Here is a 56,296-nt window from a genome sequence, read left to right as displayed (position 1 = left end):
ACGGCACCTTCAAGGATGCGCTGGTGTTGCCCATCCACAAGTTCACCGACCTGCCCGAGGCGTTGGCGCCGCACCGCGAAGCGCTGAAGGACAGCACGGTGGTCAGTTTCTGCACCGGCGGCATTCGTTGCGAGAAGGCCGCGCTGTGGATGGTCAACGATGGCATGGACAACGTGCTGCAGCTCGATGGCGGCATCCTCGGCTACTTCGAGGAGGTGGGCGGCGAAGGCTATGAAGGCCGCTGCTTCGTGTTCGATGAGCGCGTGGCGCTGGATGCCGAACTGAAGCCGATGGTCGACCAGGCGCTGCCGGAGCCGCGCCCCAGCGCGTTCTGACGTTTCCTTGGTAGAGCCGGCCGCTGGCCGGCTGCCAGGGCACTTTGCCTGCCGGCCAGCGGCCGGCACTACCGGATCAAGCGCGGTCAGCCCTGAACCCGTCCCACGGGAATCAGCATCCCGCCACCGTCACTGGCCGCCGCGCCTGGCCGACCCCATGCATGGGGGATCCTGTGACGGAAAACCGCCTGATGATCCCGTTGTCGATTCTTGACCTGGCCCCGGTCTGCGAGGGCAGCGACACCACCGCTGCCTTCGCCAACATGCTGGAACTGGCCCAGCACGCCGATGCGCTGGGGTACCGCCGCTACTGGCTGGCCGAACACCACAACATGCCCGGCATCGCCAGCGCGGCCACCGCCGTGCTGATCGGTCACGTGGCGGGTGGCACAAAGCGCATCCGCGTCGGTGCCGGCGGCATCATGCTGCCCAACCATGCGCCGCTGCAGGTGGCCGAGCAGTTCGGCACGCTCGCCTCGCTGTATCCGGACCGCATCGACCTCGGCCTGGGCCGTGCGCCGGGCACCGATCAGCCGACCGCGCGTGCACTGCGCCGCTATTTCGACAGTGCCGACCAGTTCCCACAGGACGTGCGCGAGCTGCTGCATTACTTCGAGCCGGTACAGCCCGGGCAGGCCGTGCAGGCGGTTCCGGGTGGTGGCCTGCGGGTGCCGACATGGATCCTCGGTTCCAGCCTGTTCGGTGCGCGCATGGCTGCCTCGATGGGCCTGCCGTACGCGTTCGCCTCGCACTTCGCACCGGACGTGATGGACGAGGCGCTGGCGGTGTACCGCCGCGAGTTCCGCCCCTCGGCCACGCTGAAGCAGCCACATGCGATGTTGGCGTTGAACGTTGTCGCCAGCGACAGCGAGGCCGAATCTCGGCGCCTGTTCACCAGCCAGCAGCAGAGTTTCGTGAACCTGCGTCGCGGTCGGCCAGGCAAGATTCCGGCACCCATCGACGACATCGAGTCCTTCTGGGAGCCGCATGAAAAGCTGGGCGTGGAGCGGGCACTGGCCTGCACCGTGCTGGGGGATCCGCAGCAGGTGGCGGAAGGCATCGCCGCGTTCGTCGAGCGCCACAAGCCGGACGAACTGATGCTCACCGCCAACCTGTATGACCACCGCGCGCGCCTGCGCTCGTTCGAACTGGCGATGCAGGCCTGGCACGCCCGCCACGCGGGCTGAACAATTGCGTCACGGCCCATTGCGGCCGAACCGCGTCTGATGGGGGCTCATATCGAAGGAGCCCCCACATGGCCGACACCCGCGCCGAACACATTGCCCAACTGGCAGAGCTGATCAAGGACGTGGAGGTGGCGATGTTCACCACCACCGGCGTTGACGGGCGACTCTACAGCCGGCCGCTGGCCACCCAGCAGGTCACCTTCGACGGTGATCTGTGGTTCGTCATCACTGCCGACAGCCCGAAGGTGGCCGAGATTGCGCTCGACCCCCGCGTCAACGTGGCCTATGCCTCACCCTCGAAGAACACCTATGTATCGGTGGCCGGGCGCGCGCGCGTGGTTGATGATCGCGCGAAGATCGAGGAGCTGTGGTCGCCAGCGATGAAGCTGTTCTTCCCGGGTGGCAAGGACGACCCGAACCTACGCCTGATCCAGGTGCGCGCCGACTCGGCCGAGTACTGGGATGGTCCGGGCACGCTGCTGGGCACGGCACTCAGTTTCGTGCTGTCGGCGGTGCAGGACGAGCCCGCGCCTTTGGCCGACAACGGCTTCATCGACCTGCGCTGAGAGCCGATGTCCGGTATTGGTAGTGCCGGCCGCTGGCCGGCAATCCTGGAAACGTGGCAGCCGGCCAGCGGCCGGCTGTACCGGGTTCCGGCTCAGAACCAGCGCTGGAACAGCTCCATCGTATAGCCCACCAGCTGCCCCGAACTGAAACCGAAGAAGGCGATCGCCGCCAGCGCCGCGATCCAGTTGAACAGCATCAGCGCGCCATCGCGTTCCAGCAGCGCCAGCGAGAACAGCAGCAGCTGGAAGCCGAACAGGAAGTTGGTGAAGGGAATCGGCAACGACAGCAGGATGCCCAGCAGTACCAGCAGCAGGCCGCTGAAGGCGTGGGCCGGCAGCGGTGTCAGCAGCTGCGGCAGGCGCGGTTTCAGCATCTTGTCCAACCGCCGCAGCGGGCGATCGATGCGGTCCAGGAAACGGTGCATGGTGCCGCGCCTGGGGCCGCGGCGGGCAATGAAGCCAGGCAGCCAGGGCCGGCGCAGGCAGAACAGCATCTGCAGGCCGATCAGGATCACCAGCGGACCGCTGACTGCGCCGCCCATGCCCGGGATCGGGATGAACGAGGGCAGGATCGCCACGAACAGGAACACGCCGAACGCGCTCTGCTGCAGGTTGCACAGGATCTGGCCGAGCGGCATGTGCTCGGCCGGGTCGCCGGAGGCGAACATCTCCAGCAGGGTGCGGATGCCCTCGTTGCGGTAGGCGGGGCGCTTGACGCCCGGGCCCTGGCCGGCCTCAGGCGGTGAGCTCATCTGCCTGCTCGTCGGACAGCGTGCGCAGCAGCAGTTTGTCCACCCGCGCACCGTCCAGGTCGACCACTTCGAAGCGCCAGCCGGCCCAGTCGAAATACTCGCCGGCGTGCGGGATGCGGCCGAAGTAGTGGATGCACATGCCGGCCAGCGTGTAGTAGTCACCATCCTCGGCATCGGGCAGGTCGTTGCTGCCGATCAGTTCGCGCACGTCTTCGATCGGCAGCGAGCCGTCCACCAGCAGCGAACCGTCTTCGCGGGTCACCACCAGTGCGTCCTCGTCGGCGTTCTCCACGGCCTGCAGGCGGCCGACCACGGCACCCATCAGGTCGCTGATGGTCACCAGCCCCTGGATCTCGCCGTACTCGTCCACCACCAGCGCCATCGACTGCTGTTCCTCGCGGAAGATCTCCAGCAGCTTCATCGCGTGGGTCGATTCGGAGACGTACAGCGGTTCGCGCAGGGTCTGGAACAGCGCGTTGTCACCGCGCGCCATGCGCGTGGCCAGCGATTTCAGTTCAAGCACGCCGACCACGTCCATGTCGTTGTCGCGGTACACCGGGTACCGCGAGAACTCGTGCTCGGCCATGATGTCCAGGTTGCGCTCCAGGCCGGCCTGGGTATCCAGCCAGGCGATGCGGTTGCGCGGGGTCATCAGGCTGTCGGCGGTGCGGTCGCCCAGGCGCATCACGCGGTTCATCATGTCGCGCTCGTGGGCGTCGATCACGCCGGCCTCGTGGCTCTCGGCCACCAGCATGCGGATCTCTTCTTCGGTCACCGAGGCGACTTCATCCTTGCCCAGGCCGAACAGGCGCAGCACCAGCTGGGTGGTCTTGGACAGCAGCCAGACGAAGGGCAGGGCCAGCTTGGCCAGCCAGCTCATCGGCATCGCGACCAGGCCGGCAATGGCCTCCGAGCGGGTCAGCGCCAGGCGCTTGGGCACCAGTTCGCCGAAGATCAGCGTGATGAAGGTGATCAGGCTGACCGCCAGCGCGGTACCGATGTTGCCGGCGTAGGCAAAGCCCGGCATCAGGCCCTGGATCCAGCCGGCGAAGGCTTCACCCAGTGCTTCACCACCGAGGTAGCCGGTCAGCACGCCGATCACGGTGATGCCGATCTGCACGGTGGACAGGAAGCTCTCCGGCTTCTCCGACAGCTCCAGCGCCTTGGCGGCGCGCTTGGAGGTGGCGGCCATCTGCTTCAGGCGGCTCTTGCGCGAGGTCATGACCGACATCTCGGACATGGCGAAGAAGCCGTTCAGCAGAACAAGCGCGAAGACAATCAGGATCATTTCAAACACGGGCGTCGTCCCCGGTTGGTGGCAGGGAGGGCGGGTGCTGGCGATGGCGGCTGGCGCTCAGGAACAGGGTCCGGCGCGGCGCAGGGGGATAAGGGTCGTCGTCCATAAGGTGCGCCCGAAGGCGCGCTGGCATCTTAGCAAAGGGGCGTGGCAGGGTGGCAACCGCCTGTTCAGGTTGGGGGTTCCCAGGCCTCGAAAGGGGGCAGGGATACCCGTGATGGTCATCTAGCCGTCATAATTCCGTCTGGTGCCGTCCTTCCCGCGACGGCTGACAGGTTTCTCAATGTTCTCTCTGCAGACCATTTTCGGTTCCGGCAAACAGTTCTACACCCTGCTCGATGAGGCTGCCGTCGCGGCTTCCGACGCCGCCAAGGCGCTGCATTCCATGCTGCGCGAGGCCGACCGCCAGCCCGCGCTGGACGCGTTCAAGCTGGCCCGCCTGCGCGAACGCGCGGCCTCGGACAAGATCAGCCAGGCGCTGGTGGACAGCTTCATGACCCCGATCGAGCGCGAAGACATCGAAGCGCTGGGCTCGGCGCTGTACAAGATTCCGAAGCAGATCGAGAAGTTCGCCGATCGCTATTCGCTGGCCACGACCCACCTGGAGCACATCGACTTCGCGCCGCGCGCGGCGATGCTGGAACAGGCTGCTGGCGTAGTGGTGGAGATGGTGGCCGACCTGCGCCACATGAACCTGGACCGGATGACCGCGCTCAACGAGAAGCTGCGTTCGCTGGAGAACGAGGCCGACCGCCTGATGCTCGAGCTGTACCGCGACATCTACTCGGGCCGCCTGGACAACCTGCAGATGTTCCTGCTGAAGGAATTCTTCGAGATCCTGGAAAAGGCCATCGACCGCTGCCGCGAGGCCGGCGTGGTGGCGTACCAGATCGTGTTGAAGAACAGCTGACGGACGCCGCCGCATGTTGACCCTTGTCCTGGTGGTGATCCTGGCCGCGCTCGTCTTCGAGTTCATCAACGGCTTCCACGACACCGCCAACTCCATTGCCACCGTGGTGGCGACCAAGGTGCTCTCGCCCGGCTGGGCGGTGATGCTGGCCGCCTTCATGAACCTCATCGGCGCGTTGACCGGTACCGCGGTGGCGCTGACCATCGCTTCGGGCCTGCTCAACACCAACGTGGTCGACGTCACCCCGCAGGTGATCCTGTGTGCCCTGCTGGGCGGCATCATCTGGAACCTGATCACCTGGTGGAAGGGGCTGCCGTCCTCGTCCTCGCACGCCCTGATCGGTGGCCTCTGCGGCGCCGGCCTGGCTGCGGCCCACAACAACTGGGACGCGCTGATCTGGTCCGAGCGCCTGGGCAGCTGGGCGCAGAACAAGGGCCTGCTGTGGAAGGTGTTCGTGCCGATGATCACCTCGCCGATTGCCGGCTTCCTGCTCGGCATCGTGGTGATGGTGCTGCTGTGGGCGCTGATCGCCGGCCTGGCCAAGATCGGTGGTGCCATCGGCCGGCTGGCCCGCCCGCGCATCGTCAACGCGTTCTTCGGCAAGGCGCAGATCGCCTCGGCGGCCTACATGGGCTTTGCCCACGGCCACAATGACGCGCAGAAGACCATGGGCATCATCGCCATGACCCTGATCGGTGCCGAAGCGACCGGTGCGCTGGATGACCTGCCGTCGTGGCTGGCCTTCATGCACCCGGACGCCAGCGCCGGTGACGGCATCGCGATGTGGATCGTGCTGACCTGTGCGGTGGTGATGGCCGCCGGTACCGCCTCGGGCGGCTGGAAGATCATCAAGACCCTGGGCCACAAGATGGTCAAGCTGCACCCGATCCACGGCTTCGCCGCGGAGACCAGCTCGGCCACCATCCTGACCCTGGCCGCCCACTTCGGCATGCCGGTCTCGACCACGCACAGCATCTCCACCGCGATCATGGGCGTCGGCTTCGCCAAGAACCCGCGCTCGCTGAAGTTCGGCGTGATCGAACGCATCGTCTGGGCCTGGATCCTGACCATCCCGGCCGCCGGCGGCTGTGCGTACCTGATCCTCAAGTTGTTCGCCCTGTTCGGCTGGACCTGATGCCAGCGGCCTTGGGGTCAGGGCCCTTTCCCTGCGGGAAAAGGATCTGACCCCGACAATCGAGAAAGCCCGCCGGATTCCGGCGGGCTTTTTTCATGGGCAGATCATTCTTCCGTATCCAGCGTGTCGACCAAGGTCGACACCCACCAGAGCAGTGCAGGACGCCGTTCCGACAGTTCGCGGAAATCTGTCGAAGGCGGGGTGGGGCCGGTTGCGGGGGTGTCCGCGGCATGGATGCCGCGGCCAAGCCCCCAAGGATGGGTTTACGGCGTGTCCTGCAACCCCACCCCACCTCGCCAGCCCTCAGGAAGCCAGTTTTTGCCGTTGCCGTTGCCGTTGATCCGGCGGGTGCCGGGCCGCAGGCCCGGCCAAACCCCTCAGTTACGCTGGAACAGCGCCTGCACATCCTTCCGGAACGCTGCCTGGCTGTCCGCCCGGCTGTAGAACATGTGCCCGCCCGGGTAGCTCCGCACCTGCACCCGGTCCGGATTACTGCCCATCGCCGGCATCTGGTCCACCGTCAGGATCGACCCCATGAACGGGCACGACAGATCATTCCAGCCATGCACGATCAGCACCTGCAGATGCGGATCGATCGCCACCGCCTGGCGCAGCTGGGTCACCGCCCCTTGGCGCAGCTCGCCATTGCGGTCCCACAAGTGGTTCACGTCGTAGTTCAGCGCCTGGTAGCGCGCATCCACCTTCCAGCCAACCACGCGCGTCACGAAGTCGACCATCGCCGTGGTGGTCGGCGCGATGATGCTGTCCAGCAGCGGATCGTTGGCGCGCTGCTCCGGATCATTCGGGAACGGATCGAACGCGGTCACGTTCGAGTCGTAGCGGCTGCCCAGCGTGCCTTTGTCGCGGAACACCTCACGCAGATACGCCTGTGTCTCCAGGCGGCCACCGGCGCGGCGTACGAACTGCGGGTCCAGCCCGGTCAGCTCGGTCACCCGGCGCAGCATCGCCTCGGTCGCCTGTGGGTCACTGCGGCCCTTCATCAGCGCGGTGGCGTAGTCGCCACGGGTGTATTCCACCACCTCACGCATCGCCGCATCGGTCAGCTTGCCCTGGCGCTCCAGGTGCGCTGCGGCGATCGACGGCAGCGTCTGCATCCAGGCCATCGGCGACACGTCGGCATTGTCTTCCAGCGTCGGGCTCAGGTAGGGCGAGACCAGCACCAGGCCGTTCAGCGCCACGCCCAGCCGGGTCTGCAGGAAGTGGGTGATGCGCGGGCCGCGGTAGCCACCGTAGCTCTCGCCGGTCAGGTACTTGCGTGACGCCATGCGCTGGTTGCGCAGCAGCCAGTCATAGATCGAGCGCGACAGGTACTCGATGTCAGCACCGGGGTTGTACAGCCGCTCCTTCGCTTCGTCATCGCCAATGCGCGCGCGGCTGAAGCCGGTGCCGACCGGATCGATGAACACCAGGTCGGTGAAGTCCAGCCAGGTGCCCGGGTTGTCGTGCAGGGTGGCCGGCGCGGACGCGCTGTCACCCTCGGAGCCGAAGGTCACCACCTTGGGCCCGATCGCGCCCATGTTGAGGTAGACCGACGACGCCCCAGGTCCGCCATTGAGCGCAAAGGTCACCGGCCGGTCCTTGCCCGGCATCGTGTAGGCAGTGAACACCACATCCGCGATCACCTTGCCCTTCTCGTCACGCACCGGCAGCGTACCAACGGTGGCGGTGTAGTCGAGGGTACGGCCGGCCAGGCGCATGCTCTGGCGAGCCGACGCATCAGCGGGCAGCGCAGGCGCTTCAGTCTTGTCGTCGTTCGGATCGGGTTTGGCGTCGGGCGCGGCCAGCACGCTGGCAGGGGCGATGAGCAGGCCGACGCAGAGCGCGGCAGTGTGCAGCAGGAACTTCATGGCACCGTATCGGCAGCGGAAGGGGATTCCGATGCTAGGCCGGTGGCGGGCCATGCCGTATGTGTCCAAAGGCATGGCCGTGCGTTGAGCTTGCCACTGGCCAGATTGGGTCAAGCGGGCAGGACGGTGGCCGCCTCATCGTCGGCCAGCAGGCCATACACGGCCGAATCCGACAGTTCGCCCTGGATGCGCCAGCGCTGGCGCAGCACGCCCTCGCGGTGGAAGCCGAGGCGGTCGAGCACGCGTGCCGACGGCACATTGCGTGGATCGATCTCGGCCTCGATGCGATGCAGGCGGAGGGTGCCGAACAGGTAGGCCAGCATCTGCCGCAGGGCCTCGTGCATGTAGCCCTGGCCCTGACGATCGGGTGCAAGCAGGTAGCCGATCTCGGCGCGTGAGGCGTCTCGATCGATCGCGAACACCACGCAGATGCCCAGCAGCGGACCCTCCAGCGATTCGCGCACGGCCAGCTTCAGCTGGGTGCCGATGGCGTGGGCGGCAAGGTCGTCGTCGATCTGTTCGCGGGCTTCGGACGGTCGTGTCCAGGCCGGGTGGTTCCACCAGCGCATCACGTCCGGGTTGGATTGCAGCGTGAACAGCGCAGCGGCGTCGTCACGGCGGATCGGGCTCAGGACCAGGCGCGCGCTGTGCAGCGGCAGGCCGGGGAACAGCAGCGAGTGGCTGGCCAATACGGTGGTCCACACGGATGGACGCGCATTATGGCGCCACCGGGTTTGCCGATGGGGTCGTAATGCCTGTAGAGCCGATGCCCGGCTGCCGTGAATGGCCGGGGTCGGATCCCTTTCCGCAGGAAAGGGCTCTGACCCCACTGCCGACCGTCTTGCCGCGTGCCTGGGGTCAGAGCCGTTCCCCGCTGGGAAACGGATCCGACCCCGGTCAGGGATCAGGCTTCCAGCGAAGCCAGGTCGCCCTTGGTCTCCAGCCAGCCCTTGCGGTCCGACGCACGCTTCTTGGCCAGCAGCATGTCCATCAGCGAGCTCGTCTGCTCGCGATCGTCCACGGTCAGCTGCACCAGGCGACGGGTATCCGGGTGGATGGTGGATTCACGCAGCTGCGGCGGATTCATCTCGCCCAGGCCCTTGAAGCGGGTGACGCTGATGGCGCCCTTGATCTTCTCGCGCTCGATCTTGTCCAGCATCGTGCGCTTCTCTTCCTCGTCCAGGGCGTAGAACACCTGCTTGCCCACGTCGATGCGGAACAGCGGCGGCATCGCCACGAACACGTGGCCGGCATCGACCAGCGCCGGGAAGTGCTTCAGGAACAGTGCGGTGAGCAGGGTGGCGATGTGCAGGCCGTCGGAGTCCGCGTCGGCCAGGATGATGACCTTGCCGTAGCGCAGGCCGCTGATGTCGTCCTTGCCGGGATCGCAACCGATGGCGATGGCCAGGTTGTGCACTTCTTCCGAGGCCAGCACGCTGTTGGACGAGACTTCCCAGGTGTTCAGGATCTTGCCGCGCAACGGCATGATCGCCTGGAAATCCTTGTCGCGTGCCTGCTTGGCGCTGCCACCTGCCGAATCACCTTCCACCAGGAACAGCTCGGTGCGCGACAGGTCCTGGCTGATGCAGTCGGCCAGCTTGCCAGGCAGGGCCGGGCCCTGGGTCACCTTCTTGCGGACGACCAGCTTTTCGGTCTTCAGGCGCGCGCTGGCGCGCTCGATGGCGATCTGCGCGATCTTCTCGCCCAGTTCCACGTTCTGGTTCAGCAGCAGGCTGAAGGCATCGTGGGCGGCGCCTTCAACGAAGCCGGCGGCCTGGCGCGAGGACAGGCGTTCCTTGGTCTGGCCACTGAACTGCGGGTCGGTCATCTTCAGCGACAGCACGAACGACACGCGGTCCCATACGTCTTCCGGGGCCAGCTTGACGCCACGCGGCAGCAGGTTGCGGAAGTCGCAGAACTCGCGCAGCGCCTCGGTCAGGCCGGTGCGCAGGCCGTTGACGTGGGTGCCATGCTGGGCGGTGGGGATCAGGTTGACGTAGCTTTCCTGCACCAGCTCGCCTTCCGGCAGCCAGGCCACGGCCCAGTCCACGATCTCGGTGTCTTTCTTCAGGTTGCCGACGAACAGCTCGGCCGGCAACATCTCGCGATCGCCCAGCTCCAGCTTCAGGTAATCGCGCAGACCGTCTTCGTAGTACCAGGTATCGACTTCACCGGTGGCCTCGTCGGTCAGCTTCACGGTCAGGCCCGGGCACAGCACGGCCTTGGCGCGCAGCAGGTGCTTGAGCGCGCGCACCGCGAACTTGGGCGTATCGAAGTACTTCGGGTCCGGCCAGAAGCGCACGCGGGTACCGGTGTTCTTCTTGCCGACGCTGCCGACCACTTCCAGCGGGGTGGCGCGGTCGCCGTTGCGGAAGGTGATGCGGTGCTCGGCACCTTCGCGCTTGATGTGCACCTCGACCAGGGTCGACAGCGCATTGACCACGCTGACGCCGACGCCGTGCAGGCCGCCGGAGAAGGTGTAGTTGTTGTTGCTGAACTTGCCGCCCGCATGCAGGCGGGTGAGGATCAGCTCGACACCCGGGATCTTCTCTTCCGGGTGGATGTCCACCGGCATGCCGCGGCCGTCATCGCTGACCTCCACGCTGCCGTCCTTGTACAGGGTGATCTCGATCGAGCGCGCATGGCCGGCGAGGGCCTCGTCCACCGAGTTGTCGATCACTTCCTGCGCCAGGTGGTTCGGGCGCGCGGTGTCGGTATACATGCCGGGACGGCGCTTGACCGGGTCAAGGCCGGACAGGACTTCAATATCGGCGGCGTTATAACGGGCGTTCATCTGTCTTCGAAAGCTTGGAGCGACGGGCAAGTGTGGGGTCTGGCACGGGATTTTGCACGCCTGCGGTTCAGTCTCGGCGACGCAGAGGGGGTAAAATGGCAGTCGCTGGAATCTGAACGCCGGCGACCCCCGTTGGGTCGAAACGTCCAAGCCATACCGCGAGGAGGACCTCATGAAGAAGTTGCTGACCATTGCGATCCTGGCCGCTGCCGCCGTTGCAGTGCCGCTGGTGGTGGCGCAGAACGCCGGCCAGCCGGCCCCGCAGCAGGGTGACCAGGCCGACAAGGCGCAGGCCGAAGCCGATGCCAAGGCCAAGCGCCGCGCGCAGGCCAATGCCGAAATGAAGGCGCAGGGCCAGCCGGCCCCGCAGAAGGAAGAAGAGGAAGAAGCGCGCAAGAAGCGCTGATCCTGCCCCCTGCCAGGCGCCCTTGCGACAAGGGTTGCGCTCCGGAACGCCCCGCTCAGCGGGGCGTTTCTTTTTGGGAACGTGGCGTCTGCCCCTTGGGTTGGCGGCCATCAATCTGTAAACTATGGCTTTCCGGGAGTAAGTGCGTGTCCACCATTTGCGAATGGGCTGGAGCGGCCAAGCGTGGCTTCCAGCATGGCGGGTCGCAGGTGACGGTCGAATTGACCGGCACGGCCACCCCGACCTCGCACGATGGTCCCCGTCCGGCGCCTGCCGCCGCGCGGATCCGCACCTCCCTCGCTGTCCCAGCGAACCGGAAAACCCCCTCCGAGCACCATGCCTGCCCTCCGGGTGCGCGTGGTGCTGCCGTTTTCCATTTCCAGACAGGATGCTTGCAGCCATGACTCCCTTGATTTTCGTAACCGGCGGCGTGGTGTCCTCGCTCGGCAAAGGCATTGCCGCTGCGTCACTGGCCGCCATTCTCGAAGCCCGTGGCCTGAAGGTCACGATGATGAAGCTCGACCCGTACATCAACGTCGACCCGGGCACCATGAGCCCGTTCCAGCACGGTGAGGTCTACGTCACCGACGACGGTGCCGAGACCGACCTCGACCTGGGCCACTACGAGCGCTTCGTGCGTACCCGCCTGAGCCGCAAGAACTCGGTCACCACCGGCCGCATCTACGAGAACGTGATCCGCAAGGAGCGCCGCGGCGACTACCTGGGCGCGACCGTGCAGGTCATTCCGCACATCACCGACGAGATCCGCCGCTGCATCGACGAAGCCACCGAAGGCTACGACGTGGCGCTGGTCGAGATCGGCGGTACCGTCGGCGACATCGAGTCGCTGCCGTTCCTGGAAGCGATCCGCCAGGTGCGCACCGAGCGTGGCCCGGAGAAGGCGCTGTTCATGCACCTCACCCTGGTGCCGTACATCGGCGCCGCCGGTGAGCTGAAGACCAAGCCGACCCAGCACTCGGTGAAGGAGCTGCGCTCGATCGGCATCCAGCCGGACGTGCTGCTGTGCCGTTCGGAACAGGCCGTGCCGGATTCGGAGCGCCGCAAGATCGCCCAGTTCACCAACGTTTCCGAGCGCGCGGTGATCAGCGTGCCGGACGTGGATGTGCTGTACCGCATTCCGTCGGGCCTGCATGCGCAGGGCCTGGATGAGATCGTGGTCAACCAGCTGAAGCTGGCCGACAAGGTCGGTCCGGTCGATCTGTCGATGTGGGAAGACGCGGTGGACGCGACCCTGCATCCGCTGGACGAAGTGACCATCGCCGTGGTCGGCAAGTACGTCGACCACCAGGACGCCTACAAGTCGGTCGGCGAAGCACTGAAGCACGGCGGCCTGCGCCAGCGCACCAAGGTCAACCTGAAGTGGCTGGAAGCACAGGACCTGGAAGGCACCGACATGGCCGCACTGGCCGATGTCGACGGCATCCTGGTGCCGGGTGGCTTCGGTGACCGTGGTTTCGAGGGCAAGGTGCTGACCTCGAAGTTCGCCCGCGAGCAGCACGTGCCGTACTTCGGCATCTGCTACGGCATGCAGGCGGCCGTCGTCGATTACGCCCGCAACGTGGTCGGCCTGGAGGGTGCCAACAGCACCGAGAACGACCGCCAGTCGCCGAACCCGGTGATCGGCCTGATCACTGAGTGGCGCACGGCAACCGGCGACGTCGAAAAGCGTGATGACAAGAGCGACCTCGGTGGCACCATGCGCCTGGGCCTGCAGGAGCAGCGCCTGAAGCCGGGCACGCTGGCCCGCGAGCTGTACGGCAAGGACGTGGTTGCCGAGCGCCACCGCCACCGCTACGAGTTCAACAACCGCTACCGCACCCAACTGGAAGATGCGGGCCTGGTGATCGCCGGCAAGTCGATGGACGACACCCTGGTGGAAGTGGTGGAGCTGCCGCGCGATGCGCACCCGTGGTTCCTGGCTTGCCAGGCGCACCCGGAATTCCTGTCCACGCCGCGTGATGGCCACCCGCTGTTCATCGGTTTCATCCGTGCCGCGCGCGAGCGCAAGGCCGGCGGCAAGCTGCTGCAGGAAGCCCGTGCCTGACTTGTGATGGGGGCCGCTGGCCCCCATCTTGCACGCTTCAACCCCCAGCGCACCGGCCCGGCCGGTGCCGCGGACAACAAGGAAACGCCATGAAACTGTGTGGATTCGAGGTCGGGCTGGACCAGCCCCTGTTCCTGATCGCCGGCCCCTGCGTGATCGAGTCGATGCAGCTGCAGCTCGATACCGCCGGCAAGTTGAAGGAAGTCACCGACAAGCTCGGCGTCAACTTCATCTTCAAGTCCAGCTTCGACAAGGCCAACCGCACCTCGGGCACCGCGTTCCGTGGCCCGGGCATGGAAGAGGGCCTGAAGGTCCTGGCCGAGGTCAAGAAGCAGATCGGCGTGCCGGTGCTGACCGACGTCCACGAATACACCCCGATGGACGAAGTGGCCTCGGTGGTGGATGTGCTGCAGACCCCGGCGTTCCTGGTCCGCCAGACCGACTTCATCCGCAAGGTGTGCTCGGCCGGCAAGCCGGTCAACATCAAGAAGGGCCAGTTCCTGGCGCCGTGGGACATGAAGCCGGTCGTGGAGAAGGCCAAGGCCACCGGCAACGATCAGATCATGGTCTGCGAACGCGGTGCCAGCTTCGGCTACAACAACCTGGTCAGCGACATGCGCTCGCTGGCGGTGATGCGCGATACCGGTTGCCCGGTGGTGTTCGATGCCACCCATTCGGTGCAGCTGCCGGGCGGGCAGGGCACCAGTTCGGGCGGCCAGCGCGAACACGTGCCGGTGCTGGCCCGTGCCGCCGTGGCGGTGGGCATCTCCGGCCTGTTCGCCGAGACCCATCCGGATCCGTCCAAGGCCCTGTCCGATGGTCCCAATGCGTGGCCGCTGGACCAGATGGAAGCGCTGCTCGAGACCCTGATGGAGCTCGACGCGGTGACCAAGAAGCACGGCTTCTCGCGCTTCGCGTGAGTCGTGACCCGTGGCTGGCGCTGGAAGCCCAGCGTCACCGCCGGCACTGGAAACAGTGGCCCTGGGGCCTGATCGCACTGGGCCTGGCCGTGCTGTTCACCGTGGGCATGTTTGGCCTGGTGCTGATCGGTGCCGCGTCGGTGCGCCCCCCGTGTGATGGCAGCAGCGCGCTCGATCTGCGCGCGTACTTCATTGCGCTGCTGGTCGCGGAGCTGCTCGGTGCGGTGGGCTGCGTCGCGGCCGCGGTGCTGGCCTGGCGGCTGAACCGCGGCAAGGTGACGGCTGGCCTGGCGATCATCCTGCTCTCGCTGTGGCTGGGTGCCCTGTTCTACGGATTGCTTTGATGAATACGACCACATCGGCGCGTGGCTGGCCCTGGGGCCTGATCGCGCTGGGGCTGTCCGTGTTGACCTGGATCGCCCTGGTGGTGGGCGTGCTGGCCTTCACGTCCGGTTTCCGGCCGCCGGGGGACGGAAACAACGGCGTGCAGGAAACGCAGTGGTGGCTGCTGGGCGCGCTGGTCACGATGGTGCTGTCCTTCCTGGGCAGCCCGGTGGCGATGGTGCTGGCCTGGCGACGGCGGCGTGGCCCCATCCTGGCAGCAGTTGCCGGTGCATTGCTGGTGATGCTGGTGTCGATGGTCCTGATCGTGATCGGGTCCAGCTGGGGCTGAAGCCGCCCACGCCATTTGGCAAGTGGCGGGCAGCCGGGGATAATCACGCGGCATTCGTTTTGTCGCCCCCTCTCCATACAGGTAACCGGCCCGACCATGAGTACGATCCGCAGCATCCACGCCCGTGAAATCCTCGACAGCCGTGGCAACCCCACGCTGGAAGCCGAAGTCATCCTGGAGGACGGTTCGTTCGGTCGTGCCGCGGTTCCCTCCGGCGCCTCGACCGGCACCAAGGAAGCGGTCGAGCTGCGTGATGGCGACAAGACCCGTTACCTGGGCAAGGGCGTGCGCAAGGCTGTCGACAACGTCAACACCACCATCGCCAATGCGTTGAAGGGTTTTGAAGCCACCGACCAGGCCGGCCTCGACCGTCGCCTGATCGACCTCGACGGCACCGAGAACAAGGGCCGCCTGGGCGCCAACGCGCTGCTGGGTGTTTCGATGGCCGCTGCGCACGCCGCCGCCGCATCGCACAAGCAGGCGCTGTGGCAGTACCTGGCCGCCAAGACCGGCGTGACCCCGTCGCTGCCGGTGCCGATGATGAACATCATCAACGGTGGTGCGCACGCCGACAATAACGTCGACTTCCAGGAATTCATGGTGCTGCCGGTCGGCTTCACTTCGTTCTCCGAAGCGCTGCGTGCCGGTACCGAAATCTTCCATTCGCTGAAGTCGGTGCTGAAGGGCCACGGCCTGAGCACGGCGGTCGGTGACGAAGGCGGCTTCGCGCCGGACTTCCGCAGCAACGTCGAAGCGCTGGACACCATCCTCGAAGCGATCGGCAAGGCTGGCTACACCGCCGGTGAAGACGTGCTGCTGGGCCTGGACGTGGCCTCCAGCGAGTTCTTCGAGAACGGCAAGTACAACCTGGTCGGCGAGAACAAGCGCCTGACCTCCGAACAGTTCGTCGACTTCCTCGCCGACTGGGCTGCGCAGTACCCGATCATCACGATTGAAGATGGCCTGGCCGAGAACGACTGGGCCGGCTGGAAGCTGCTGACCGACCGCATCGGCAAGAAGGTCCAGCTGGTCGGCGACGACCTGTTCGTGACCAACCCGAAGATCTTCCAGGAAGGCATCGACTCGGGCACCGCCAACGCGATCCTGATCAAGGTCAACCAGATCGGTACCCTGAGCGAAACCCTGGAAGCGATCGCCATGGCTGACCGCGCCGGTTATGCCGCCGTGGTCTCGCACCGTTCGGGCGAAACCGAAGACACCACCATCGCCGACATCGCAGTGGCCACCACCGCCACCCAGATCAAGACCGGTTCGCTGTGCCGCAGCGATCGCGTGGCCAAGTACAACCAGCTGCTGCGCATCGAGGAAGCCCTCGGCGCCAGCGCGCGTTACGCTGGTCGTGACGCGTTCGTTTCGCTGAAGCGCTGAGCCGATGCGCGACTGGCGCTGGATGCTGCTGGTGCTGGCCCTGCTGCTGGGCTGGCTGCAGTACCGCTTCTGGTTCGGTCCGGGCAACTCGGGTGAAGTAATGATGCTCGAAGCCCAGGTCGCCAACCAGGAGCGGGACAATGAGGGTCTGCAGCAGCGCAACGACGCGCTCGCTGCCGAAGTGAAGGACCTCAAGGAAGGCCAGTCCGCCATCGAGGAACGCGCGCGCAGCGAGCTGGGCATGATCAAGCCCGGCGAGAAGTTCTACCGCGTGGTCGAGGATGCGCCGGTCCGTCCGGTGCAGCCTGCCGCAGGCGTCAATGCCCAGGCCGGCGAACACCCGGCAGACGTGCCATGAGCGCGGCGATCTGGGTCGTTGTTCCGGCCGCTGGCCGCGGCACCCGCTTCGGTGCGCCGCTGCCCAAGCAGTACCTGCAGGCCGGCGGGCAGATCCTGCTCGCCCACACGCTGGACGCGCTGCTGGCACACCCGGCCGTGGCCGGGGCGATGGTGGTGATCGGCCAGGACGATGCCGACTGGCCGGGCTGGAGTGAGTGGGCCGGCAAGCCGGTGCTGACCTGCATCGGCGGCGCGACCCGTGCCGCCTCGGTGCTGGCCGGGCTGCAGGCGCTGCCGGACTCGGTGCGCGCCGACGAATTCGTGCTGGTCCACGATGCCGCGCGACCGAACCTGTCGCTGGCCGATCTCGGCCGCCTGCTTGAAGTCGGCCGTGCCGATCCGGTCGGGGCGATCCTGGCCGCACCGGTGCGCGACACCCTCAAGCGTGCCGGCGACGATGGTGGCATCGATGGGACCGAGCCGCGCGAGCGCCTGTGGCGTGCACTGACGCCGCAGCTGTTCCGCCGTCACCAGCTCAGCCGCGCGCTGGCCGAAGCCGCGGCCGCCGGTGTTGACGTCACCGACGAGGCCATGGCCATGGAGCGCCAGGGCCAGCGCCCGCTGCTGGTGGAAGGCAGCGAGGACAACTTCAAGGTCACCACCCGGGCCGATCTGGACCGGTTCGAATTCGTACTTTCCCGCCGCGCCGGCTGACCGTCCGCGCGGCCCTGTTGCAAGGGTTGCATCCATGAGCACCGCACCGTTCCCGTCCGTCCGTATCGGCCAGGGCTACGACGTCCATGCCTTCGGTGAAGGCGACCAGATCATGCTTGGCGGCGTGAACGTGCCGCACAGCTGCGGCGTGCTCGCGCACAGCGATGGCGACGTGATCCTCCACGCCCTGTGTGATGCCATGCTCGGCGCGTTGGCGCTGGGCGATATCGGCCAGCATTTCCCGCCGAGTGACGACCGCTGGAAGGGCGCCGACAGCAGCGATTTCGTGCGTCACTGTGACAGCCTGCTGCGTGAGCGCGGTTGGCGTGTCGGCAACACTGACATCACCGTGATCTGTGAGCGTCCGAAGGTCGGCCCGCATGCGCTGGCCATGCGTGAGCGCATCGGCGGGCTGCTGCAGCTGCCGCTGGACGCGGTCAGCGTCAAGGCCACCACGTCGGAGAAGCTGGGCTTCACCGGCCGTGGCGAAGGCATCGCCGCACAGGCGGTGGTACTGCTGGTGGCGGCATGATCCCGCTGCCGTTGGCGTTTGGTGCGCCGTTGTTGACGGCGCGCATCCGCACCACGCCGGACGATTTCCAGGTTGACGAACTGCCGGCCTTCGAAGCCACCGGTGAAGGCGAACACTTGCTGCTGCACATCCGCAAGCGCGGCGCCAACACCGTGCATGTGGCCAAGCTGCTGGCCAAGTGGGCCGGTCTGCCGGAAATGGCGGTGAGCTACGCCGGGATGAAAGACCGCCACGCGGTCACCACCCAGCGTTTCAGCGTGCACCTGCCCAAGCGCATTGCGCCGGATCTGGCCGAGTTGGCCAGTGACGAAATCGAAGTGCTCGAAGCCACCTGGCACAACCGCAAGCTGCAGCGTGGCGCACTGGCCGGCAACCGCTTCAAGCTGGTGCTGCGCGAGGTGCAGGGCGATGCCACGGCGATCAGCGAGCGCCTGCAGCAGATTGCCGAGCGAGGCCTGCCGAACTGGTTCGGCGAACAGCGCTTTGGCCGCGACGGCGGCAACGTACCGGCGGCATTGGCGATGTTCGGTGGCCGCCGCATGCGCAAGGACCAGCGTTCGCTGCTGCTGTCAGCCGCCCGTTCGGCGCTGTTCAACCGCGTGCTGGCCGCGCGCGTGGAGCAGGGCAACTGGGATCAGCCGCTCGATGGCGAAGTGTGGATGCTCGATGGCAGCCGCAGCGTGTTCGGACCCGAGCCGTACACCGACGTGTTGGCCGAGCGACTGGCGCGTTTCGACATCCATCCCAGCGCGCCGCTGTGGGGCGAAGGCGAGCTGCGCAGCACCGACGCAGCACGTGAGCTGGAGCTGGCCGCGCTCGCCGACGACGAGTCGAAGGCGCTGCGGGCCGGCCTGGAAGACGCGCGCCTGAAGCAGGAGCGCCGCGCGCTGCGCCTACGTCCGGCGCTGCTGCAGCACCAGTGGCTGGCCGACGACGTGCTGGAACTGTCGTTCGCACTGCCCCCAGGCTGCTACGCCACCGCCGTGCTGCACGAGCTCGGCCCGGTCGAAGACGCCTCTCAGGCCTGACAGGAAAAGGGGACGGAGGGAATTAAGTCGTTTGTGCCACAAACGACTTAATTCCCTCCGTCCCCTTTTTCATCTGCGCGCCAGCAGCACCAGCATCGCGCCGGTACCGCCTTGTCCGGTCGGTGCCGAGTGAAATGCCAACACGTCGTTGCGCAGCCGCAGCAGGCGATCGACCAGGTTCTTCAGCACCGGCGCACCGCCATCGGACTGCAATCCCTTGCCATGGATGATGCGCACGCAGCCATAGTCGTGTGCATGTGCCTCCAGCAGGAACTGGCGCAACAGCGTCTCGGCCTGCGCAGCGGTGGCGCCGTGCAGGTCCAGCTCGTCCTGCACCGAGTACTGGCCACGCTTGAGGCGCTGGAACAGGCGCGGTGGCAGATTGTCTCGGCGATAGCTGGCTACGTCACCGGCTTCCAGCGGCGTACTGTCGCGCAGCAGTCGGGCGAATTCGCCGGCGGCTTCGGCCTCGTCACGTTCGGCCATGCGCGCGCGCGGCTTCGGCCGGGGCGCGGCAGGCGCCGGCTCGGCGTCCTTGCGCAGTGGCGTCACTTCGCCGATGGCCGCACGGAACAATGCGGCCGGATCTTCGTCATCAGGGTGCGACATGCGCACAGGGTAAACCGCCGGCGCAGGTCTGCCTATGACGGTTCGATGTCGGTCATGACCGCCGACAGGGTAGGACCGGCGGCTCGCATGCGGCACAATAGACGATGCCCTTGCAGGGTCGACGGCTTCCGCAGGGGAGTACGACGGTCCCGCCCACACTGCACGGTGACGGAATCGAATTCTTGGAAAATCAAGCGGTTAAATCGAAGATGCGAATCCTGGTCAGTAACGACGATGGCGTCGACGCCGCAGGCATCCGGATGCTTGCCTCGGTGCTGCGCGAGGCCGGCCACGAAGTGACGGTGGTCGCCCCCGACCGTGACCGCTCCGGTGCCAGCAACTCTCTGACCCTGGACCTGCCGATCCGCCTCAAGCGCATCGACCATTACACCGTTTCGGTGGCCGGTACCCCGACCGACTGCGTGCACCTGGCGCTGACCGGGCTGCTCGAGTTCGAGCCTGACATTGTCGTGTCCGGCATCAACAACGCCGCCAATCTCGGTGATGACGTGATCTACTCCGGCACCGTTTCGGCGGCGATGGAAGGCCGCTTCCTTGGCCTGCCGGCGGTGGCGGTTTCGCTGGTCAGCCGCAACCACGATCCGAAGCACTTCGAGACCGCCGCGCGCGCCGCAGTCGAGATCGTCGCCCGGCTCAAGGCCGACCCGCTGCCGGCCGACACCATCCTCAACGTCAACGTGCCGGACCTGCCGTGGAGCGAGGTCAAGGGCTTCGAGGTCACCCGCCTCGGCAACCGTCACCGTGCCGAAGGCTGCATCGCGCAGAAGGATCCGCGTGGCAACGAGGTGTACTGGATCGGCCCGGCCGGCCGTGAGCAGGACTCCGGCCCCGGCACCGATTTCCATGCAGTGCGCACCGGCCACATCTCGATCACCCCGATCCAGGTCGACCTGACCCGCTATCAGGCGCTGGAGAAGGTGGCCAGCTGGGTGGGCGGCCTCAGCGCCGCGCTGGACCGGCCGGCATGAGTCCGCGACTGCGCCTGCAGCCGGAAGCCGTTGGTATCGGCATGACCTCGCAGCGCGTGCGCGACCGTCTGGTCGACCGCCTGCGCGAAGCGGGCATTGCCGACGAATCCACCTTGAACGCGATCCGGGTGGTGCCGCGCCATCTGTTCATCGACGAGGCACTGGCCTCGCGTGCGTATGAAGACACCGCGCTGCCGATCGGCCACGGCCAGACCATTTCGCAGCCCTGGGTGGTCGCGCGGATGACCGAGGCCGTTCTCCAGGTGGCGCCGAAACGGGTGCTGGAAGTGGGCACCGGCTCCGGCTACCAGGCCGCCATCCTTGGTGCGCTGGGCCTGGAGGTCTACACCGTGGAGCGCATCGGCGATCTGCTGCGGCAGGCGCGCAAGCGCTTCCGCGCGCTGGGCATGAACATCCGCACCAAGCATGACGATGGTCGCGTTGGTTGGGCCGAGCACGGTCCGTTCGATGCCATCGTGGTCACTGCAGCGGCGCCGGCGCTGGTCGATGTGCTGATCGAGCAGCTTGCCGAAGGCGGTCGCCTGGTGGCTCCGGTCGGCGGCCCCAGCGCGCAGTCGCTGGTACAGCTGGATCGCAAGGCTGACGGCAGCATCGAACAACACGTGCTGGCGCCGGTCACCTTCGTACCGCTGCTGTCTGGCATGCTCGACTAATCCACGGAGCAGGGTTGCATGAAGATTTTCGGGCCGCTGTACGAGCGGGCGATGAAGTGGGCCGCGCACGAGCGCGCGCCAACCTACCTGACGGTGCTGAGCTTCTTCGAGGCGATCATCTTCCCGGTGATGCCGGAAGTGATGCTGGCACCGATGTGCGTGGCCCAGCCCAAGCGTGGCTGGTGGTTTGCCACCCTCAGCCTGGCCGGCTCGATGGCCGGCGCGCTGATCGGCTATGCGTTGGGCCATTTCGCCTTCGAGGCGATCAAGCCGCTGTTCGAGGCGCTGGGCATGCTTCCGGCCATCGAGCAGGGGATCACCACCGTGCAGGCGAAGATGGCTGAATCGCCGTGGGCGGTGTTCACCTTCCTGGTGCTGGGCGGCTTCATGCCGATCCCGATGAAGGTCTTCACGTGGGCATCGGGTATCGTCGGCGTACCGATGCCGCAGTACCTGCTGAGCATGCTGATCGGTCGCGGCAAGCGCGTGTTCGTGCTGGCCGCGGTCATCCGTATCGGTGGTGCGCGTGCCGAAGCGGCGCTGCGTCGCTGGATTGAACCGCTGGGCTGGATCGCCACCGCATTGGTGGTGGTGCTGATCGCCTGGCTTGTATGGAGGTCGAAGTTCGCATGAGTCCTGATCGTCTGAGCAAGGGAGTGCGCATCGGCGCGCTGGTGTTGCTGGTTTCCACCCTGGCCGCCTGTGGCACCGCTACCGTGGTTCGCCCCGGCGGTGGCAGCACTGGTGGTGGCGTGACCACGCCGAAGTCCTCGGTGCCCAAGCCCGGGCAGACCGTGGTGGTGCGCAAGGGCGACACCATCTATGCACTGGCCCGTATCCATGACATCACCCCGGCGGACCTGATCGCCTGGAACAGCCTGGACAACCCCTCGACGATCTATCCGGGGCAGGTGATCCGGCTGTATCCGGCCGGTGCCAGCGGCGGTCGCGCGCCCACCACGGTGGTCACCCCGCCGCGCTCGGGTGGCAACAGCACCGGCAGCACCGCACCAGCCCCGGCGCCGGTTGGCCCGGTGAAGAGCAACATCGCCTGGCGCTGGCCGGCCGATGGCGCGATCGTCGGCCGCTACGTTGCAGGTGACGCGACCAAGCAGGGCGTGGACATCGCCGGCACCAGCGGCCAGGCAGTCAAGGCCACCGCCAACGGCGTGGTGGTGTACTCCGGTGCCGGCCTGGTCGGCTATGGCGAGCTGATCATCATCAAGCACAGCGACCAGTGGCTGTCGGCCTACGGCCACAACCGCAAGCGCCTGGTGAACGAAGGGCAGAGCGTGAAGGCCGGTGACCAGATTGCCGAGATGGGTCGTACCGGTGCGAACCGCGACATGGTCCACTTCGAGATCCGCTACAACGGCAAGCCGGTCGACCCCCAGCAGTACCTGCCGGCACGCTGATCGTCGATTCGCCATCTGGGCGGATCCCCGGCCCGGCGCAGCGCGCCGGGCGTTCGCCAACGGCGCGGCCCATGGGCCGCAAACGCCCTCGGCTCACCCGCTACAACGGCAAGCCGGTCGACCCGCAGCAGTACCTGCCGGCACGCTGATCGTCGATTCGCCATCTGGGCGGATCCCCGGCCCGGCGCAGCGCGCCGGGCGTTCGCCAGCGGCGCGGCCCATGGGCCGCAAACGTCCTCGGCTCACCCGCTACAACGGCAAGCCGGTCGACCCCCAGCAGTACCTGCCGGCACGCTGACGCAGGCAGAGACGGGTAGTGCCGGGCTTGCATATGTAGAGCCGAGCCACGCTCGGCTGCTCTTCGCCGCGATGCGGCGCCGCCCGAGCATGGGCTCGGGCGCTACAGGCCACGTGTGATCCAGGGTAGGGCTGAGCCATGCCCGGCGTGCGCCCATACTGAACGGTAATGGCCGTTTACGACCCTGATTGCCGCATCTCCATCTTCCCGGGCAACCGCGAACGCGGCATCCTGCTGCAGACCCAATCGCCTGTGGTGCCGCATGACCCGCCGCCTTCCCATTCTGGCGTTGCTTGCCATCCCGGCGCTGGCAACCGCCGCCAGCGATCCGCACGAGGTTGCCACCCGTTTCTACGCCGCTCTGCAGGCCAGTGGGCCAGACCAGTCCGCGATTGCGCCGCTGCTGGGCGATGCCCTGCGCTCAGCCGTCGATGCGCAGCGTGCGTATGAACAGGCCTGCACCGCGCTGGCGGCGCCTGACGAAAAGCCGCACATGCTGGACCAGAGCCCGTATCTCATGGCGCCGGATCGGCCGGAAGCGGTAAAGGTGGGGCTGCCCGCGACGAGCGGCGATGCCAGCTGGGTGCCCGTCGAAATGGCGGTGGGTGACTATCGCTGGACCGACCGGGTCCTGCTGCAGCGGCAGGACCATGACTGGAAGGTCATGGATATCCGTTGGGGGCAGGGCGGCAACCTGATCGGGCGACTGAAGCAGTTCTCGGCCTTCCGCTGCACCGCTTCTGGCGGCTAGCGCCGGGGCGCGCCCGACGCCTCGACCTCAGCCTTCCAGAATGAAAGCAGCCGCGACCTTGCGGCCTTCGCCGGCCAGGATGTTGAAGGTGCGTGCGGCGGCCGGATTGTTCATCACTTCCAGGCCGATGCCGCGTGACAGGCAGGCGGCCATCACCACCGCCGGCGGGAACACCTGGCGGTCACCCGTGCCGAGCACGATCAGCGCCGGATTCAGCGCCAGGATCGGCTCCAGGTCGGCCACCTGCAACGTGGTGGCGCTCACCACCGGCCATTGCGTGACCAGCTGGTCCGGGGTCAGGAAGAAGCTGCTGCCCAGCACCTGGTCGTTGACCCGGGCCGAACGGCCGTCGGCCGCGCGCAGGCTGTAGGCGTAATCCGGCGGTTCGTGGTTCAGCTGCATGGCAGTAGGGCGATCAGCCGCGCGGCAGCACGATCTGGCGCTGTTCCTTGCTCGGGCGGTACAGCACGGCGACGTGGCCGATGCGCTGCACCAGTGCGCTCTCGGTGGCTTCGACGATCTCGCCGATCATCACGTCACGGGCGTCGCGATCCTCGGCAGCGACCTTCACCTTGACCAGCTCGTGGCGCTCCAGCACTTCGTTCAGCTCAGCGATGAAGGCCGGGGTCACGCCCTTGCCGCCGGTCTGCAGCAGGGCCTTCAGGTCGTGGGCTTGGCCGCGCAGGAAACGGGTCTGGGAAGCGGTCAGGGCGATGGACATGCAGGAAAACACGGTTGAATGGGGCGATCAGGGTATCATGAGGACCCCATCAGCCCCTATTTTCAATGGCTACCCGCAGCAAAAGCAGCCAGCGCTGGCTCAAGGAACACTTCTCCGACCCCTTCGTGAAGAAGGCCCAGGCCGAAGGCATGCGCTCGCGCGCGGCCTACAAGCTCGAAGAGCTGCTTGAACGTGACCGGTTGCTGAAGCCGCACATGGTGGTGGTCGACCTCGGTGCGGCCCCGGGTGGATGGTCTCAGCAGGTTCGGAGACAGATCGGCGACACCGGCCGCGTGCTGGCCCTGGATATCCTGGACATGCCGCCGCTGGCCGGCGTGGAGTTCCTTCATGGTGACTTCAGGGAAGAAGCCGTCCTATCGCAGTTTGAAGCCATGCTCGGGGATCAGCCGGTAGACCTTGTGCTGTCGGACATGGCCCCCAATAAGAGTGGTGTAGGCGCGGTCGACCAGCCGCGGATGATGCACCTGGCGGAGCTGGCCCTGGATTTTGCCGACAACCACCTGAAGACCGGTGGGGCGTTCCTGATCAAGCTGTTCCAGGGTGAGGGCTTTGACGACTACGTGCGCGACATGCGCCGCCGGTACGACAAGGTCTCCATCCGCAAGCCGGAAGCCTCGCGCAAGCGCTCTCCCGAGGTGTATGCCTTGGGTCAGGGAAAACGCGCCCACATGAAGTAAGCTCGCAATGTACGCAAGTTCGACCCCAACGCAACGCCAGCACTGAGAGGAACACCGGAGCCAATGAGGATGAACGACTTGACCAAGAACCTCCTGCTATGGGTGGTCGTCGCCGTCGTGCTGATGGTGGTCTTCCAGAGCTTCTCGCCGAAGTCCTCCGGGGCCGGCGCGCAGGGCGCGTCGTACTCGCAGTTCCTGGACCAGGTGGACAGCGGCAACGTGCAGAAGGTCGCCTTTGGTGGCGACATGCGCGGCGGCACCAGCCAGCTGACCTACACCACCCGCGGTGGGCAGTCGTCCACTATCACCGCGCCGTTCGATCGTGACCTGATCAACGTGCTGCGTACCAAGAACGTGGAAATCGTGCAGGAGGAGCCGTCCAGCGGCATTTCCCTCGGCGCGATCCTGATGAATTTCCTGCCGGTCATCCTGATCATCGGCTTCTGGTTGTTCATCATGCGCCAGATGCAGGGCGGTGGCGGCGGTGCCAAGGGCGCGATGTCCTTCGGCAAGTCGCGCGCCAAGCTGCAGGGCGAAGACCAGATCAAGGTCACCTTCGCCGACGTCGCCGGCTGCGACGAGGCCAAGGAAGAAGTGGGCGAGCTGGTCGACTTCCTGCGCGACCCGTCCAAGTTCACCAAGCTGGGCGGCAAGATTCCGCGCGGCGTGCTGATGGTCGGCCCCCCGGGTACCGGCAAGACGCTGCTGGCCAAGGCCATCGCTGGCGAAGCCAAGGTGCCGTTCTTCTCGATCTCCGGTTCGGACTTCGTGGAAATGTTCGTCGGCGTCGGCGCCAGCCGCGTGCGCGACATGTTCGAGCAGGCCAAGAAGCACGCCCCCTGCATCATCTTCATCGACGAAATCGACGCCGTCGGTCGCCACCGTGGCGCCGGCCTGGGCGGCGGTCATGACGAGCGCGAGCAGACCCTGAACCAGCTGCTGGTCGAGATGGACGGTTTTGAAGGTGGCGAAGGCGTGATCGTGATCGCTGCGACCAACCGTCCGGACGTGCTGGATCCGGCGCTGCTGCGCCCGGGCCGTTTCGACCGTCAGGTCGTGGTCGGCCTGCCGGACGTGAAGGGCCGCGAGCACATCCTGAAGGTCCACATGCGCAAGCTGCCGCTGGCCGACGATGTCGAGCCCATGGTGATCGCGCGCGGTACCCCGGGCTTCTCCGGCGCCGACCTGGCCAACCTCTGCAACGAGGCCGCCCTGTTCGCCGCGCGTGGCAACGAGAAGGAGGTCCGCATGGACCACTTCGACCGTGCCCGCGACAAGATCCTGATGGGTGCCGAGCGCCGCTCGATGGCCATGAGCGAAGAAGAGAAGACCCTTACCGCCTACCACGAAGCCGGTCACGCCATCGTCGGCCGCCTGGTGCCCGAGCATGACCCGGTCTACAAGGTCACGATCATTCCGCGCGGTCGTGCGCTGGGTGTGACCATGTACCTGCCGGAAGGCGACAAGTACTCGATGAACCGCGTGGCGATCAAGTCGCAGCTGTGCTCGCTGTACGGTGGCCGCGTGGCCGAGGAGCTGATCTTCGGTGCCGACAAGGTCACCACCGGCGCCTCCAACGACATCGAACGCGCCACCAAGATGGCCCGCAACATGGTCACCAAGTGGGGCCTGTCCGACCAGCTCGGCCCGATCGCCTATGGTGAAGAGGACGACGAGGTGTTCCTGGGCCGTTCGGTCACCCAGCACAAGAGCGTGTCCAACGACACCGCGCGCCGCATCGACGAGGAAGTGCGCAACATCCTCGACGAGGCTTACGCACGCACCACCGAGCTGATGACGGCCAACCTGGACAAGCTGCACGCGATGTCCCAGCTGCTGCTGCAGTACGAGACCATCGACGCGCCGCAGATCGACGCCATCATGGAAGGCCGCGATCCGCCGCCGCCGGCCGGCTGGAACAAGTCGAACAAGGATGGTGGCAACGACAAGGGCGGCGATGCCCGTCCGCTGCCGCCGATCGCAGGCCCGGCCGAGTCGCACTGACGGCCCGCTGCACGTGACACCAGACGAGGCCGGGGCAACCCGGCTTCGTCGTTTCCGGGCTACTGGCCCATCCCGAAGAACTGATCTGACGCTGGAGCCCGCATGTCCGCCCCGAAGCCCGAACCGATTTCCCACAACGCCGAAATGGTCATCGCCACCGTGGTCGGCGTGGGTGTGGGCCTGGGGGCCGACAATCTGCTGCTGGGCTGCGTGGTGGGTATCGGTGTCGGCATCGTGCTGAGCATCGCCAGGACCCTGTACGTGGACCGCAAGCGCCGCCGCCGTTGAGGGTATCGGCGGGGCTGCGCCCTGCACCTGCCGAAGCCGTCAAGCCAGAGCAACAGCAACAGCAACAGCAACATTCCGTGGCTTGGCGGGGCGGTGTCGGATGGCGGGGACGCCGTGAACCCATCCATGGGGGCTTGGCAGCCGCATCCATGCGGCTGACACCCCGCCATCCGACACCGCCCCACCTCTGACAGATTCCGGGAGCTGTTGGTAGGTGTCGACCTTGGTCGACACATCTGTCAGATATCGATGTACAAGAATGGGGTCAGATCCGTTTTCCGTAGGAAAACGGATCTGACCCCAAGAGTCACTCCGGCAGCTCGCGAGCAACTGTCGAAGGCGGGGTGGGTCCGGTTGCGGGGGCGTGAGCCGCATGGATGCGGCGACCGAGCTTACATGGACGTACTTGCAGCGTCCCCCGCAACCGGACCCACCCCGCCATTCCTCAGCAAACCTGCTGCTGCTCCGGCTGTTGTTGTCGCTCTGGCCTCTGCGGGTGCAGGGCGCCGCCCTGCCGAACTAAACTACCCGCCGTTGTCCCTGCAGGATTGCCCATGTTCGATACCTCGCCCCAGCTCGATTGCGCCGGCCGCATCCTGCGCCTCGACCGTGCCCAGGTCATGGGCATCGTCAACGTCACCCCGGATTCGTTCTCCGATGGCGGCGCGCACGACACCACCGAGGCCGCGGTCGCACATGGCCTGAAGCTGGTCGAGGAGGGCGCGGACCTGCTCGATATCGGCGGCGAATCCACCCGTCCGGGCGCCGCCCCGGTATCGGTCGAGGACGAGCTGCGCCGGGTGATTCCGGTGATCGAGCAGCTGGCCGCCCGTACCCAGGTGCCGATCAGCATCGATACCTTCAAGCCGGAGGTGATGCGTGCGGCGGTGGCCGCTGGCGCCGGCATGATCAACGACATCTTCGGCCTGCGCCAGGAGGGGGCGCTGGACGCCGCCGCTGTAGCCGGCGTGCCGGTGGTGCTGATGCACATGCAGGGCGAACCCGGCCACATGCAGGCCGATCCACACTACGACGATGTGGTCGCCGAGGTGCATGGCTTCCTGGTGCAGCGCCTGTTCGCTGCCGAGATGGCCGGCATTGCGAAGAAGAACCTGCTGGTCGATCTCGGTTTCGGCTTCGGCAAGACCACCGCCCACAACATGACCCTGCTGGCGCGCTCCGAGCGCTTCCTGGAACTGGGCGTGCCGATGCTGGCCGGCTTGTCGCGCAAGCGCAGCCTGGGGGAACTGACCGGCCGCGACACGCCGTCCGAACGCGTGGCCGCGTCGGTGGCCGCGCACCTGATTGCGGTGCAGCGTGGTGCGCGCATCGTGCGCGTGCATGACGTAGCCGCCACTGTGGATGCGCTGAAGATCTGGCAGGCGGTCGAGGCGGTGCCGACGCCACGCGCCGACGCCACGCCGACGATCCGCTGGCCGGACGAAGACTGATGGGCATCGACCGGCGGCCGCTGGCGATCGCCGTCATGGGGCCGACCGCCAGTGGCAAGACCGCCACCGCGATCGCCCTGGCGAAGCAGCTGGATGGCGAAATCGTCAGCGTTGATTCGGCGCTGGTATACCGCCATCTGGACATCGGCTCGGCCAAGCCTGATGCGGCCGAGCGTGCACAGGCGCCGCACCATCTGCTGGACCTGCGCGATCCCTGGCAGACCTACTCGGCAGCCGAATTCGCCGCCGATGCCGGCCGGGTCGTGGCCGACATCGTGGCACGCGGCAAGATGCCGATCCTGGCCGGTGGCACTGGCCTGTACTTCCGCGCCCTGTTGCAGGGCCTGTCGCCGATGCCGGAGGCCGATCCGGCGATGCGCGAAGCACTCAGCGCCGAGGCGGCCGAGCGTGGCTGGGCGGCACTGCACGCAGAGCTGGCCCAGGTCGATCCGGCGGCGGCCGCACGCATCCATGCTACCGACCCGCAGCGCATCCAGCGGGCGCTGGAGGTCTATCGCCTGACCGGCACCCCCATCACTGAATGGCAGCGCCGGCCGGGCGTGGCGCCGTTGCCGGTGCGCACCCTCAAGCTGATCCTGGCGCCGCGTGACCGCGCGGTGCTGCACCAGCGCATCGAGGCACGCTTCGACGCCATGCTGGCGCAGGGCTTCCTCGACGAGGTGCGGGCGTTGCGCGCGATGCCGGAAATGGCTGCCGTGGAGGCGCCGCTGGACCTGCCGGCAGTGCGCGCGGTCGGCTATCGCCAGGCCTGGGAGTACCTGGACGGGGAGGGCGATGCTGCCCGCTTCCGTGACAAGGCCATCTTCGCCACCCGCCAGCTGGCCAAGCGCCAGCTGACCTGGCTGCGCGGCGAGCTTGATGCGCGCTGGTTCGACCCCCATATCGACCACGAGCGCCTTGCCGGCGCGGTGTCGACCTTCGTCGCACGCTGAACCCCCGCCAGCCGTGTAACATCATCGGTCGGCGGGCGGCTCGGGGGCCGTGGCAACCGTCGGCAACCCAATAAGAACAATAATCAGGAGTGTGCAATGTCCAAGGGGCAATCGCTGCAGGATCCTTTCTTGAACGCACTGCGGCGCGAACGCGTGCCGGTTTCGGTGTACCTGGTGAACGGCATCAAGCTGCAGGGCACGATCGAGTCGTTCGACCAGTTCGTGGTCCTGCTGCGCAACACGGTCAGTCAGATGGTCTACAAGCACGCCATTTCCACGGTCGTTCCGGCACGCAACGTGAAGGTCGGTCCGGGCGGTGGTTACGTGCAGTCGGGTGAAGGTGGTCAGGCAGGTGATGAAGCAGACGAGTAATACCGGAGCGGTGAATGTTTGACCGCTCGAAAAAGGGTGAACACGCCCTGTTGATCCAGCCCCATTTCGGCAAGCTGGAAGACGATGTGCTTGAAGAGTTCGGTGATCTGGCCCGCTCGGCTGGGGCCAGCATCGCCGCGACGATCACCGCGCGCCTGGATCGTCCAAATCCGTCGACCCTGATCGGCAGCGGCAAGCTGGACGAGATCAAGGCCGCGGCCGACGCCAGCGGTGCCGACCTGATCCTGGTCAACCATGCGTTGAGCCCGGGCCAGGAGCGCAACCTGGAACGCTTCCTCGAGCGCCGGGTGATCGACCGAACCGGCCTGATCCTGGACATCTTCGCCCAGCGTGCGCACAGCCACGAGGGCAAGCTGCAGGTTGAGCTGGCACAGCTGCGTCACCTGGCCACGCGGCTGGTGCGCGGCTGGACCCACCTGGAGCGCCAGCGCGGTGGTTCGATCGGCCTGCGTGGCCCGGGTGAAACCCAGCTGGAAACCGACCGCCGCCTGTTGCAGAAGCGGGTCGAGCAGCTGCAGAAGCGCCTGGAAAAGGTCGAGGTGCAGCGCACCCAGATGCGCCGTGCGCGCGTGCGCAGCGAGCTGCCGCGTGTCGCCCTGGTGGGCTACACCAACGCCGGCAAGTCGACCCTGTTCAACGCCATGACCGGCGCCGAGGCTTATGCCGCCGACCAGCTGTTTGCCACGCTGGACCCGACCGTGCGCCGCATCGCGGTGCCGGGCGGCAACGTGGTGCTGGCCGACACCGTCGGCTTCGTCCGCGATCTGCCGCATGACCTGGTCGCTGCGTTCCGCTCGACCCTGTCCGAGGCGCGCGAGGCCGATTTCCTGCTGCATGTGGTCGACGCTGCCGATCCGCACCGCGAGGAGCGCATCGCCCAGGTGGACGAGGTGCTGACCGCGGTCGGTGCCGGTGACCTGCCGCAGCTGCTGGTGTTCAACAAGATCGACCGCATCGAAGGTGCCGACGTCCGCCACGATGGCCAGGACGGTATCCCGGATGAGTCGCGCCGGGAACGGGTGTGGATTTCCGCGCGTGACGGGCAGGGCCTGGAGCTGCTGCAGGCGGTGCTGGGCAAGCGCCTGGGCCTGCAGCATGTCACCGGCGAACTGCGCCTGCCGCCGGATGCCGGCCGCCTGCGTGCGCGCCTGCACCAGCTGGAAGTGATCCGCAGCGAGCAGGCCGACGAAGACGGCTGGCTGCTGCAGGTCGACCTGCCGATTGCCGAAGCCGAAAAACTGGCTGCCAGTGCCGACGGCGCGCCGATCCGGGCGCTGCTGCCGGAGAAACTGCCGGAGTGGTGAGGTAGCGGCCCATGCCCGGTAGTGCCGGCCGCTGGCCGGCAGCGCAACCGTGCCGGAGGGGCGCGACATCCAGCTGTCATCTGCGGTACAACGTGCAGGTTCTTCACCCCACCGTCATGCCGATGTCCATTCCCACCGATGCTGAACTCAACGCCCAGTCCGCCGCGCTCGGGCAGCGCCTGCAGCAGGCTTCGCTGCAGCTGGTGACCGCTGAAAGCTGCAGTGGTGGCTGGATCGCCAAGTGCATGACCGACATCGCCGGTTCCTCGGCGTTCTTCGACTGCGGCATGGTGGTCTACAGCTACGAGGCCAAGCAGCGCCTGCTGGGCGTGCGTGCGCAGACGCTGGAGCAGTTCGGCGCGGTCAGCCGCGAAACCGTGCTGGAAATGGTGTCCGGTGCGCTGGTCAATTCCGGCGCCGGTATCGCCGTGGCGGTGACCGGCATCGCCGGTCCTGGTGGCGGCAGCCCGGACAAGCCTGTCGGCAGCGTCTGGATTGGCTGGAAGCGCCGCGGTGGCTACGCCCGTGCCGAACTCTTCCAGTTCGACGGCGACCGCGAAGCCGTCCGCCGGCAAACCGTGGCGGCGGCATTGCGCGGTATCGACGCCCAGCTGTGACATGCTGCTCCGGTAATCGTCCGGAGCACGCATGATGTGGGAAACGCTGGGCACGGTCCGTGACCTGGGCCGACTGCAGGAAATCGCCGTCGTCCTGATCCGCTATGGCTTCGGCGACGTGGTGCGGCGCATCGGCTTGGCCAGCACGCTGGAGCGGGCAGGGCGCCTGCTGCACTGGAACGAGGAGCGGCAGGAACTGTTGCGGATGACCGCGCCGGTGCGCGTGCGCAGCGCGATGCAGGATCTCGGCCCGACCTTCGTCAAGCTCGGCCAGGTACTGGCGACGCGCGTCGACCTGCTGCCGCCGGAATGGATCGCCGAGCTCTCTGAACTGCAGAACGCAGTGCCGGCGCTGCCGTACGCGGATATCCGCGAGCAGCTTGAGGCCGACCTTGGCGCATCGCCTTCAGAAGTGTTCGCCTTCCTCGATGAAACCCCGATGGCCGCCGCCTCGTTGGCGCAGGCCCACCGCGCCCGCCTGCATGACGGTCGCGAGGTGGTGCTGAAGGTGCGTCGCCCCGGCATCCGCGATGTGGTCGAGGCCGACCTGCGGCTGCTGGCCCGCTTGGCGGAGATCGTCGAGGCGCGCCTGCCGGACCTGCGCCGCTATCGCCCGGCCGAGGTGGTGCAGCAGTTCACCGTGTCGCTGCGTCGCGAGCTGGATTTCGCCGCCGAATGCCGCAATGCCGAGCGCATCGCGCGCAACTTCAAAGGCCGCGACGACATCCTGATTCCCGACGTGCACTGGCAGTGGACCTGCGAAAGCCTCAACGTGCAGGACTTCGTCGACGGCATTCCAGGGCGTGACCTGGCCGGCGTCGATGCGGCCGGGCTGGACCGGCGCGAACTGGCGCGGCGTGGAGCCGACATCGTGCTGAAGATGGTGCTGGAGGACGGCAGCTTCCATGCCGACCCGCACCCCGGCAACATCATCTACCTGCGTGACGGCCGCATTGGTGTGATCGATTTCGGCATGGTCGGTGCCTTGTCGGAAGTGCGGCGCTTCCAGGTCGCGCAGCTGCTGCACGGGCTGGTCGAGCAGGACCCGCAGGGTGTGGCCGACGTGCTGCTGGACTGGGCCGGCGGCGTGGAAGTGGACGAGAACCGGCTGCAGCACGACATCAGCCAGTTCGTCGACCAGTACCGTGGCGTGCCGCTGAAGGACCTGCGCATCGGTCTGATGCTGGGCGACATCACCCAGCTGCTGCGCAGCTACAGCCTGACCCTGCCGGCCGACCTGGCGCTGATGATCAAGGCGTTCCTGACCCTGGAAGGCATGGGGCGGCAGCTGGACCCGGATTTCGACATGGCCAGTGCCGCGCGCCCGTTCCTGGAACGGGTGGTGCTGCAGCGCTATGCGCCCAAGGCCCTGCTCAAGCGCGGCCGCCGCAGCCTGCTGGGTCTGGTCGACTTCGCCGGTGAACTGCCACGCGACCTGCGCAAGCTGGTCCAGGCCGCCCGCCGTGGGCGCCTGCAGCTGAAGGTGGAAACCACGGCGCTGCAGGGCTTCGGCGAGCAGGTGAACCGTGCGGCGAACCGGCTGGTGATGGGCATCGTCACCGCCGCATTGATCATCGGCTCGTCGATCGTGATGCACAGCGTTGGCGGCGTCTCCAGCCGTTGGCTGCTGGCACTGGGCGTGTGCGGCTTCATCGGCGCCGGCTTCTGCGGCGTCTGGATCCTGTTCTCGATCTGGAGAAGCGGCAAACACACCTGAGTGTGTTTACCGCAGCGGTTCCCAACGGGAACCGCGGAATCGCTGCGCGATTCCTGTAGAGCCGACCGCTGGTCGGCTGCTTCTGCTCTCGGCGTTGTCTCTGCCAGCCAAGCCCGAAGCATGGCTCGGCACTATAGATGCCGCCGTGTAGCCCGCGGCACTTGCAGTCCCGCTCATTAGTAGTAATACTACTAACCATGGACCTGACCGACACCCAGCAGGCGATCCTGCAGTTGATCGCCGAGCGTATCGAGAGCGAAGGCGCGCCGCCGTCGCAGACTGAAATCGCACGTGCGTTTGGCTTCAAGGGCGTGCGCGCGGCCCAGTACCACCTGGAAGCCCTGGAGCAGGCCGGTGCGATCCGTCGCATCCCGGGCCAGGCCCGCGGCATCCGCCTGGTGCAGGCGCCACCGGTCGAGAAGCTGGCCGAGCCGGGCCTGCCCGACAGCGTCCTGCGCCTGCCGGTATTGGGCCGTGTCGCAGCCGGCCTGCCGATCGGTGCCGATATCGGCTCGGACGACTTCGTGGTGCTGGACCGGGTGTTCTTCTCGCCGGCACCGGATTACCTGTTGAAGGTGCAGGGCGATTCGATGATCGACGAGGGCATCTTCGACGGTGACCTGATCGGTGTGCACCGCACCCGCGATGCTCATTCCGGACAGATCGTGGTGGCCCGCATCGATGACGAGATTACCGTCAAGCTGCTGAAGATCGCCAAGGATCGTATCCGCCTGCTGCCGCGCAACCCCGACTACAAGCCGATCGAGGTGCTGCCGGATCAGGACTTCTCGATCGAGGGCCTCTATTGCGGCCTGCTGCGGCCCAACCGTTGACCCGTTCCATAGCGCATTACCCCGCGGTCTTTTGTGGCGATTCTCTGGTTCCACTGAGGTTGGTACGGATGTCCGATAATTCTTTTCAGAGCGCCGGGCAGAATCTCAGCCTGTGCGATACGTCCGACTTAAAGTGAACCCATGGCAAAGAAGACCCCCAAAGACAGCACCTCCAACGACACGACCTCTGCAAGGACCAATCCGATGGACGAGAACAAGAAGCGCGCCCTCGCTGCAGCTCTGGGCCAGATCGAAAAGCAGTTCGGCAAGGGCTCGGTGATGCGCATGGGCGACCGCGTGGTCGAACCCGTCGAAGCCATCCCGACCGGTTCGCTGATGCTCGACATCGCGCTGGGCATTGGTGGTCTGCCGAAGGGCCGTGTCGTTGAAATCTACGGGCCGGAATCCTCGGGCAAGACCACCTTGACCCTGCAGGCCATCGCCGAATGCCAGAAGATGGGCGGCACCGCGGCCTTCATCGACGCCGAGCACGCGCTGGACCCGATCTACGCCGCCAAGCTGGGCGTGAACGTGGATGACCTGCTGCTGTCGCAGCCGGATACCGGCGAGCAGGCGCTGGAAATCGCCGACATGCTCGTCCGTTCGGGTTCGGTGGACATCCTGGTGATCGACTCGGTCGCCGCGCTGACCCCGAAGGCCGAAATCGAAGGCGAGATGGGCGATCAGCTGCCGGGCCTGCAGGCCCGCCTGATGAGCCAGGCGCTGCGCAAGCTGACCGGCAACATCAAGCGCTCCAACACCCTGGTGGTCTTCATCAACCAGCTGCGCATGAAGATCGGTGTGATGATGCCGGGCCAGAGCCCGGAAACCACCACCGGCGGCAACGCGCTGAAGTTCTACGCCTCGGTGCGCCTGGACATCCGCCGCATCGGCGCGATCAAGAAGGGCGACGAGATCATCGGCAACCAGACCAAGATCAAGGTCGTCAAGAACAAGCTGGCGCCTCCGTTCAAGCAGGTCATCACCGAGATCCTGTACGGCGAAGGCATCAGCCGCGAGGGCGAGCTGATCGACATGGGTGTGGACGCCAAGCTGGTCGAGAAGGCCGGCGCCTGGTACAGCTACGGTGAGGAGCGCATCGGCCAGGGCAAGGACAACGCCCGTGGCTACCTGCGCGACAACCCGACGGTCGCTGCCAAGCTTGAAGCCGAGCTGCGCGAGAAGTTCCAGCCGACCGAAGCCAGCCGTGAGGAAGGCGACGACGAAGGCGACGACGAATAAGGCTTGCTGTGGGGCAGGGCGGCGCCGTCAGTGACGTCGCCCTGTCCCGCAGGTTCGAATCGCCCAGGGATGGGCAGGGCGCCACGGATGGCGCCACCCTTGGAGCACCGATGTCCGACGCCGACGACATTCCCACTGGCCGCAAGCGCCGGCCGCGCGAGCAGACGCCCGTGCAACGCGCTCTGGGCCTGCTGGTCCGCCGCGAGCACTCGCGCAAGGAACTCACCCGCAAGCTGACCGCACGTGGCATCGAAGATGAAGCCGCCCAGGCGGCTGTCGCCAAGCTGACCGAAGCTGGCTGGCAGGACGACACCCGTTTCGCCGAGAACCTGGTGCGGATGCGCGCCAACACCGGTTATGGCCCGATCCATGTCCGTGCCGAACTCGGTACCCACGGACTGGACAACGCCGCGATTGCGGCGGCGATGGACAGCTATGAAGGCGACTGGCAGGAAAATGCCCGTGATCTGGTCCGCCGACGCTTCGGCGAGGCGGGTCCGCAGGACCTGACGCAGCGTCGCAAGGCCGCCGATCTGCTGGCCCGGCGGGGCTTCGACGGCGACAGCATCCGCCGTGCGACCCGCTACGACCCGGATGACTGAGACTGGCGGCGCCGGGCCTGATACCCTTTAGGTTTTCGGCGGTCCCTCGCGACCCTGGCCAACGCGGCCGGTGGTCCGGGCCCGCCGGCCCGCAGACTGCCAGCCCCCAATGAACGCATCCGCCAAATTCACGACTTCCCAGATCCGCAGCGACTTCCTTGAATTCTTCAAGGGCAAAGGCCACACCATCGTGCCGTCGGCGCCGCTGGTGCCGGGCAATGATCCGACCCTGCTGTTCACCAACTCCGGCATGGTGCAGTTCAAGGACGTGTTCCTTGGCGCGGAGAAGCGCAGCTACGTGCGCGCGGCCGACGTGCAGCGCTGCCTGCGCGCGGGCGGCAAACACAACGACCTCGACCAGGTCGGCTACACCGCACGCCACCACACCTTCTTCGAAATGCTGGGCAACTGGTCGTTCGGCGACTACTTCAAGAAGGATGCGATCGCCTGGGCCTGGGAACTGCTGACCCAGGTCTGGAAGCTGCCGGCCGAGCGCCTGCTGGTCACCGTCTACCAGACCGATGACGAAGCGTACGCACTGTGGCGCGACATGGTCGGCGTGCCGGAAGAGCGCATCGTGCGCATCGGCGACAACAAGGGCGCACCGTTCGCTTCGGACAATTTCTGGCAGATGGCCGACACCGGTCCGTGCGGCCCGTGCACCGAGATTTTCTACGACCACGGTGACCATATCGCCGGCGGCCCCCCGGGCTCCCCGGACGAGGACGGCGACCGCTTCATCGAAATCTGGAACCTGGTGTTCATGCAGTTCGACCGGCAGCCGGATGGCACCCTGGTGCCACTGCCGGCGCCGTGCGTGGATACCGGCATGGGCCTGGAGCGCCTGGCGGCGATCCTGCAGCATGTGCACACCAACTACGAGATCGACCTGTTCCAGGCGCTGATCCGCAAGGCCAGCGAACTGACCGGCACCGCCGACCTGGAAAACAAGTCGCTGCGCGTGATCGCCGACCACATCCGTGCCTGCTCGTTCCTGATCGTCGACGGCGTGCTGCCGTCCAACGAAGGCCGCGGCTACGTGCTGCGCCGTATCATCCGCCGCGCCCTGCGCCACGGTTGGATGCTGGGCGTGCGCCAGCCGTTCTTCAGCAAGCTGGTGCCGACCCTGGTCGAGCAGATGGGCGAGGCCTACCCGGAGCTGCCAGCGGCGGTGGATACCGTCACCCGTGCGCTGCAGGCCGAGGAAGAGCGTTTCGCTGAAACCCTCGATGCCGGCATGAAGATCTTCGAGGACGTGGCCGGCAAGGCCAGCAATGGCGTGATCCCGGGTGTTGACGCGTTCCGCCTGTACGACACCTATGGCTTCCCGCTCGACCTGACCCAGGACATCGCCCGCGAGCGCGACCTGACCGTCGACATTGCCGGCTTCGACGCCGCGATGGAGCAGCAGCGCGAGACCGCGCGCGCGGCCGGCAAGTTCGGTGGCGGCGTGACGCTGCCGGCCGAGCTGGTGGCGACCCTCAGCCCGACCGTGTTCCTGGGGTATGACCGCCTGCAGGCCGACGGCCTGACCGTGCTGGCCCTGCTCAAGGACGGTCGTCCGGTGCAGTCGGCCGATGCCGGTGATGCGGTCATCGTGATCACCAACCAGACTCCGTTCTACGCCGAGTCCGGCGGCCAGGTCGGCGACACCGGCGTGCTCACCGGCAACGGCGTGCGCCTGGTGGTGGAAGACACCCAGAAGTTCGCCGGCCAGTTCCATGGCCACGTCGGCACCCTGTCCGAAGGCGGCCTGAAGGTCGGTGATGTGCTGTCCGGCCAGGTCGATGGCGAGCGCCGTGGCGCCACCATCCTCAACCACTCCGCCACCCACCTGCTGCACGCGGCCCTGCGCGAAGTGCTCGGCACCCACGTGCAGCAGAAGGGCTCGCTGGTCGCGCCGGACCGCCTGCGTTTCGACTTCTCGCACTTCCAGCCGATCAGTGCGGAAGAGCTGGCGGTGATCGAACGCAAGGTCAACCAGCAGGTGCGCGCCAACAACGCCGCCGAAGTGCACACCATGGCCATGCAGGAAGCGCTGGACTTCGGCGCGATGGCCCTGTTCGGCGAGAAGTACGGCGAACACGTGCGCGTGCTGAAGATGGGTGACTACTCCACCGAGCTGTGCGGCGGTACCCACGTCAACCGCACCGGCGACATCGGCCTGTTCAAGATCACCTCCGAGGGCGGTGTGTCCGCTGGCGTGCGCCGTATCGAAGCGGTCACCGGCCAGGGCGCCCTGGACTACGTGGACGCCGAAGAGGCTCGCCTGGCCGAAGCCGCCGAACTGCTCGGCGGCAGCGCTGCCGACGTGGTCGAGAAGATCCGTGCCCTCGGCCAGCGCCAGAAGCAGCTGGAGCGCGAACTGGAAGCCGTGAAGGCCAAGGTTGCCGCCGGTGCCACGGCCGATCTGTCCGGCCAGGCGGTCGAGGTTGCCGGCGTGAAGGTGCTGGCTGCCCGCCTGGAGGGCTTCGATGCCAAGGCCCTGCGTGACGCCATGGACCGCCTGAAGCAGCAGCTGGGCGATGCGGTGATCGTGCTGGCCGGCGCCCAGGACGGCAAGGCCGCCCTGGTCGCGGGTGTGAACGGCAGCGCAATGGGCAAGGTCAAGGCCGGGGAACTGTTGTCCCATATCGCCGGTCAGATCGGGGGCAAGGGCGGCGGACGCCCGGACCTCGCCCAGGGTGGTGGCGAGGACGGGCCCGCCCTTGCCACTGCGCTGGCTGCAGTCGTCGAATGGGTCAGCCCCCGCCTGTGATGAACCTGGCCGTCCCCCTCCTTGTAGGAGCGGGACGGCTGACGGTACCATTGCGAATCTTTTCCCTTTGTCGTGGTAGCGCTTCTTGACGGAGCGTCAAGCCGGTGGGGGATACCCTTCCACACGGTTCCATGGAGACTTACAAAAATGTTGATCCTGACTCGCCGCGTCGGCGAAACCCTGATGATCGGAGACTCGGTGAGCGTCACCGTGCTTGGCGTCAAGGGTAACCAGGTGCGTATCGGCATCACCGCGCCGAAGGACGTCGCTGTGCATCGCGAAGAGATCTATCAGCGCATCCAGCGTGGTGACGAAGCCGGTGGCACCGGTAGCGAAAATTCTGCCGAATAACGCTTTACCTTCGCACTCGATTAACGTTATGATTCACGCCCCGCTGAGGTGCAACGCACCAGACGCGGAGAAAACCCCGGAGTGATGCCCGAGTGGCCGAAGGGGCTCCCCTGCTAAGGGAGTATAGGGTCAAAAGCTCTATCGAGGGTTCGAATCCCTCTCACTCCGCCAGATACAAAGAAACGCCTGCAGATCCTCGATCTGCAGGCGTTTTTCTTTATCCGACACTCGAAAGTGCAGCCGGCGTGGGCTGCCTATCCTGGCTGATCCGTACGGGTGGCAGGCACTGGCGCGGGCGTCGCCGCTGGTGCCGGAGCGGGCGCACCGGGCAGCTGTGGCGGTTCAAGATAGCGAGGTGGGGTTTCCCGCCACAGCAAGGCAAGCGTGCAGTCGTTGGCACGTTCCCTGCACATTCTTTCGGCCTTCCGCTGCGCGGCGTCCGCGGTCTTCTCACCCAGAGCAAAGCCCAACGCAATCGTGCCGGTCGCTATGGCCGAATAGCCTTCGCTGCTGGTGCTGGCGGACTGACCGCAATTGCGCGATCGCGCTGCGCAGTAGTGCAGCGACTGCTGCATCGCAGTGGTGAGGGAAGATTGGTTCATCGAATAGCCGTAGCGGCCATCCTCGTCGTAGGTGATCGCAGACGCAGCACTTGCGCCTGATGAAACGGGCAACAACAGCGCCAGTGAAACTGCATGCTTCCAGTTCATCACGCTCTCCTTTTCTGCCGATGGTGAATCAACCGGGGAGCGTGGCGCAACCACGCAGGGGGGGCGATGGACGACGCCTGCAGGCCGTCTGCCTGCAGGCGTGTACCGATGCATCCGGTTGTCAGAGCTTCACCGTCACACCCACCTGGAAGCCTCGCCCCGGCAACGGTGCGATGTACTTCAACGGCGAATTGTGCGGCCGTGCTTCTTCATTGAGCAGGTTGCTGCCGTTGACGAACACCTCCACGCCGGCGATGTAGCTGTTGCGTACCGGCAGTTCGCGACTGACCTGCAGGTCGACCAGGTTGAACGCATCCAGCGGCACTTCCTCGCTCACGTTGCGGCCGAGGTACTTCTGCGTGTCGTAGTAGGTGCTGGACAGCTGCGCCTTCCAGCCCTCGCGCTGCCATTGCAGGTTGGCACCGTAGCGGTTGGTCGGCATGTTCGGCAGGTACTCGCCGTCATTGTGGGCACGCAGCGAATCGGGGCGGTCGGCCTTGTTCTTCACCAGGTCGGCGAAGGCGGACACATTCAACGTGCCGAAGCGGCCCAGGTCCAACGCCTGCGAAGCATCGATCTCGAAGCCCTTCACCGTGGTGTCGGTCTGCTTCCAGTACTTCAGTGGCAGGCGGTTGGCGGTCTGCAGGCCGGAGTAGCCGAGGTAGAGGTAGTTCTCGTACCGCATCCGGTACGCGGTGGCGGACAGCTCGAAACCACCGAGGTGGAACAGGCCGGTCAGTTCCAGGTTCTTCGCGCGTTCCGGTTCCAGATTCTGGTTGCCTTCTTCCTGGGTCATCACCGAATAGTGAGCATTGCTCGCATACAGCTCGTTGATCTCCGGTGCGCGCTGCGAGGACGAGTAGCGCACCTTGGCCGCGAACAACGGTCCGAGCTCGACATACGATCCCAGGCTGTAGCTGTTGAGCCGGTAGTCACGGTCCTGCAGTTTGGTGTTGGCGGCATTGCGCGCGGTCTTGAAGCGGCTGGGCTGCAGCTTGTGGTCGATGCGCTCGTGACGCACGCCGGCATCGAAGGTAGCCCAGCCGAAGTCGAGCGTTTCCTTCAGGAACACCGCATTGCTGCGGGTGTCCACGTCCGGCAGGTAGCGCTGAGAACCACTGCCGGTGACATCACGCGACTGATGGCTGAAACCGAGCAGGCCGCTGAGCGCGCCGATGCGTTGATGGCTGAGCAGCAGCTCGGCCTGGGTGCTCTCGAAATCGTAGTCGTTGGCCTTGGTGGCGCCCAGCCGCTCGCCTGAGGTGTTGTCCAGCTTGGAAACGCGGAGTTCCGCGCGCTCGAACCACGGCAGTGGATCACGCAGCAGGGCTTCCAGCGCGTAGCGCTGTTGCTTGATCACCACGCCCACCGGCAGGCCATCGGCATAGTTGGAACCGAACGACAGGTTCTGCATCGAGAAGCCTGGAACGCCGTACTCGCTGTCCTTGGCATCAATGCTGACACCCACGTAGCCACGGTCGAAGAACAGGGTCGAGCCGAAGGCCACCTGACTGTTGCGCGCATAGCTGTTGCCCAGCCGGTGATGGTAGTCGGGCGTCACATCGTTGTTGATCTGCTTCTGCACATACGACGGCGTGCCGGGCACGTAGGCCGGGTTGACCGGATTGATGTAGGTGCGGCGCTGCCAGACCGACGTCGGATTGTTGGTGTAGAAGGAGAAATCACCATCGGCCCAGTCCGGGTTCTCGGTCATGAACTGGTCGATGTACGGCTGAGAGGCCTTGTTGTAGAGCTGCTGGACGCGCGCCTCTTTCTGGCAGGCGTCGGCCAGTGCCGAATTGACGCCCCCGCCGGCCGGGAACAACCTGGTGTTGCAGACGCTGGCCTTGCTGTTGCCGGGGATGTCGTAGTGCGAGATCCGCTGTCGCGACACCTGCAGGTTGGTGGACACGTTGCGCTGGTTGTTGAAGTTCATGCGGAAGCCCTGCGCGTCGGCCGCGTTGAAGCCCTTGCGCAGGACCAGTTCCATCGACTGGTCCTTGTCTTCCATGCTGCGCGAGATCAGGCCCGAGTCGATCTCCACGCTGCCACCGATCGCATTGCCGCCGTAGCGCACGGTGTCGGAAGACTTGTTGACGGTGACACTGCGTACGAACAGCGGATCGAACGGGATGTTGATGTCGCCGCTGATCGCGTTCATGCCCAGAATCGACTGGCCGTCCTGCAGGATCTGCACACGGTTGCCGCTGAGGCTGCGGATGACCGGGGCGCCCGCGTTCGGCCCGAAGGCGCTGCTCTGCACACCGGAGACGTGTTCGAGCAGGCCGCCGAGGGTGCGGTTCTGTGCCTGCGGATTGTCGACGGTGACCCGGCTGTCGATGCGCGAGGGTTGGGAGGCCTGGACCTGGAGGGTGGGGAGGGTGGGTTCGTTCGCGGCCTGGGCGGTGTGGACGGCGAACAGAATGGCTGCAGCAAGGAGATGGCGGCGCATGACACGATCCGTGAAGTTGATGTGAAATGTTATAACGTAACTATTTGTATCGACAAGGGCGGATTGGGCCTTGCCATCGGGACTGGATATGAGAACGATTCTCATATGAGAATGGCGGGTGATTCTTCACGGGCGCACCATGCACAGCCTCACCCTGGCCGACCTCGACCGCCTGGGCCGCAGCAGCGGCTTCCGCTATCGGCTGCCTGCGCGGGCGGCTTCCGATCTGTCGGGCGAGGATTGCGTGGTGCAGGGCAGGGTCGAGCAGCGTCGCCTGCGTCCGGGCGTCCATCTGGCGCTGTCGGACGTGATCGCACGCCAGCCGTTCGAGGCCACCTCCGAGTCGCCGCCTGCCTTCTCGGCAATCGTGATGCTGGAGGGCCGCGCAGGTGCGCGCCTGGCGGGGCAGGCGGTGATCGGCATGGGTCCGGGCGCTGGCGCGATGGTGCGGGCCGACGCTACGCCGATGACCGCGATACACCCAGCGGGCCAACGGATGCGCAGCCTGAATGTCTCGCTGGACGCACCGGCTGAGCTGGACGATCCGATCATCACCGAACTGCTATCCGCCGCGCATCGCAGCGGTGGCCAGCAGCTGCGCAGCTGGCAGGTGCCCGGGCATCTCGAGCACGCCGCCGACCAGGTGTTGTCGGGCACCTGGCAGGGCGCAATGCATGCACTTTTGTGCGAAGGCATTGGCCTGCAGATGCTGGCCATTGCGCTGGGCGCGCCGGCACCGGAGGCATCGCCCGACCTGCGCGTTTCAGCACGTGATCGCCGCATGCTGCAGCGGGTGATCGACTGCCTGCAGGCGGCGCCGGCCGCCGACCACAGCCTGGAGGATCTGGCGCGCCTGGCCTGCATGAGCTCGAGCAGCCTGCGGCTGAAGTTCCAGCAGGTGCACCGGTGTTCGGTGTTCGCCTGGCTGCGCGAGCGGCGCCTGCAGTTGGCCTGCGAGCAGCTGCGGCAGGGCTGCAGCGTGCAGCAGGCCGCGCATTTCGTCGGCTACCGGCACGCCACCAATTTCGCGACCGCATTCCGCGCGCGCTACGGCATCGCACCCAGCGAGCTTCGCTGAGTCCGGGCCATCGTCGGCAGTGCGCATACGCCTGCTGCGTCCGCGCATACGTGTGCTCACGCTCAAATGACAATAATTCTCATCCAGCCTTTCCTTCCCGCTGGATCTCCCATGCCTGCCTGTTTCCGCCCGTGTGCCCTGGCTAGCGCCATCGGCACGACCCTGGCGCTGTTCAACGCTGCCCACGCCGCCGAACGCACTCCGTCCGTAACGCCTTCCCAGCTCCCGACCGTGCAGGTCACTGCCGACCTTGATGGCAGCACCGAAACGTCGCGTTCGTACACCACCGATTCGATGGGCACGGCGACCGGACTGTCGCTGACCTCGCGGCAGACCCCGCAATCCGTCAGCGTGGTCACCCGCCAGCAGATCGAGGACCGTGGCCTGCTCAGCACCGCCGATGCCCTGGCGACCGCACCCGGCATCTCGGTCACGCGCAGCGACGCCAACCGCTATTCGTTTTCCGCACGCGGCTTCGACATCGACAACTACCAGTTCGATGGCGTGGTGATGCCGGTGTTGTCGCCATGGAACTTCGGCGAGAACAATCTGGACATGGTGGTGTACGACCGCATCGAGATCGTGCGCGGTGCCAATGGCCTGATGACCGGCGCCGGCAATCCCTCGGCGGCGGTGAACTATGTGCGCAAGCGCCCGCTGCGCGAGTTCGCTGCCAGTGGTGGCATCAGCCTCGGCAGCTGGGACGCACGGCGCGCGTGGGCGGATGTATCCAGCCCGTTGAGCCGGGAAGGACGCGTGCGTGGTCGCCTGGTGGCCGCGCACGCAGAGGGTGACAGCTACACCGCTGGCCTGGACAGCACCGCAAGGACACTCTACGGCGTGGTCAGTGTGGATCTGGGCGAGGACACCGGATTGATCGCCGGTATCTCCTACCAGGGCAGCGACAACCGTGGCTTCGGCAGCGGCTTCGCGCTGTTCAACGCCGACGGCACGCGTACCCGCTTCGACCGCTCGGTATCGGCCACCGCGCCGTGGGCACGGATGACCACCGATACCCGCAACGGCTTCTTCGACTTCAACCACCGCTTCGGTAACGACTGGCAGGCACGCGTGTCCTACAGCCGCTCGCATACCGACATGGAGATGAAGCATCTCTACCGGGGCGGCTATCCCGATCCGGTGACCGGGGCGATGCCCACTGGCAACAGCTTCACCCGCTACGACGGTCCGGTGCGCCGCGAAGCGATCAGCGCCAGCCTGACCGGTCCGTTCCAGCTGTTCGGCCGCCAGCACACGGCGTCCATCGGCTGGTCGCGTTCGCGTGACGAGATCGCGCTCGGCCAGTACCGCGCGCTGGCGCCGCTGCCGCCGTTGGCCAGCTATCTGGACTGGCACGGGCCGGGCACGCCGGAGCCGACGTGGGCCAGCAGCAAGACCCAGGCCGATGACCTGGACAACCATCAGAGCGGTGCCTACGCGGTGGCGCGCTTGTCGCTGGCCGATCCGCTGCACGTGATCGTCGGTGCCCGCCTGAGCAACTGGGAGACCGATCAGGTCTACTTCGGCGCCAAGCGGAAGTACCGCTACCGCAACGAGTTCGTACCGTATGCAGGCGTGGTCTGGGACCTCAACGGCTACAGCAGCGTGTACGCCAGCTACACCGGCATCTTCAAGCCGCAGAACAACCGCAATGAATCCGGACAGATCCTCGACCCGGTCAGCGGCCGCAGCTACGAGCTGGGCCTCAAGGGCAGCTGGCTGCAGGAACGCTTGAATGCGTCGGCGGCATTGTTCCGCACCCAACAGGACAACCTGGCCGAAGCCACCGGTGGGTTGGTTGAAGGCAGCACACAAGCGGCCTACCGCGCGGTGAAGGGCGCAACCGTGGACGGCCTGGAGCTGGAACTGGCCGGCGAGCCGCTGCCGGGCTGGAGCCTGGGCACCAGCTTCACCACATTCATCGCGCAGGACGCGCAGGGCCGTGCGATCAACACTGCCAAGCCGCGCAGCCTGTTCAAGCTGTTCACCACCTGGCGGCTGCCGGGTGCCTGGGACCGGCTGACGATCGGCGGTGGCGTGGACTGGCAGAACCGCATGTACCAGACCGCCACCGCGCCCGGGAATCGCCGGGTGCCGGTGGAGCAGCCCAGCTACGCGCTGGTGAACCTGATGGCGCGCTACCAGTTCAGTTCCAATGTGTCGGCGGCGGTCAACATCAACAACCTGTTTGACCGCCACTACTACTCGCAGATCGGCTTCTACAACCAGGGCTGGTACGGCGCGCCGCGAAACGTGATGTTCACGCTGAAGGTCGGCTATTGAGGCGGCAGTGGCGAGGTTCAGGGATCCAGTGGATCCATCGGGTCGATGCGAAGTGATTCGGGCGCTGGCACGAAGGTGATCGCGTACGGTGAAATGCGTGAACCGACCTTGCCGGGAACGTAGCCCAGCTCACGGCGGTTGCGGTCACTGAACCCGCTGCTGGCGACCGAATCGATATGCGACGGACTGCTGACCACCAGTGCCGGTTGCCGCGGCGGTGCCTGCAGGGCCGCCAGCAGCCGGGCTGCATTGCGCAGGTTGGTGGTGGTGTGGCGGGCATACGGTTCGATGATGATCGCATCTGCGGGAATGCCGAAGCGCGCGATCAGCGCTTCGCGCATCTGCACCGCTTCGACGCTGCGGGTGCCGCGTGGATGCACGGCGCCACCGGAGACGATGATGAAAGGTGCATCGCCCGCCGCATAGCGCTGCGCAGCGGCCTTCAGGCGCAGCTTGCTGCCAGCGCTGAGCAGGGTGGTCAGCTCGTCCGGGCCCTGCCCAAGCACGATGATTGATGTGTACGGATGCGCGGACCAATCGAGCTGCCGCGCGCGCGCGAATGGCGCGGCGTTCATTCCCGCGTTGATGGGCTCGAAGCGGATCGCGTCGAGGCGGTCATTGGCATCGAGCAGGCCCACCGCCACCGCGATGCTGCGATCGAATGCGGTGTAGGCCGCGCTGGCGTCCACTTCGCTCATCTGCATGGCAATGGCAACATCGCCGGCCAGTCGCGTGCTGCCCGCCGCACCGACCGGGCCGTCGATGGCGTCGTAGCGGGGCGGCTGGCCGTGGCCGTAGACGGAGAGGATGTTGTTGAGGCCCGCAAGCTCTCTTTCGATGGCATCGGCGCGCGCCGGAACCGCGGTGGTCAGCAGGCCTGCCTGCGCCGGCGTCCAGTGTGCCGCCTCGAGTGTGCAGGCCGCCGTCCGGCAGCCAGTCATGCGCTGCGTGCGTTCGACCATGAGGGCGCGCGCAGGGGCGGGCAGTGCGTCGTGCTTCAGCTGCACCAGGGTTGGAAACAAGCGCCCGGCCAGTGCCGTGCTGTCGCGGTCGTCAGCGGCCGCCGCAAGCGGCAGCGCTGCCGTGGCAAGCAGGGCGAGGGACAAGCTCAATCGTCGATGCATCACCAGCTCCTGCTGACCATCAGGCGGACGTTGCGGCCGAACAGCGGCCGTCCATAGATTGCCTCGGCCGAACCCTGTCCGGCCAGGGCGTCGGTGCGGGTGTTGCCCTCGGTGAGCCCCTTTTCATTGGTCAGGTTGTCGCCCACCAGCTGTGCGCCCCAGTTGCCGCGCTTCCATGAAACGCCCAGGCCCAGGGTCTGGTAGGCAGGCAGCGCTGTCTGGTTGAATAGATCGACGTAGGACTTGCCGACTACGTCATAGCGCAGCCAGGTCTCGAACTGGTCCTGGCCGTGCTGGAAACTGAAAGTCGGTCGCAGGTTGCCGTAGAGCTTGGGTTCGCGAACGATCTGCTTGCCATTGACCGCCGCCGGATCGGCACCGGAATCGTTCTGCAGGCTGTCGTACTGCGGATCGCTGACCGTGATCGAACCGGCGATGCTGAACCAGTCCAGCGGTCGGAACAGGCCATCCAGTTCGATGCCCTTGGAGACGGCGGTACCGATGAAGGGCACCGACTGGTCATTGCGGCCGGTCGTCGGATTGAAGGCAACGAAGGACGCGTTGAGTGGATCGAACTTCGTATAGAACGCGGTCAGGTACAGATAGGACCGGCCAAAAGCCGCCTTCAGGCCCAGCTCGTACTGGTCCAGCTGGGTCTGCACGATGGTCGGATCGATCGAGCGCGCCACCGACGAGTTGGGAACGATCTCCATGTGCGACACGCGGGCGTAGGCGCCCACCGCAGGGGTGAAGTCGAAGTTCGCACCGACCGTCCAGTTGGTGGCGGACGGATTCAGGCGATGGTCCTGGATGATGCCGGTGAACCGCCGCGTGGTGTTGTCGGCCAGTGTGTTGCGATCGCCGAGGTCGGCCTGGGCGGTCTGCTCGGCATAGCCTTCGTAGCGGTAGCGTTCATGGCGGATGCCGGCATCAAGCTTGAAGCGGTCCGTCAGTGTCCACGTGTCATTGGCGTAGACCGCGAACATGCGGGCGTCGACCTTGCCGCGATTGAGGGTGGTGGTGTAGCGCAGCGTGCCCTTGTCGGTGACATATCCCAGCGGCGTGCCATCGTTGCCGTAGGCCACCAGATCCAGCAGGCGTGGCTTGCCGCGCATCTCCATCAGCATGTCCTGGTACAGGCTGAAGGACGTGGTGCCGAAGAAGGCGGTGTACGCACCGATGTTCAGATCGTGGCTGCCCCAGGCCGTTTCAAACAGCCGTGTCGCGCTGAAGTCGGCTTGGCCGGAGTAGAAGTCCGAATCTGCGGCACGGTATTGCGCCGAGATCACCAGGCCGGAGGCGGCGTAGGGATCGTAGGCAGTGGCGCCGTTGCTGCCGGCCAGCGCGTAGCCCATCCGCGCGACGCCGGCACCGAAGGCGCTGCGGGCCGCGCCCAGGTAGCTGTTGGCGAAGCTGCGTGCGTCGACCGGGTTGGTGGTCGAGTACAGCGCGTCGAACGTATTGCGGCCCTTGGTGTAGCCGGTCTTCAGCGAGATCGTCCAATCGCTGGCGGTGTTCTCGTACTGGAAGCCGATGTTGCCGAAGCGCATGTGCCGCCCATCGGCCAGGTCGCGGTTCATGCCCTGCAGGACACCGCCGCCATCGAGGTATTTCAGGTTGACGCTGCGCAGTGACGGCGAGTTCAGTGTGCCGTCGAAGTAGTCGATGTAGGGATCCAGCGACACGCTGGGATTGCGAGGGTCGGCGACCGGGATCGGCAGGTAGAACGTATTGTGGTCGTCAACGAAGGTGCCGCTGACCTTGAACCAGCTGGTGTCGTCGAAGTAGTGCTTGATGTTGCCGCGGATCTGCCCGCCCTTGTCGTTCGGGAAGCCGTTGTCGCGGTAGCCATCGTGCTGGCGCAGGAAGCCACCGACGGCGTAGAAGGTGTCCTTGCCCAGCGCGCCGGACTGGTACATCTCGCCGCGGTACAGCCCGGTATCGCCGATGGTCAGCTGCGCCTTGCCGTGGGTCTCTTCCGAGCCCTCGGCCAGGATGTTGTTGACGATGGCGCCGCCGCTGCTGGCATAGATGGGCGCCGGGCCCCCACGTACGATCTCTACCCGCTGGTTCATCACGTCGAACCGGTTCATGCCGTCGCCGGAATTGAAGAAGTGACCATCCAGCTCCTGGTAGAGCGGCAGGCCGTCCTGCTGGAAGGCAATGAAGCCGCGATCAGTGGGAATGCCACGCAGCCGGGTGATGTTCTGCACCTCGCCGCCGGTGGCCTCGACATGGATGCCGGGAACCGAGCCGAGCAGGTCGGCGTAGCTTTTCGGTGCGAGCTTCTGCACGTCTTCGCGGCTGAGTGAATTGACGGCGAAGGACGCATCGAAGCGACGCTGGGTGCGTGCCGCACCGGTGACCACCACCGCATCCAGCGTTGCAGCGTCGGCGCTGTCCTTGTTCTGGACGGGGGCGTCCTGCGCAGACGCGCTGCCGTGCAGGGAGATCAGGGCCAGGGAGATGCCCAGGACCAGGGGGCTGATGTTCATCGGAGGGCGGCCATGCAGGGAAGGGGGACCGCTGCACGGTAGGTCCGGGCGATGACGGAATTGTTTACTTCGGCGGAAATAAACAATTAAGCGATGGCGTCGGCGCCCAGCTGATGGATCGGCAGCAGCGCCGCGCCCACCGATACCGCGGATCCTCCCAGCCGTGACACATGCACCTGCGGCAGGCGCAGGCTGTCAAGCGCACTGCTCCAGCGTGCCGGTTGCTGCAGGTGTTGCCCCAACACTTCCAGCACCTGCCTCGGCAGTGAGCCGGACAGGATCACGGCGCCAGGATCGAGCCATGCCACACCGGTATTGGCCGCCACGCCCAGCTGGTTGCCCGCGCGTTCTGCCCAGGCATTGATGATGCCGGCATGGGTGTGCAGGCAGGCCTCCAGTTCGAACAGCGATGGAATCCCAGCGCCGGCGTCGCGCAACGTGGCCAGCAGGTCGATGCCCGAGGGGCGCGGCGCGTCCATGCGGAACAGGCGGCCGATATCCCCGGCATTGCCGAATTCACCGCGCATCACATCACGTCGATGGATCACGCCACCGCCCACGCCGTGGCCGACATACAGCAGCAGCGCCGACGCGCAGTCGCGGATCAGTCCGCTGTCGTAGTACTCCGCCAGCGCCGCCAGGGTCGCATCGTTCTCCACCCAGACCGGGAAGCCGAAGTAGTCTTCGAAGAACTGGTCGTTGTCGATATCGCGCCAGCCACGCAGCCAGTCCACTGCGTGCCGGCGTGCCGGACCGGTTTCGACCACGGGCCCGGGGACCGCCACGCCGAGGCCGAGGAAACGGGCGCGCATGAGCCCGGTGCGGCTGGTGAGGCTGCGCAGGCGCTGGTCCACCGCGTGCACGAAGTCGTGTGGATCCGCGCTGTCGAATGCGGTTGCGTCGTGGGCGATGACCTGGCCGGCAAAATCCACCAGCGCGATCTCCAGCCAACCGGGGTGCACCGTGGCACCGGCGGCATAGCCCCCCCGCCCGGACAGTGCCAGTGGCACCGATGGACGCCCCCGTTGGCCATCGGACAGTTGTCCCTGTTCCTCGATCACTTCCAGCATCAACAGTTCACGCGCCAGGCGGGTCAATGCGCCGTTGTGCATGCCCAGCTGGTGGGCGATGGTGATGCGGGGAACCGCACCCATCGTGCGCAGCAGCCAGATGATGCGTTTGTGGTCGGCATCCAGGGCGATCAGTGGTTTGCGGCGCAGCCGCGACGTCGGGGCCAGGCTCACGGGCGCTGGCCCTCGGTGCGTGCCGCTGGCATGGGCCACGCCAATGCGGCCAGCGAAAGCAGGCTGCCGACGGCGACCAGCGAGACCAGCGCGACCGAGGTGTCCAGATCGCCTGCCTGTATGCCGGGTAGCACCTCGCCCAGCAGCAATGAAGAAGCCGCGATGGACAGTTTCATGGTTCCAGTGAGCAGCGCAAAACAACTGAGGTCATCCTCGCGCCCGCTGCGGGCGGCATGACGACGGGCGATCAGCGCGGTGCGCCGCCACAGCACCAGGCCGACACTGGCCACCGCCGCCCCATGGACAGCGGCACACGCAATCGCTACAGGCAGGGAGGGCTTGGCCTGGTAAACGCAGACGGCAGCGATGGCCAGCACCGACATCAGCGCGATCAGGCCTGTCTCGCTGCACAGCGGGGGGCGCAGGCGCAGATGGAGCCAAGGCGCGACCACCATGCCCGCGACCATGGCGAAGGTCAGCGCTGCGCCCTGGTCGGCAAAGGGAAACAGGCGCCCGGCCAGGCCCACCAGCGCCGTCTCTGCCGCTGCGGCCAGCAGAACCGGCAGCAGTGCCGTCAGCGGCAGGGCACCGGCAACGGGCCTGCTGGTTGTGGCGGGCTGTGCGGGCGTGGCGACGCAGGTCAGGGGAAGCGCGGCGGCCGCGATCAGGATGCCGATGATCATGCAGATCAGCAGTGCGCTGCCACTGCCTGCAGATTCAGGTGCACCGACCACGCCGAACAGTGCTGCAGCGATGCACAGCTTGGAGATCGGTACCACTACCGCGCGAGCGGAAACGTAGCGCATGGCCTCGTTCTCGTCGCGGGGCAACAGCGAAGTCAATGCATTCTGGGCCACGTCGTAAACCGCGTAGCAGGTACGGAACAACAGCGAGGCGGCCAGCAGCGGCAGGAAGGCGGGCTCGGTCGCGGTGCTCGGACTGAACAGCAGGCAGGCGCTGGCCGCGGTACCGAGGCCGCCGACCAGCTGCAGGCGCAAGGCGAGGCGACGCTGGTCGTGCAGGCGGGTGAATACGGCGGCCAGCAGCAGGTCGAGAACGCTGCTGTAGGCCAGGGAGATCGCCAGCAGCTGGCCGGTGTGGGCAGCCGACAGTCCCAGCCGCGCGTGCAGGTAGAAGCCGAGTGCCAGGTCCACGAACGACCATACCAGAGTGCGGGCGAAGTGGCCGGCGGCATAGAGGTGCCGTGGCGAGGGCTGCGCGTTCAACGCCGTGTATGGGAAGGATTGCCGGAGATCCGGCATCGTTCTACTACCCCTGTGTGACAGCGGCCTGACATGGTGCGAGGTCGGCCATTCAGCGAGTGGCTTGCAGCACACGTCGTGGGCGAGCAGCATTGACCGTGCTGCGCCCCACAACGCCTCACGCAGAGCCTTCTTCGCCGAATGGAGCAACGTATGAAGCTGTTGTCCGCTGTGTTGTTGTCTGCGCTTTCACTCCCCGCCGTTACGGCGCTGGCAGAGGAGGGGGCGCCCTCACCGCTGCTGGGGCGCTGGTCGCTGGATATCGCTACGTCTGCGTTGCCCGAGGCGCAGCGCCCGAAGCAGGTGGTGCTGGAGTTCAAGGACGCCGGTGCGGGGCGTTGGAGTTCACATGTGGACATCGTCCTGCACGACGGCAAGACCATGAAATCCGACGGCACGCTGGCCCTGGATGGCACGCCGGGCGCCCTGTCCGGCACCTATGGCGCGGACAAGGCCAATCTGAAACTGCCTGCACCAAACACCCTGGTGATGCAGCTGGTGGACCACGGCACGCCGGCCTCCACCCGTATCTATACCGTGGCAGCTGACCGCTCGACGATGACCGAGACCAAGGCGTTCTACAGCCACGACGGTACGCCGATCCTGCAGACCAATCTGTTCAAGCGGATGCCGTAGCGATGCTGCGTTCACCACGCCCGCAGAACGGGCGTGGTGAATGCTGCAGCCTTACACCGCGGCCGGGTCGCGCTTGCCGGTGTCGATGCCGTACTTGTCGATGGCCTCCTGCACCCGCGAGCGCTCGATGCGCCCTTCGTCGGCCAGCGACTTCAGGGCGGCCAGCACGATGAAGTGACGATCCACTTCGAAGAACGTGCGCAGCGACTCACGCGTGTCGGAGCGGCCGAAGCCATCGGTGCCCAAGGCGGTGAAGCGGCGGTCGTTGATGAAGGGACGGATCTGGTCGCCGACGATCTTCATGTAGTCGGTGGCCACCACCACCGGGCCTTCATGGCCCTGCAGGCACTGCTGCACGTAGGGCACGCGGGGCTCCTCGGCCGGATGCAGCAGGTTCCAGCGTTCGGCGGCCAGGCCGTCGCGGCGCAGTTCGGTCAGGCTGGTCGCGCTCCACACATCGCTGGCGACGTCGAAGTCCTGCTGCAGCAGTTCCGCCGCGGCTTCCACTTCGCGCAGGATCGAGCCGCTGCCCATCAGCTGCACGCGTGGCTGCGAGTCGCTGTCGGCGGCCGCCGGGTGCAGCAGGTACAGGCCCTTCAGGATGCCGGCTTCGGCACCCTCGGGCAGTGCCGGCTGCGGGTAGTTCTCATTGAGTACGGTGATGTAGTAGTAGATGTCTTCCTGCTCGACGTACATGCGGCGCAGGCCGTCGTGGATGATCACCGCCAGCTCGCAATTGTAGGTCGGGTCGTAGGACACACAGCTTGGGATCACCGACGACAGCACGTGGCTGTGGCCGTCGTCATGCTGCAGGCCTTCGCCCATCAGCGTGGTGCGGCCGGAGGTGGCACCCAGCAGGAAGCCACGGGTGCGCGCATCGGCGGCGGCCCAGGCCAGGTCACCGACGCGCTGCAGGCCGAACATCGAGTAGAAGATGTAGAACGGGATCGTCGCCAGGCCGTGGTTGCTGTAGGCGGTGCCGGCGGCGATCCACGAGCAGATCGCGCCGGATTCGTTGATGCCTTCCTGCAGGATCTGGCCGTCCTTGGCTTCCTTGTAGTAGCTCAGCTGGCCGGCATCCTGCGGGGTATACAGCTGGCCGAGGTACGAATGGATGCCGATCTGGCGGAACAGGCCTTCCATGCCGAAGGTGCGCGATTCATCGGGCACGATCGGAATGACCAGTTTTCCCAGTTCCGGGTCCTTCAGCAGGCTGGTGAGGATGCGCACGAAGCCCATGGTGGTGGATTGGCCGCGGTCGCCGCTGCCCTGCAGCTGGGTGTTGAAGATCGACAGCGGCGGCAGCGGCAGCGGATCGACCTTGGCCAGGCGCGCGGGCAGTTGCCCGCCCTGGATGCGGCGGCGCTCGGCGAAGTAGATGGCTTCGGCGCTGCCCGGTTCCGGGCGCAGGTACGGCATGTCCTCCAGCTGGTCGTCGCTGACCGGCAGGTTGAAGCGGTCACGGAAGGCGCGCACCGCGTCGGCGCTCATCTTCTTCAGCTGGTGGTTGATGTTCTGGCCTTCACCGGCTTCACCCATGCCGAAACCCTTGACCGTCTTGGCCAGGATCACGGTGGGCCGGCCGCTGGTGTTCACTGCCTGCTGATAGGCAGCGAACACCTTCTGCGGATCATGGCCACCACGCGCCAGTGCCCAGATGTCGTCGTCGCTCATGTGCGCGACCAGCTCCAGCAGTTCGGGGTAACGGCCGAAGAAGTGCTCGCGCACGTAGGCACCGTTCTGCGACTTGAAGGTCTGGTAGTCGCCGTCCACGCATTCCATCATGCGCTGGCGCAGCAGGCCGCTGTGGTCGCGGGCCAGCAGGTCGTCCCAGCCGCTGCCCCAGATCAGCTTGATCACGTTCCAGCCGGCCGCGCGGAAGGTGCCTTCCAGTTCCTGGATGACCTTGGCGTTGCCGCGCACCGGACCGTCCAGGCGCTGCAGGTTGCAGTTGACCACGAACACGATGTTGTCCAGCCGCTCGCGGCCGGCCAGCGAGATCGCCGCCAGCGACTCGGGCTGGTCCATCTCGCCGTCGCCGAGGAAGGCCCAGACCTTGCGGCCCTGGTGTTCTTTCAGGCCGCGGTATTCCAGGTAGCGCATGCAGCGCGCCTGGTAGGCGGCGGTCAGCGGGCCCAGCCCCATCGACACGGTGGGGAACTGCCAGAACTCCGGCATCAATCGCGGGTGTGGATACGAGGACAGGCCTTCGCGACCGGCTTCGCGGCGGAAGTTGTCCATGCGCGCCGGATCGATGCGGCCTTCCACGTACGCGCGGCCATAGATGCCCGGCGCGGAGTGGCCCTGGATGTAGATCATGTCGCCGTCGAAGGTGTCGGTACGGCCACGGAAGAAATGATCGAAGCCCACGTCGTACAGCACTGCCGCCGACTGGTAGGTGGCGATGTGGCCGCCGACGTTGGAATGCTTGCCGGCACGCAGCACCATCACCATCGCGTTCCAGCGGATCATCGCATTCAGGCGGCGCTCGATGGCCAGGTCACCCGGGTAGTCCGGCTGGCGCTCGGGCGGGATGGTGTTGACGTAAGCGGTCCATGCACGGGTATGCAGGTCGCCGTGCTGCTGCGCATCCAACTCGCTGAGCTGGTCGATCAGGTAGTGCACGCGCGGCCGGCCACCGGTCTGCATCACCGCTTCCAGTGATTCACGCCACTCGCGGGTTTCCAGCGGATCGGTATCGAAGGGAATGAGCGCTTGGTTCATGACTGTCTCCAGAGGGCGCCGGTCGGACGTCTGCCTGGGCGACAACACCGGCAGGGCGCACAGCACTGGAGCGGGGTCGCAACGGCGGAGCCGTGACGCGAAGGGCGACCGTCGCGGTCACCGAGAAGACAAGCGTAGGCCCGGCCCCCCCGGCTTCGATAGGCGGGCCCGGCTTGGGTCTCTGGCAAGCAAGGGTTGGCACGGCGCGCCGTATCATGGGCGGGCGTGCTGGGTGCGGCCGCTGATCAGGCCGGTGACAGGCCCGGGAAGAACATCGGGATGACCGCCACACCAATGCCCAGCAGGCACCAGGCCACGATCGGCAGCCAGCCCGAGAACTGCTGGCAGCGTTCCGGCAAGCGGCGTCCTCCGATCCACAGCAGCAGGGTGAGCAGGCCCAGCGCGTAGGCGAGGGCGACAACCACCGGATGCACGTGGACGACCCGGCTGGGCGGCCACATCTGCTGCTGGTAGGCGGTGGTGTGTGCGACCAGCAGCAGGAACAGCAGGCTGCTGAGGGTGTTGATGGCGGTGCGGGCGTTCATTGCGGGGCACTCCTTGTGCCGGCTGCCGGAAACTGCAGGGGCGGCATTCTAGCGGCTGCGTGCCGGCAGTTGAAACGCCACTGTCATCGATGACCGTCACCCTGCGGTGCTTTCCAGCCTTGGGGTGGTTGGCCGGCCGTGAACAGCGTGAGGATCTGGGAGAAG

The 56,296-nt window shown here is 66.3% G+C and carries 54 protein-coding genes and 1 tRNA gene (2 of these 55 only partly in view); 39 read left to right on the top strand and 16 right to left on the bottom strand.

Features of this window, described 5'->3' with window-relative positions; genetic code table 11:
• From VPH47_RS13440 to VPH47_RS13430, 3 genes are all read left to right on the top strand, one after another.
• Positions 1–335, top strand: the 3' end of a protein-coding gene (locus VPH47_RS13440; RefSeq protein WP_180847512.1) for a sulfurtransferase. It extends 433 nt beyond the left edge of the window; only the last 335 of its 768 coding nucleotides appear in the window; its start codon lies off the left edge, out of view; its stop codon occupies positions 333–335.
• 191 nt (positions 336–526) lie between these two features.
• Positions 527–1,522: an LLM class flavin-dependent oxidoreductase gene (locus VPH47_RS13435; RefSeq protein WP_043402145.1), complete on the top strand. Its 996-nt coding sequence runs from the start codon at positions 527–529 to the stop codon at positions 1,520–1,522.
• Positions 1,523–1,590: 68 nt separating this feature from the next.
• On the top strand, positions 1,591–2,088 hold the full coding sequence (locus VPH47_RS13430; protein WP_110711832.1) for a pyridoxamine 5'-phosphate oxidase family protein: 498 nt from the start codon (positions 1,591–1,593) through the stop codon (positions 2,086–2,088).
• A 92-nt stretch (positions 2,089–2,180) separates the two neighbouring features.
• Here VPH47_RS13430 and VPH47_RS13425 read toward each other — a convergent pair whose 3' ends face one another.
• Complete coding sequence (locus tag VPH47_RS13425) at positions 2,181–2,840, bottom strand: exopolysaccharide biosynthesis protein (protein WP_110711833.1); 660 nt, start codon at positions 2,838–2,840, stop codon at positions 2,181–2,183.
• Positions 2,824–4,128 carry a hemolysin family protein gene (locus tag VPH47_RS13420; protein ID WP_110711834.1) on the bottom strand — a complete coding sequence of 435 codons (1,305 nt, stop codon included), beginning with the start codon at positions 4,126–4,128 and terminating at the stop codon, positions 2,824–2,826. Before VPH47_RS13420 ends, VPH47_RS13425 begins: the two co-directional genes overlap by 17 nt.
• Before the next feature lie 292 nt (positions 4,129–4,420).
• On the opposite strand from VPH47_RS13420, the gene VPH47_RS13415 reads away from it, so the two are divergent.
• Positions 4,421–5,047: a DUF47 domain-containing protein gene (locus tag VPH47_RS13415; RefSeq protein WP_004152833.1), complete on the top strand. Its 627-nt coding sequence runs from the start codon at positions 4,421–4,423 to the stop codon at positions 5,045–5,047.
• 13 nt (positions 5,048–5,060) lie between these two features.
• Positions 5,061–6,182 (top strand): inorganic phosphate transporter, encoded by a 1,122-nt coding sequence (locus VPH47_RS13410; RefSeq protein WP_110711836.1) that lies wholly within the window; start codon positions 5,061–5,063, stop codon positions 6,180–6,182.
• A gap of 377 nt (positions 6,183–6,559) precedes the next feature.
• On the opposite strand, the gene VPH47_RS13405 is transcribed toward VPH47_RS13410, so the two are convergent.
• The 3 genes from VPH47_RS13405 to parE form a co-directional block, all read right to left on the bottom strand.
• Positions 6,560–8,050 carry a S10 family peptidase gene (locus VPH47_RS13405; RefSeq protein ID WP_350260038.1) on the bottom strand — a complete coding sequence of 497 codons (1,491 nt, stop codon included), beginning with the start codon at positions 8,048–8,050 and terminating at the stop codon, positions 6,560–6,562.
• A gap of 110 nt (positions 8,051–8,160) precedes the next feature.
• Entirely contained in the window at positions 8,161–8,739 is a 579-nt protein-coding gene (locus VPH47_RS13400) for a GNAT family N-acetyltransferase (protein ID WP_164162969.1), read from the bottom strand.
• 215 nt (positions 8,740–8,954) lie between these two features.
• The gene (parE, locus tag VPH47_RS13395) at positions 8,955–10,844 is read right to left on the bottom strand and encodes a DNA topoisomerase IV subunit B (protein ID WP_110711838.1); all 1,890 of its coding nucleotides are present in this window, start codon (positions 10,842–10,844) and stop codon (positions 8,955–8,957) included.
• 172 nt (positions 10,845–11,016) lie between these two features.
• Here parE and VPH47_RS13390 point away from each other — a divergent pair, with 172 nt between their 5' ends.
• From VPH47_RS13390 to truD, 10 genes are all read left to right on the top strand, one after another.
• Positions 11,017–11,250, top strand: coding sequence for a hypothetical protein (locus tag VPH47_RS13390; RefSeq protein WP_014036734.1), 234 nt, complete (start codon positions 11,017–11,019; stop codon positions 11,248–11,250).
• A 400-nt stretch (positions 11,251–11,650) separates the two neighbouring features.
• Positions 11,651–13,315: a CTP synthase gene (locus VPH47_RS13385; RefSeq protein WP_032130113.1), complete on the top strand. Its 1,665-nt coding sequence runs from the start codon at positions 11,651–11,653 to the stop codon at positions 13,313–13,315.
• Between the two features lie 89 nt (positions 13,316–13,404).
• Positions 13,405–14,235, top strand: a complete 831-nt coding sequence (gene kdsA, locus VPH47_RS13380; RefSeq protein WP_110711839.1) for a 3-deoxy-8-phosphooctulonate synthase — start codon at positions 13,405–13,407, stop codon at positions 14,233–14,235.
• Positions 14,232–14,579, top strand: a complete 348-nt coding sequence (locus VPH47_RS13375; protein WP_368851024.1) for a hypothetical protein — start codon at positions 14,232–14,234, stop codon at positions 14,577–14,579. The genes kdsA and VPH47_RS13375 overlap by 4 nt, the downstream gene beginning before the upstream one ends.
• Entirely contained in the window at positions 14,579–14,908 is a 330-nt protein-coding gene (locus VPH47_RS13370; protein WP_110711841.1) for a hypothetical protein, read from the top strand. The genes VPH47_RS13375 and VPH47_RS13370 overlap by 1 nt, the downstream gene beginning before the upstream one ends.
• Before the next feature lie 96 nt (positions 14,909–15,004).
• Entirely contained in the window at positions 15,005–16,297 is a 1,293-nt protein-coding gene (eno, locus tag VPH47_RS13365) for a phosphopyruvate hydratase (RefSeq protein WP_368851023.1), read from the top strand.
• A 4-nt stretch (positions 16,298–16,301) separates the two neighbouring features.
• Complete coding sequence (ftsB, locus tag VPH47_RS13360) at positions 16,302–16,655, top strand: cell division protein FtsB (protein WP_110711842.1); 354 nt, start codon at positions 16,302–16,304, stop codon at positions 16,653–16,655.
• Complete coding sequence (ispD, locus tag VPH47_RS13355; RefSeq protein ID WP_368851022.1) at positions 16,652–17,350, top strand: 2-C-methyl-D-erythritol 4-phosphate cytidylyltransferase; 699 nt, start codon at positions 16,652–16,654, stop codon at positions 17,348–17,350. Before ftsB ends, ispD begins: the two co-directional genes overlap by 4 nt.
• 34 nt (positions 17,351–17,384) lie before the next feature.
• Entirely contained in the window at positions 17,385–17,882 is a 498-nt protein-coding gene (gene ispF / locus VPH47_RS13350) for a 2-C-methyl-D-erythritol 2,4-cyclodiphosphate synthase (protein ID WP_368851020.1), read from the top strand.
• Positions 17,879–18,910, top strand: coding sequence for a tRNA pseudouridine(13) synthase TruD (gene truD, locus VPH47_RS13345; RefSeq protein ID WP_312591083.1), 1,032 nt, complete (start codon positions 17,879–17,881; stop codon positions 18,908–18,910). Before ispF ends, truD begins: the two co-directional genes overlap by 4 nt.
• A 69-nt stretch (positions 18,911–18,979) precedes the next feature.
• Here the strand turns inward: truD and VPH47_RS13340 are convergent, their stop codons facing one another.
• A complete protein-coding gene (locus VPH47_RS13340; protein WP_180860893.1) occupies positions 18,980–19,519 on the bottom strand; it encodes a Smr/MutS family protein in 540 nt (179 codons plus the stop codon).
• A 209-nt stretch (positions 19,520–19,728) separates the two neighbouring features.
• On the opposite strand from VPH47_RS13340, the gene surE reads away from it, so the two are divergent.
• From surE to VPH47_RS13315, 5 genes are all read left to right on the top strand, one after another.
• On the top strand, positions 19,729–20,508 hold the full coding sequence (surE, locus tag VPH47_RS13335) for a 5'/3'-nucleotidase SurE (protein ID WP_075674796.1): 780 nt from the start codon (positions 19,729–19,731) through the stop codon (positions 20,506–20,508).
• On the top strand, positions 20,505–21,182 hold the full coding sequence (locus VPH47_RS13330) for a protein-L-isoaspartate(D-aspartate) O-methyltransferase (protein ID WP_110711845.1): 678 nt from the start codon (positions 20,505–20,507) through the stop codon (positions 21,180–21,182). The genes surE and VPH47_RS13330 overlap by 4 nt, the downstream gene beginning before the upstream one ends.
• A gap of 18 nt (positions 21,183–21,200) precedes the next feature.
• On the top strand, positions 21,201–21,815 hold the full coding sequence (locus VPH47_RS13325) for a YqaA family protein (protein ID WP_049400381.1): 615 nt from the start codon (positions 21,201–21,203) through the stop codon (positions 21,813–21,815).
• Entirely contained in the window at positions 21,812–22,597 is a 786-nt protein-coding gene (locus VPH47_RS13320) for a peptidoglycan DD-metalloendopeptidase family protein (RefSeq protein ID WP_368851018.1), read from the top strand. Before VPH47_RS13325 ends, VPH47_RS13320 begins: the two co-directional genes overlap by 4 nt.
• A 560-nt stretch (positions 22,598–23,157) precedes the next feature.
• Complete coding sequence (locus VPH47_RS13315) at positions 23,158–23,646, top strand: hypothetical protein (RefSeq protein ID WP_368851017.1); 489 nt, start codon at positions 23,158–23,160, stop codon at positions 23,644–23,646.
• Between the two features lie 27 nt (positions 23,647–23,673).
• Here the strand turns inward: VPH47_RS13315 and VPH47_RS13310 are convergent, their stop codons facing one another.
• Together VPH47_RS13310 and yhbY are read right to left on the bottom strand one after the other, a co-directional pair.
• A complete protein-coding gene (locus VPH47_RS13310; protein ID WP_180848191.1) occupies positions 23,674–24,048 on the bottom strand; it encodes an Mth938-like domain-containing protein in 375 nt (124 codons plus the stop codon).
• A 13-nt stretch (positions 24,049–24,061) separates the two neighbouring features.
• The gene (gene yhbY, locus VPH47_RS13305; RefSeq protein WP_004152868.1) at positions 24,062–24,367 is read right to left on the bottom strand and encodes a ribosome assembly RNA-binding protein YhbY; all 306 of its coding nucleotides are present in this window, start codon (positions 24,365–24,367) and stop codon (positions 24,062–24,064) included.
• Positions 24,368–24,432: 65 nt separating this feature from the next.
• Here yhbY and rlmE point away from each other — a divergent pair, with 65 nt between their 5' ends.
• The 15 genes from rlmE (at position 24,433) to VPH47_RS13230 (ending at position 39,749) form a co-directional block, all read left to right on the top strand.
• Positions 24,433–25,065: a 23S rRNA (uridine(2552)-2'-O)-methyltransferase RlmE gene (gene rlmE / locus VPH47_RS13300; RefSeq protein WP_005409014.1), complete on the top strand. Its 633-nt coding sequence runs from the start codon at positions 24,433–24,435 to the stop codon at positions 25,063–25,065.
• 69 nt (positions 25,066–25,134) lie between these two features.
• Complete coding sequence (gene ftsH / locus VPH47_RS13295) at positions 25,135–27,069, top strand: ATP-dependent zinc metalloprotease FtsH (RefSeq protein ID WP_010485966.1); 1,935 nt, start codon at positions 25,135–25,137, stop codon at positions 27,067–27,069.
• Between the two features lie 102 nt (positions 27,070–27,171).
• Positions 27,172–27,357, top strand: a complete 186-nt coding sequence (locus VPH47_RS13290; RefSeq protein ID WP_110711848.1) for a hypothetical protein — start codon at positions 27,172–27,174, stop codon at positions 27,355–27,357.
• A 554-nt stretch (positions 27,358–27,911) separates the two neighbouring features.
• Complete coding sequence (folP, locus tag VPH47_RS13285) at positions 27,912–28,808, top strand: dihydropteroate synthase (RefSeq protein WP_368851015.1); 897 nt, start codon at positions 27,912–27,914, stop codon at positions 28,806–28,808.
• Positions 28,808–29,761: a tRNA (adenosine(37)-N6)-dimethylallyltransferase MiaA gene (gene miaA, locus VPH47_RS13280; protein WP_180859969.1), complete on the top strand. Its 954-nt coding sequence runs from the start codon at positions 28,808–28,810 to the stop codon at positions 29,759–29,761. Before folP ends, miaA begins: the two co-directional genes overlap by 1 nt.
• 96 nt (positions 29,762–29,857) lie before the next feature.
• Positions 29,858–30,133: an RNA chaperone Hfq gene (gene hfq, locus VPH47_RS13275; RefSeq protein WP_004152891.1), complete on the top strand. Its 276-nt coding sequence runs from the start codon at positions 29,858–29,860 to the stop codon at positions 30,131–30,133.
• Between the two features lie 14 nt (positions 30,134–30,147).
• The gene (hflX, locus tag VPH47_RS13270; protein ID WP_032128411.1) at positions 30,148–31,458 is read left to right on the top strand and encodes a ribosome rescue GTPase HflX; all 1,311 of its coding nucleotides are present in this window, start codon (positions 30,148–30,150) and stop codon (positions 31,456–31,458) included.
• Between the two features lie 122 nt (positions 31,459–31,580).
• A complete protein-coding gene (locus tag VPH47_RS13265) occupies positions 31,581–32,075 on the top strand; it encodes a CinA family protein (RefSeq protein ID WP_368851014.1) in 495 nt (164 codons plus the stop codon).
• 34 nt (positions 32,076–32,109) lie between these two features.
• Positions 32,110–33,792, top strand: coding sequence for a 2-polyprenylphenol 6-hydroxylase (gene ubiB, locus VPH47_RS13260; protein WP_110714292.1), 1,683 nt, complete (start codon positions 32,110–32,112; stop codon positions 33,790–33,792).
• A 197-nt stretch (positions 33,793–33,989) separates the two neighbouring features.
• Positions 33,990–34,625 carry a transcriptional repressor LexA gene (gene lexA, locus VPH47_RS13255; protein WP_032128412.1) on the top strand — a complete coding sequence of 212 codons (636 nt, stop codon included), beginning with the start codon at positions 33,990–33,992 and terminating at the stop codon, positions 34,623–34,625.
• A 204-nt stretch (positions 34,626–34,829) separates the two neighbouring features.
• The gene (recA, locus tag VPH47_RS13250) at positions 34,830–35,867 is read left to right on the top strand and encodes a recombinase RecA (RefSeq protein WP_010484252.1); all 1,038 of its coding nucleotides are present in this window, start codon (positions 34,830–34,832) and stop codon (positions 35,865–35,867) included.
• Positions 35,868–35,977: 110 nt separating this feature from the next.
• The gene (gene recX / locus VPH47_RS13245; RefSeq protein WP_368851013.1) at positions 35,978–36,469 is read left to right on the top strand and encodes a recombination regulator RecX; all 492 of its coding nucleotides are present in this window, start codon (positions 35,978–35,980) and stop codon (positions 36,467–36,469) included.
• A gap of 109 nt (positions 36,470–36,578) precedes the next feature.
• Positions 36,579–39,227, top strand: coding sequence for an alanine--tRNA ligase (gene alaS, locus VPH47_RS13240; protein ID WP_153855155.1), 2,649 nt, complete (start codon positions 36,579–36,581; stop codon positions 39,225–39,227).
• 147 nt (positions 39,228–39,374) lie between these two features.
• Entirely contained in the window at positions 39,375–39,578 is a 204-nt protein-coding gene (gene csrA / locus VPH47_RS13235; RefSeq protein ID WP_004152909.1) for a carbon storage regulator CsrA, read from the top strand.
• Positions 39,579–39,656: 78 nt separating this feature from the next.
• A tRNA-Ser gene (locus VPH47_RS13230) sits at positions 39,657–39,749 on the top strand.
• A gap of 83 nt (positions 39,750–39,832) precedes the next feature.
• Here VPH47_RS13230 and VPH47_RS13225 read toward each other — a convergent pair.
• Entirely contained in the window at positions 39,833–40,288 is a 456-nt protein-coding gene (locus VPH47_RS13225; RefSeq protein WP_368851012.1) for a DUF4189 domain-containing protein, read from the bottom strand.
• Positions 40,289–40,409: 121 nt separating this feature from the next.
• Complete coding sequence (locus tag VPH47_RS13220; RefSeq protein WP_368851011.1) at positions 40,410–42,740, bottom strand: TonB-dependent receptor; 2,331 nt, start codon at positions 42,738–42,740, stop codon at positions 40,410–40,412.
• A 139-nt stretch (positions 42,741–42,879) separates the two neighbouring features.
• Between VPH47_RS13220 and VPH47_RS13215 the strand changes: the two genes are divergently transcribed.
• The gene (locus VPH47_RS13215; RefSeq protein WP_049449569.1) at positions 42,880–43,818 is read left to right on the top strand and encodes an AraC family transcriptional regulator; all 939 of its coding nucleotides are present in this window, start codon (positions 42,880–42,882) and stop codon (positions 43,816–43,818) included.
• A 111-nt stretch (positions 43,819–43,929) separates the two neighbouring features.
• Positions 43,930–46,101, top strand: coding sequence for a TonB-dependent siderophore receptor (locus VPH47_RS13210; RefSeq protein WP_368851010.1), 2,172 nt, complete (start codon positions 43,930–43,932; stop codon positions 46,099–46,101).
• Between the two features lie 17 nt (positions 46,102–46,118).
• Here VPH47_RS13210 and VPH47_RS13205 read toward each other — a convergent pair whose 3' ends face one another.
• The 4 genes from VPH47_RS13205 to VPH47_RS13190 all read right to left on the bottom strand — a co-directional run bounded on the left by VPH47_RS13205 (position 46,119) and on the right by VPH47_RS13190 (position 52,226).
• Entirely contained in the window at positions 46,119–47,225 is a 1,107-nt protein-coding gene (locus VPH47_RS13205) for a YdcF family protein (protein WP_368851009.1), read from the bottom strand.
• Complete coding sequence (locus VPH47_RS13200) at positions 47,225–49,720, bottom strand: TonB-dependent receptor (RefSeq protein ID WP_368851008.1); 2,496 nt, start codon at positions 49,718–49,720, stop codon at positions 47,225–47,227. The genes VPH47_RS13205 and VPH47_RS13200 overlap by 1 nt, the downstream gene beginning before the upstream one ends.
• An 86-nt stretch (positions 49,721–49,806) precedes the next feature.
• Positions 49,807–50,964, bottom strand: a complete 1,158-nt coding sequence (locus VPH47_RS13195) for an ROK family protein (protein ID WP_368851007.1) — start codon at positions 50,962–50,964, stop codon at positions 49,807–49,809.
• Positions 50,961–52,226: an MFS transporter gene (locus VPH47_RS13190; RefSeq protein WP_368851006.1), complete on the bottom strand. Its 1,266-nt coding sequence runs from the start codon at positions 52,224–52,226 to the stop codon at positions 50,961–50,963. The genes VPH47_RS13195 and VPH47_RS13190 overlap by 4 nt, the downstream gene beginning before the upstream one ends.
• A gap of 153 nt (positions 52,227–52,379) precedes the next feature.
• Between VPH47_RS13190 and VPH47_RS13185 the strand changes: the two genes are divergently transcribed.
• Positions 52,380–52,862, top strand: coding sequence for a LuxR family transcriptional regulator (locus VPH47_RS13185; protein ID WP_153855149.1), 483 nt, complete (start codon positions 52,380–52,382; stop codon positions 52,860–52,862).
• Positions 52,863–52,913: 51 nt separating this feature from the next.
• Here the strand turns inward: VPH47_RS13185 and aceE are convergent, their stop codons facing one another.
• Together aceE and VPH47_RS13175 are read right to left on the bottom strand one after the other, a co-directional pair.
• Positions 52,914–55,586, bottom strand: a complete 2,673-nt coding sequence (aceE, locus tag VPH47_RS13180) for a pyruvate dehydrogenase (acetyl-transferring), homodimeric type (RefSeq protein WP_368851005.1) — start codon at positions 55,584–55,586, stop codon at positions 52,914–52,916.
• Positions 55,587–55,831: 245 nt separating this feature from the next.
• Positions 55,832–56,131 carry a hypothetical protein gene (locus VPH47_RS13175; protein ID WP_180847936.1) on the bottom strand — a complete coding sequence of 100 codons (300 nt, stop codon included), beginning with the start codon at positions 56,129–56,131 and terminating at the stop codon, positions 55,832–55,834.
• 138 nt (positions 56,132–56,269) lie between these two features.
• On the opposite strand from VPH47_RS13175, the gene VPH47_RS13170 reads away from it, so the two are divergent.
• Positions 56,270–56,296 carry the 5' end (the start) of an RNA polymerase sigma factor gene (locus tag VPH47_RS13170; protein ID WP_164162086.1) on the top strand. The gene runs 489 nt beyond the window's last position, so 27 of the gene's 516 nt are visible here — the first part of the coding sequence; the start codon lies at positions 56,270–56,272; the stop codon falls past the right edge of the window.

This window comes from Stenotrophomonas sp. WED208 (assembly GCF_040984485.1).
Classification (GTDB): Bacteria; Pseudomonadota; Gammaproteobacteria; order Xanthomonadales; family Xanthomonadaceae; genus Stenotrophomonas; species Stenotrophomonas riyadhensis.
The sequence above is the reverse complement of the archived record's forward strand: the minus strand, read 5'-3'. Positions and strand labels throughout refer to the sequence as shown.

Coding starts and splice junctions, on each gene's coding strand:
- VPH47_RS13435 (WP_043402145.1), top strand. CDS start 527: ATGATCCCGTTGTCGATTCTTGACCTGGCCCCGGTCTGCGAGGGCAGC.
- VPH47_RS13430 (WP_110711832.1), top strand. CDS start 1,591: ATGGCCGACACCCGCGCCGAACACATTGCCCAACTGGCAGAGCTGATC.
- VPH47_RS13425 (WP_110711833.1), bottom strand. CDS start 2,840: ATGAGCTCACCGCCTGAGGCCGGCCAGGGCCCGGGCGTCAAGCGCCCC.
- VPH47_RS13420 (WP_110711834.1), bottom strand. CDS start 4,128: ATGATCCTGATTGTCTTCGCGCTTGTTCTGCTGAACGGCTTCTTCGCC.
- VPH47_RS13415 (WP_004152833.1), top strand. CDS start 4,421: ATGTTCTCTCTGCAGACCATTTTCGGTTCCGGCAAACAGTTCTACACC.
- VPH47_RS13410 (WP_110711836.1), top strand. CDS start 5,061: ATGTTGACCCTTGTCCTGGTGGTGATCCTGGCCGCGCTCGTCTTCGAG.
- VPH47_RS13405 (WP_350260038.1), bottom strand. CDS start 8,050: ATGAAGTTCCTGCTGCACACTGCCGCGCTCTGCGTCGGCCTGCTCATC.
- parE (WP_110711838.1), bottom strand. CDS start 10,844: ATGAACGCCCGTTATAACGCCGCCGATATTGAAGTCCTGTCCGGCCTT.
- VPH47_RS13390 (WP_014036734.1), top strand. CDS start 11,017: ATGAAGAAGTTGCTGACCATTGCGATCCTGGCCGCTGCCGCCGTTGCA.
- VPH47_RS13385 (WP_032130113.1), top strand. CDS start 11,651: ATGACTCCCTTGATTTTCGTAACCGGCGGCGTGGTGTCCTCGCTCGGC.
- kdsA (WP_110711839.1), top strand. CDS start 13,405: ATGAAACTGTGTGGATTCGAGGTCGGGCTGGACCAGCCCCTGTTCCTG.
- VPH47_RS13370 (WP_110711841.1), top strand. CDS start 14,579: ATGAATACGACCACATCGGCGCGTGGCTGGCCCTGGGGCCTGATCGCG.
- eno (WP_368851023.1), top strand. CDS start 15,005: ATGAGTACGATCCGCAGCATCCACGCCCGTGAAATCCTCGACAGCCGT.
- ftsB (WP_110711842.1), top strand. CDS start 16,302: ATGCGCGACTGGCGCTGGATGCTGCTGGTGCTGGCCCTGCTGCTGGGC.
- ispD (WP_368851022.1), top strand. CDS start 16,652: ATGAGCGCGGCGATCTGGGTCGTTGTTCCGGCCGCTGGCCGCGGCACC.
- ispF (WP_368851020.1), top strand. CDS start 17,385: ATGAGCACCGCACCGTTCCCGTCCGTCCGTATCGGCCAGGGCTACGAC.
- truD (WP_312591083.1), top strand. CDS start 17,879: ATGATCCCGCTGCCGTTGGCGTTTGGTGCGCCGTTGTTGACGGCGCGC.
- VPH47_RS13340 (WP_180860893.1), bottom strand. CDS start 19,519: ATGTCGCACCCTGATGACGAAGATCCGGCCGCATTGTTCCGTGCGGCC.
- surE (WP_075674796.1), top strand. CDS start 19,729: ATGCGAATCCTGGTCAGTAACGACGATGGCGTCGACGCCGCAGGCATC.
- VPH47_RS13330 (WP_110711845.1), top strand. CDS start 20,505: ATGAGTCCGCGACTGCGCCTGCAGCCGGAAGCCGTTGGTATCGGCATG.
- VPH47_RS13325 (WP_049400381.1), top strand. CDS start 21,201: ATGAAGATTTTCGGGCCGCTGTACGAGCGGGCGATGAAGTGGGCCGCG.
- VPH47_RS13320 (WP_368851018.1), top strand. CDS start 21,812: ATGAGTCCTGATCGTCTGAGCAAGGGAGTGCGCATCGGCGCGCTGGTG.
- VPH47_RS13315 (WP_368851017.1), top strand. CDS start 23,158: ATGACCCGCCGCCTTCCCATTCTGGCGTTGCTTGCCATCCCGGCGCTG.
- VPH47_RS13310 (WP_180848191.1), bottom strand. CDS start 24,048: ATGCAGCTGAACCACGAACCGCCGGATTACGCCTACAGCCTGCGCGCG.
- yhbY (WP_004152868.1), bottom strand. CDS start 24,367: ATGTCCATCGCCCTGACCGCTTCCCAGACCCGTTTCCTGCGCGGCCAA.
- rlmE (WP_005409014.1), top strand. CDS start 24,433: ATGGCTACCCGCAGCAAAAGCAGCCAGCGCTGGCTCAAGGAACACTTC.
- ftsH (WP_010485966.1), top strand. CDS start 25,135: ATGAACGACTTGACCAAGAACCTCCTGCTATGGGTGGTCGTCGCCGTC.
- VPH47_RS13290 (WP_110711848.1), top strand. CDS start 27,172: ATGTCCGCCCCGAAGCCCGAACCGATTTCCCACAACGCCGAAATGGTC.
- folP (WP_368851015.1), top strand. CDS start 27,912: ATGTTCGATACCTCGCCCCAGCTCGATTGCGCCGGCCGCATCCTGCGC.
- miaA (WP_180859969.1), top strand. CDS start 28,808: ATGGGCATCGACCGGCGGCCGCTGGCGATCGCCGTCATGGGGCCGACC.
- hfq (WP_004152891.1), top strand. CDS start 29,858: ATGTCCAAGGGGCAATCGCTGCAGGATCCTTTCTTGAACGCACTGCGG.
- hflX (WP_032128411.1), top strand. CDS start 30,148: ATGTTTGACCGCTCGAAAAAGGGTGAACACGCCCTGTTGATCCAGCCC.
- VPH47_RS13265 (WP_368851014.1), top strand. CDS start 31,581: ATGTCCATTCCCACCGATGCTGAACTCAACGCCCAGTCCGCCGCGCTC.
- ubiB (WP_110714292.1), top strand. CDS start 32,110: ATGTGGGAAACGCTGGGCACGGTCCGTGACCTGGGCCGACTGCAGGAA.
- lexA (WP_032128412.1), top strand. CDS start 33,990: ATGGACCTGACCGACACCCAGCAGGCGATCCTGCAGTTGATCGCCGAG.
- recA (WP_010484252.1), top strand. CDS start 34,830: ATGGACGAGAACAAGAAGCGCGCCCTCGCTGCAGCTCTGGGCCAGATC.
- recX (WP_368851013.1), top strand. CDS start 35,978: ATGTCCGACGCCGACGACATTCCCACTGGCCGCAAGCGCCGGCCGCGC.
- alaS (WP_153855155.1), top strand. CDS start 36,579: ATGAACGCATCCGCCAAATTCACGACTTCCCAGATCCGCAGCGACTTC.
- csrA (WP_004152909.1), top strand. CDS start 39,375: ATGTTGATCCTGACTCGCCGCGTCGGCGAAACCCTGATGATCGGAGAC.
- VPH47_RS13225 (WP_368851012.1), bottom strand. CDS start 40,288: ATGAACTGGAAGCATGCAGTTTCACTGGCGCTGTTGTTGCCCGTTTCA.
- VPH47_RS13220 (WP_368851011.1), bottom strand. CDS start 42,740: ATGCGCCGCCATCTCCTTGCTGCAGCCATTCTGTTCGCCGTCCACACC.
- VPH47_RS13215 (WP_049449569.1), top strand. CDS start 42,880: ATGCACAGCCTCACCCTGGCCGACCTCGACCGCCTGGGCCGCAGCAGC.
- VPH47_RS13210 (WP_368851010.1), top strand. CDS start 43,930: ATGCCTGCCTGTTTCCGCCCGTGTGCCCTGGCTAGCGCCATCGGCACG.
- VPH47_RS13205 (WP_368851009.1), bottom strand. CDS start 47,225: ATGCATCGACGATTGAGCTTGTCCCTCGCCCTGCTTGCCACGGCAGCG.
- VPH47_RS13200 (WP_368851008.1), bottom strand. CDS start 49,720: ATGAACATCAGCCCCCTGGTCCTGGGCATCTCCCTGGCCCTGATCTCC.
- VPH47_RS13190 (WP_368851006.1), bottom strand. CDS start 52,226: ATGCCGGATCTCCGGCAATCCTTCCCATACACGGCGTTGAACGCGCAG.
- VPH47_RS13185 (WP_153855149.1), top strand. CDS start 52,380: ATGAAGCTGTTGTCCGCTGTGTTGTTGTCTGCGCTTTCACTCCCCGCC.
- aceE (WP_368851005.1), bottom strand. CDS start 55,586: ATGAACCAAGCGCTCATTCCCTTCGATACCGATCCGCTGGAAACCCGC.
- VPH47_RS13175 (WP_180847936.1), bottom strand. CDS start 56,131: ATGAACGCCCGCACCGCCATCAACACCCTCAGCAGCCTGCTGTTCCTG.